General features: G+C 45.3%; 40 protein-coding genes and 6 pseudogenes. 28 read left to right on the top strand and 18 right to left on the bottom strand.

The window, feature by feature from the left end:
- Positions 1 to 631: 631 nt before the first annotated feature.
- Entirely contained in the window at positions 632 to 802 is a 171-nt protein-coding gene (locus AB4371_RS14870; RefSeq protein ID WP_019823299.1) for a hypothetical protein, read from the bottom strand.
- A gap of 278 nt (positions 803 to 1080) precedes the next feature.
- Between AB4371_RS14870 and AB4371_RS14865 the strand changes: the two genes are divergently transcribed.
- Positions 1081 to 1569 carry an Lrp/AsnC family transcriptional regulator gene (locus AB4371_RS14865; RefSeq protein ID WP_004732526.1) on the top strand — a complete coding sequence of 163 codons (489 nt, stop codon included), beginning with the start codon at positions 1081 to 1083 and terminating at the stop codon, positions 1567 to 1569.
- A 110-nt stretch (positions 1570 to 1679) separates the two neighbouring features.
- Here AB4371_RS14865 and AB4371_RS14860 read toward each other — a convergent pair whose 3' ends face one another.
- Both AB4371_RS14860 and AB4371_RS14855 read right to left on the bottom strand, forming a co-directional pair.
- Positions 1680 to 2384 (bottom strand): DUF445 domain-containing protein, encoded by a 705-nt coding sequence (locus AB4371_RS14860; protein ID WP_372150242.1) that lies wholly within the window; start codon positions 2382 to 2384, stop codon positions 1680 to 1682.
- A 286-nt stretch (positions 2385 to 2670) separates the two neighbouring features.
- Positions 2671 to 4521, bottom strand: coding sequence for an ABC transporter ATP-binding protein (locus tag AB4371_RS14855; protein ID WP_372150240.1), 1851 nt, complete (start codon positions 4519 to 4521; stop codon positions 2671 to 2673).
- 586 nt (positions 4522 to 5107) lie between these two features.
- On the opposite strand from AB4371_RS14855, the gene AB4371_RS14850 reads away from it, so the two are divergent.
- A complete protein-coding gene (locus AB4371_RS14850; RefSeq protein ID WP_017061193.1) occupies positions 5108 to 6082 on the top strand; it encodes an arginine deiminase-related protein in 975 nt (324 codons plus the stop codon).
- A gap of 133 nt (positions 6083 to 6215) precedes the next feature.
- Here AB4371_RS14850 and AB4371_RS14845 read toward each other — a convergent pair whose 3' ends face one another.
- From AB4371_RS14845 to AB4371_RS14820, 6 genes and pseudogenes are all read right to left on the bottom strand, one after another.
- Positions 6216 to 6848 (bottom strand): triacylglycerol lipase, encoded by a 633-nt coding sequence (locus AB4371_RS14845; RefSeq protein WP_017061192.1) that lies wholly within the window; start codon positions 6846 to 6848, stop codon positions 6216 to 6218.
- Between the two features lie 134 nt (positions 6849 to 6982).
- Positions 6983 to 7182 (bottom strand): annotated as a pseudogene (locus AB4371_RS14840) (AraC family transcriptional regulator); the annotation flags it as partial.
- 18 nt (positions 7183 to 7200) lie between these two features.
- Positions 7201 to 7777, bottom strand: a pseudogene (locus tag AB4371_RS14835) (mechanosensitive ion channel family protein).
- Positions 7777 to 8712: a CorA family divalent cation transporter gene (locus tag AB4371_RS14830; RefSeq protein ID WP_017062015.1), complete on the bottom strand. Its 936-nt coding sequence runs from the start codon at positions 8710 to 8712 to the stop codon at positions 7777 to 7779. The pseudogene AB4371_RS14835 and the gene AB4371_RS14830 overlap by 1 nt, the downstream one beginning before the upstream one ends.
- 326 nt (positions 8713 to 9038) lie before the next feature.
- On the bottom strand, positions 9039 to 10661 hold the full coding sequence (locus tag AB4371_RS14825; protein WP_372150238.1) for a phosphoethanolamine transferase: 1623 nt from the start codon (positions 10659 to 10661) through the stop codon (positions 9039 to 9041).
- 233 nt (positions 10662 to 10894) lie between these two features.
- Positions 10895 to 11479 carry a porin family protein gene (locus AB4371_RS14820; protein WP_017062017.1) on the bottom strand — a complete coding sequence of 195 codons (585 nt, stop codon included), beginning with the start codon at positions 11477 to 11479 and terminating at the stop codon, positions 10895 to 10897.
- Positions 11480 to 11671: 192 nt separating this feature from the next.
- Here AB4371_RS14820 and AB4371_RS14815 point away from each other — a divergent pair.
- Positions 11672 to 12209, top strand: a pseudogene (locus tag AB4371_RS14815) (hydrolase).
- On the opposite strand, the gene AB4371_RS14810 reads toward AB4371_RS14815, so the two are convergent.
- Together AB4371_RS14810 and AB4371_RS14805 are read right to left on the bottom strand one after the other, a co-directional pair.
- Entirely contained in the window at positions 12206 to 13069 is an 864-nt protein-coding gene (locus AB4371_RS14810) for a MurR/RpiR family transcriptional regulator (RefSeq protein ID WP_017070153.1), read from the bottom strand. The pseudogene AB4371_RS14815 and the gene AB4371_RS14810 overlap by 4 nt on opposite strands.
- Positions 13070 to 13242: 173 nt before the next feature.
- Positions 13243 to 14517, bottom strand: a complete 1275-nt coding sequence (locus AB4371_RS14805; protein ID WP_372150236.1) for an amino acid deaminase — start codon at positions 14515 to 14517, stop codon at positions 13243 to 13245.
- A 176-nt stretch (positions 14518 to 14693) separates the two neighbouring features.
- Here AB4371_RS14805 and AB4371_RS14800 point away from each other — a divergent pair, with 176 nt between their 5' ends.
- The 6 genes and pseudogenes from AB4371_RS14800 (at position 14694) to AB4371_RS14775 (ending at position 22380) form a co-directional block, all read left to right on the top strand.
- Complete coding sequence (locus tag AB4371_RS14800; protein WP_102398392.1) at positions 14694 to 16127, top strand: amidohydrolase family protein; 1434 nt, start codon at positions 14694 to 14696, stop codon at positions 16125 to 16127.
- A 103-nt stretch (positions 16128 to 16230) separates the two neighbouring features.
- A complete protein-coding gene (locus tag AB4371_RS14795; protein WP_102431864.1) occupies positions 16231 to 16623 on the top strand; it encodes a RidA family protein in 393 nt (130 codons plus the stop codon).
- Between the two features lie 38 nt (positions 16624 to 16661).
- Positions 16662 to 18056 (top strand): annotated as a pseudogene (locus AB4371_RS14790) (sodium:solute symporter family protein); the annotation flags it as partial.
- Positions 18057 to 18146: 90 nt separating this feature from the next.
- A complete protein-coding gene (locus AB4371_RS14785) occupies positions 18147 to 19094 on the top strand; it encodes a sugar kinase (protein ID WP_017070149.1) in 948 nt (315 codons plus the stop codon).
- Positions 19095 to 19114: 20 nt separating this feature from the next.
- Positions 19115 to 19750, top strand: a pseudogene (locus AB4371_RS14780) (bifunctional 4-hydroxy-2-oxoglutarate aldolase/2-dehydro-3-deoxy-phosphogluconate aldolase).
- A 179-nt stretch (positions 19751 to 19929) separates the two neighbouring features.
- Positions 19930 to 22380, top strand: coding sequence for a family 20 glycosylhydrolase (locus AB4371_RS14775; RefSeq protein ID WP_372150235.1), 2451 nt, complete (start codon positions 19930 to 19932; stop codon positions 22378 to 22380).
- A 119-nt stretch (positions 22381 to 22499) separates the two neighbouring features.
- On the opposite strand, the gene AB4371_RS14770 is transcribed toward AB4371_RS14775, so the two are convergent.
- Entirely contained in the window at positions 22500 to 24563 is a 2064-nt protein-coding gene (locus AB4371_RS14770; protein WP_372148551.1) for an ATP-binding protein, read from the bottom strand.
- Positions 24564 to 24793: 230 nt separating this feature from the next.
- Between AB4371_RS14770 and AB4371_RS14765 the strand changes: the two genes are divergently transcribed.
- The 4 genes from AB4371_RS14765 to lhgO all read left to right on the top strand — a co-directional run bounded on the left by AB4371_RS14765 (position 24794) and on the right by lhgO (position 31071).
- Complete coding sequence (locus AB4371_RS14765; RefSeq protein ID WP_372150233.1) at positions 24794 to 26134, top strand: sigma-54-dependent transcriptional regulator; 1341 nt, start codon at positions 24794 to 24796, stop codon at positions 26132 to 26134.
- Between the two features lie 320 nt (positions 26135 to 26454).
- Positions 26455 to 27468 carry a TAXI family TRAP transporter solute-binding subunit gene (locus AB4371_RS14760; RefSeq protein ID WP_372150232.1) on the top strand — a complete coding sequence of 338 codons (1014 nt, stop codon included), beginning with the start codon at positions 26455 to 26457 and terminating at the stop codon, positions 27466 to 27468.
- 184 nt (positions 27469 to 27652) lie between these two features.
- Positions 27653 to 29830: a TRAP transporter permease gene (locus AB4371_RS14755; protein ID WP_372150231.1), complete on the top strand. Its 2178-nt coding sequence runs from the start codon at positions 27653 to 27655 to the stop codon at positions 29828 to 29830.
- A gap of 26 nt (positions 29831 to 29856) precedes the next feature.
- A complete protein-coding gene (lhgO, locus tag AB4371_RS14750) occupies positions 29857 to 31071 on the top strand; it encodes an L-2-hydroxyglutarate oxidase (RefSeq protein ID WP_372150230.1) in 1215 nt (404 codons plus the stop codon).
- A gap of 143 nt (positions 31072 to 31214) precedes the next feature.
- Here the strand turns inward: lhgO and AB4371_RS14745 are convergent.
- From AB4371_RS14745 to AB4371_RS14725, 5 genes and pseudogenes are all read right to left on the bottom strand, one after another.
- Positions 31215 to 32776, bottom strand: a pseudogene (locus AB4371_RS14745) (M28 family metallopeptidase).
- A gap of 150 nt (positions 32777 to 32926) precedes the next feature.
- A complete protein-coding gene (locus AB4371_RS14740) occupies positions 32927 to 35296 on the bottom strand; it encodes a M4 family metallopeptidase (protein WP_372150228.1) in 2370 nt (789 codons plus the stop codon).
- A gap of 572 nt (positions 35297 to 35868) precedes the next feature.
- Positions 35869 to 36144 carry a hypothetical protein gene (locus AB4371_RS14735; protein ID WP_017065177.1) on the bottom strand — a complete coding sequence of 92 codons (276 nt, stop codon included), beginning with the start codon at positions 36142 to 36144 and terminating at the stop codon, positions 35869 to 35871.
- Positions 36145 to 36279: 135 nt separating this feature from the next.
- Positions 36280 to 37599: a sensor histidine kinase gene (locus AB4371_RS14730; protein WP_372150227.1), complete on the bottom strand. Its 1320-nt coding sequence runs from the start codon at positions 37597 to 37599 to the stop codon at positions 36280 to 36282.
- Between the two features lie 36 nt (positions 37600 to 37635).
- Positions 37636 to 38340: a response regulator gene (locus AB4371_RS14725; RefSeq protein WP_029235682.1), complete on the bottom strand. Its 705-nt coding sequence runs from the start codon at positions 38338 to 38340 to the stop codon at positions 37636 to 37638.
- A 288-nt stretch (positions 38341 to 38628) separates the two neighbouring features.
- On the opposite strand from AB4371_RS14725, the gene AB4371_RS14720 reads away from it, so the two are divergent.
- The 14 genes from AB4371_RS14720 (at position 38629) to AB4371_RS14655 (ending at position 55721) form a co-directional block, all read left to right on the top strand.
- Positions 38629 to 39726, top strand: a complete 1098-nt coding sequence (locus AB4371_RS14720; protein ID WP_372150225.1) for an alpha/beta hydrolase — start codon at positions 38629 to 38631, stop codon at positions 39724 to 39726.
- Positions 39727 to 40156: 430 nt separating this feature from the next.
- A complete protein-coding gene (gene betI, locus AB4371_RS14715; protein ID WP_004732441.1) occupies positions 40157 to 40759 on the top strand; it encodes a transcriptional regulator BetI in 603 nt (200 codons plus the stop codon).
- A gap of 125 nt (positions 40760 to 40884) precedes the next feature.
- The gene (gene betB, locus AB4371_RS14710; protein ID WP_372150223.1) at positions 40885 to 42345 is read left to right on the top strand and encodes a betaine-aldehyde dehydrogenase; all 1461 of its coding nucleotides are present in this window, start codon (positions 40885 to 40887) and stop codon (positions 42343 to 42345) included.
- 72 nt (positions 42346 to 42417) lie between these two features.
- On the top strand, positions 42418 to 44130 hold the full coding sequence (gene betA / locus AB4371_RS14705) for a choline dehydrogenase (protein ID WP_102398298.1): 1713 nt from the start codon (positions 42418 to 42420) through the stop codon (positions 44128 to 44130).
- A 119-nt stretch (positions 44131 to 44249) separates the two neighbouring features.
- A complete protein-coding gene (locus tag AB4371_RS14700; protein ID WP_372150222.1) occupies positions 44250 to 45221 on the top strand; it encodes a choline ABC transporter substrate-binding protein in 972 nt (323 codons plus the stop codon).
- Between the two features lie 95 nt (positions 45222 to 45316).
- Complete coding sequence (gene choW / locus AB4371_RS14695; RefSeq protein ID WP_048610272.1) at positions 45317 to 46159, top strand: choline ABC transporter permease subunit; 843 nt, start codon at positions 45317 to 45319, stop codon at positions 46157 to 46159.
- A 2-nt stretch (positions 46160 to 46161) separates the two neighbouring features.
- On the top strand, positions 46162 to 47373 hold the full coding sequence (gene choV, locus AB4371_RS14690; RefSeq protein ID WP_372106649.1) for a choline ABC transporter ATP-binding protein: 1212 nt from the start codon (positions 46162 to 46164) through the stop codon (positions 47371 to 47373).
- Between the two features lie 362 nt (positions 47374 to 47735).
- Positions 47736 to 48218, top strand: a complete 483-nt coding sequence (locus AB4371_RS14685; protein WP_017061075.1) for a MarR family winged helix-turn-helix transcriptional regulator — start codon at positions 47736 to 47738, stop codon at positions 48216 to 48218.
- Positions 48219 to 48492: 274 nt separating this feature from the next.
- On the top strand, positions 48493 to 49908 hold the full coding sequence (locus AB4371_RS14680; protein ID WP_102393802.1) for a coniferyl aldehyde dehydrogenase: 1416 nt from the start codon (positions 48493 to 48495) through the stop codon (positions 49906 to 49908).
- An 85-nt stretch (positions 49909 to 49993) separates the two neighbouring features.
- Positions 49994 to 50437, top strand: coding sequence for a hypothetical protein (locus tag AB4371_RS14675; RefSeq protein WP_102393803.1), 444 nt, complete (start codon positions 49994 to 49996; stop codon positions 50435 to 50437).
- Between the two features lie 217 nt (positions 50438 to 50654).
- Positions 50655 to 51860 carry an iron-containing alcohol dehydrogenase gene (locus AB4371_RS14670; RefSeq protein WP_102393804.1) on the top strand — a complete coding sequence of 402 codons (1206 nt, stop codon included), beginning with the start codon at positions 50655 to 50657 and terminating at the stop codon, positions 51858 to 51860.
- Positions 51861 to 52055: 195 nt separating this feature from the next.
- Entirely contained in the window at positions 52056 to 52487 is a 432-nt protein-coding gene (locus AB4371_RS14665) for a tetratricopeptide repeat protein (protein WP_102393805.1), read from the top strand.
- Between the two features lie 122 nt (positions 52488 to 52609).
- On the top strand, positions 52610 to 54355 hold the full coding sequence (locus AB4371_RS14660; protein WP_102393806.1) for an arylsulfatase: 1746 nt from the start codon (positions 52610 to 52612) through the stop codon (positions 54353 to 54355).
- 118 nt (positions 54356 to 54473) lie between these two features.
- Positions 54474 to 55721, top strand: a complete 1248-nt coding sequence (locus AB4371_RS14655) for an anaerobic sulfatase maturase (protein ID WP_102393807.1) — start codon at positions 54474 to 54476, stop codon at positions 55719 to 55721.
- Positions 55722 to 55842: 121 nt separating this feature from the next.
- On the opposite strand, the gene AB4371_RS14650 is transcribed toward AB4371_RS14655, so the two are convergent.
- Entirely contained in the window at positions 55843 to 56433 is a 591-nt protein-coding gene (locus tag AB4371_RS14650; RefSeq protein WP_102393808.1) for a TetR/AcrR family transcriptional regulator, read from the bottom strand.
- Positions 56434 to 56753: 320 nt separating this feature from the next.
- Between AB4371_RS14650 and AB4371_RS14645 the strand changes: the two genes are divergently transcribed.
- Positions 56754 to 57410, top strand: coding sequence for a QnrS family quinolone resistance pentapeptide repeat protein (locus AB4371_RS14645; protein ID WP_102393809.1), 657 nt, complete (start codon positions 56754 to 56756; stop codon positions 57408 to 57410).
- The last annotated feature ends 110 nt before the right edge of the window (positions 57411 to 57520 follow it).

Raw genomic sequence — 57520 nt, 5'->3', positions numbered from 1 at the left:
CTACCTTGAAAAACACCGGTTATATTGAACCTAAAATGATTTTATAAATCGGCACTTTCATAATGGGAGTGCCGTTTTTTTGTTGGTGTATTTGATGGAAGATCGCGTTGAGGAGTCGGTTTTAAGGGGGTTTACAATGTAAATTGAAAGCGTAGGATCTGGATCGGTAAATGAAAGATCAATCATATTAATGGCGTTTGACGTCAAAAAATAAAACAGAAAAATGGCTGTTTTTTGAACTTAGCGCTCACTTTTGTGATTAGCTCGGTGAATTGTTGAACTGAATTGGACATGATGTGTCAATTGTCAGTAACCACTAAAGACCTATAGGACAAAGGTATGCCAGATCTCTATTGCAAAGGATGTAAAAAAACAACACTACATAAGTCTATAATGAAACGTTGTGAATCAGAGCCCGAGACAACCCCTGGCCGTATGATGCAATGGACGTCAAAGCTATTTAGTGGAAACTTGTACTACGATATGGAAACTCAGCACTTCTGCCGCACGTGTAACTGCCGTTGCGAAACAGGAAGTACTGTTCCCCAAGTTGGTTTAGCTTAATTTACAGTAAGCGCTCACTAACTTAGATCAAAAAACCTCCGTTTTAGGAGGTTTTTGCGTTTCTATGCTATGCGGCTTTGAGTGCTAGCTCGGCATCAATGGCGTCGCCATCAATCTTCACATCCCAACCATAGTTTGAGTACTCATTTGCTAGTGCCTGAGCAACATCTTTTGATACCGTTACGTGTGTCCATGAACCAATACCGTAAGGTTTATATGCGAGTTCTTGCGTTTTCATAATAGAGTCATCCTTTCTCTTTGATAATTATATTATTCACTTTGGCCTATATCCTTTCTTTCGTTTCCGGCTCAACTTATTTGTTAATCGGGTCATTTCTATAATAATTTGTTAATAACTAGAGTTTGATTTATAAGGGTTCTTATCTATTTGTATGTATTTATATTTGGTGTGAATGTCATCCGTGCATTTAGTTTTTAAATGTGTGAGCGAGGTTTTCTTCGATTGCACTTGGTATGGAATATACTGAGCGGAATTTAGAATGTTTAAGGAATGTTATGTCTCAGCATCAGCTCGATCGTATCGATAAAGAGATACTAAGAATTCTGCATATGAAAGGGCGTTTACCTGTTGTTGAACTGGCAAAACAGGTCAACCTTACTACGTCACCTTGCTCTGATAGACTCAAGCGATTGGAGAAAGAGGGCTACATCACGGGCTATCATGCTGAGCTTTGTTCAGAAAAGCTGGGACTCGATGTTCAAGTCTTTATCCATATCCGTCTCGACCAGACTAGCTTTTCGATCTTCGACAAATTTGCCCAAGCGGTAGAGATGATGCCTGAGGTGGAAGAGTGCTACTCACTGTCGGGTGACTTTGACACCATGATCAAGGTTCGAGTGAAAGACATGAAGGCGTATCAAGCGTTTATGGCAACTAAGTTGGGCACCCTACCTGGTGTGATTCAGACACGCAGTGAAGTGGTGATTGAAGAGCACAAAAAGGGTTTTGGCGTGAACCCTGAGTTGTTGGCAACTCTAAAATAGTGGCCTGCTTTCGCCTTACCAAGGTGATTTAGATATAAAAAATGGAAGCTAATAAGCTTCCATTTTTTGTTGAGCGTCATATAAAGAGCAATCCGATAAACTTGTTCGGCTTACAGCGTAATGGCCGCAGAGATTAAGCCAATCACACCACCGAATACACCGCCCCAAACCACAAGCCAGCCAAGGTGTTTCTTGATCATGGTCTGAACCATCTCTTTAACCAGTTTAGGTGTTAGTTCATTCAAGCGCTGATCGATGATCGCCTCAATGTTCTCTTTAATTTCATCCATCATCGCAGGCGATTCTAGCTCGTTTTTGATGGCATTTTTTACAGAATCACTCTTGCTGATTTCAATCACAGATTCTTGCATCTTCTCAACAAACGGTGCTTTCATAGGCTCTAGTGCTTCTGTGCCACCAAACATTGCCAACATACCGCCAAACTGTGAGTTCTCGATAACATGCACCAGTGAGTCGAATGCAGGGTTAAAGTCGATCTTCTGAATCACAGGCTCTAGATTGAGCGACTTTCCTGTCATCTCGCTGCTTAGGAAGCGGTCGATGTTACTTTCTGTAAAGAATTGCTCCATCATCAGTTGCTTGATGGCTGCCTTGAACTCTTCAAAGCGCGCTGGAATAACGCCAGAACCGTATAGGCCGGGTACTTTCTCGAACAACATGTGAATCGCAAGCCAGTTGGTGATGGCACCAGAAAAGGCGAATAGGCCTGCGTAAAGCAAGTATTGGTTTGCTGTCGCATAGCCGCCAGCAAGCAGTGCTAACGCAATAACGTTAGTTAAGACACTTTTGTTCATGGTTGATCTCTAGAAAGAATATTGCGCGCATTTTAAGAAAAAAACGCCAAGAAAAAAACAAAAGGATCGATGAAGTTTATTTGGCAGGTAGCAAAGAGCACCAAATAGCAGGCATAAAAAAGGCTAGCCTCCCCCCGAAGTCTAGCCTTATTCCAGAACGCGCAAGCGAGGCGTCTTTGGTGTTAATGTCATTATATAATTACAACATAACATTCTGCTATATGTAATTTACCGTTAATTAACAAATTGGTGTGAATCACATCGCACTTTTAAAATAGCACAAAATTTAAGCGTTCGTAGCTTGCTCAAGATCATCGGCAATGAAGCCACCAGTCTGGTGATTCCATAGCTGCGCATAAATACCATTCTGGTTAATCAGCTCTTGGTGCGTGCCTTCTTCTACGATATTGCCGGCATCAAGCACGATCAGGCGATCCATCGCAGCAATGGTCGACAGGCGGTGTGCAATCGCAATAACCGTTTTGCCTTCCATTAGCTCAATCAAGCTCTCTTGAATCGCGGCTTCTACCTCAGAATCGAGTGCAGAAGTGGCTTCATCGAGAACAAGTAAGGGAGCATTTTTCAAAAGAACACGTGAGATAGCGACACGTTGGCGCTGACCACCAGAAAGCTTAACACCACGCTCACCTACTTGAGCATCGTAGCCAACGTTGCCAAATGGGTCGGTTAGGGTTTCGATAAACTCATGTGCGTGCGCCTGTTTGGTGGCTGCGTAAACTTCTTCATCGGATGCTTCAGGTCGACCGTAAAGAATGTTGTCTTTGATCGAGCGGTGTAACAATGAAGTATCTTGGGTCACCATACCGATGTTGCTACGCAGCGAGTCTTGCGTCACTGTTGAGATCTCTTGATCGTCAATCAAGATGCGACCGCTTTCTACATCATGGAAACGCAGCAGCAGGTTAACCAAGGTTGATTTTCCCGCACCTGAGCGGCCTACTAAGCCCACTTTTTCGCCCGGCTTAATGTTGAGATTAAGGTTGTTGATCACGCCCTTGTTCTCGCCGTAGTTAAAGCTAACGTTGTCGAAGTTGATGCCGCCTTGTGGAACGTCCAGAGGCTTCGCGCCTTTCTTGTCTTGGATAGCGATAGGCTTAGACAGAGTTTTAATGCCATCAATCACGGTACCTAGGTTTTCAAACAGACCACCGATTTCCCACATGATCCATTTCGACATGCCGTTAATACGCAGAGCCAAGCTGACCGCAATCGCGATCGCACCCACGGTGATCGCGTTGTCTAACCATAGGTAGATAGAGATACCCGCAATGCTGAACACCAATAGATAGTTAGCGAACTCAACGCAGATGTTGAAGCCAGTAACCAAGCGCATTTGGCGATGAACCGTATCTAAAAAGCCTTCCATGCCTTCTTCTGCGTATTCGGTTTCTCTTTTACTGTGTGAGAACAATTTCACGGTGGCGATGTTGGTGTAGCTATCAACAATACGACCCGTCATCAATGAACGAGCATCCGCTTGCTCTGAAGAAACGTCTTTTAGCTTTGGCACGAAGTGCAGTTGAATACCGATGTAAACGAAGAGCCAAATCAGCATCGGGGCCATCAAGCGCCAATCTGATTCAGCAAGCATGAACAGCATCGCCGTGAAGTAAACCGTTACGTAGACAAACACATCGACCATTTTGGTCACGGTCTCACGCACCGCGAGCGAGGTTTGCATCACTTTAGTCGCGACACGTCCGGCGAAGTCATCTTGATAGAAGGACAGGCTTTGCTTCAAAAGGTAGCGGTGTGCTAACCAACGAATCGACATTGGGTAGTTGCCCAGCAAAGTTTGGTGAAGCAATAGCGAGTAAACACTGATCAAGATTGGCATCACAACCAACAGCAGAATACCGAGCCCCATCAATGTCGATTCGTTGTCTGCTAAGAAAGTGTCTGGGTTGCTTGTTGATAGCCAGTCGACCAATTGCCCCATGTAACCGAACAGCGCGACTTCGATGATCGCGATGGTCATGCTCATCAACCCGAGCAAAATCAATGGTTTTTCGAAACCTCGAGTGTAATGGCGGCAGAATGCCAGTATGCCAGTAGGAGGCTGTATCGGCTCTCCCTTTGGAAAGGCTTCAGTAAAGCCTTCAAATTTCTTGTACATAGATTTCCCTTTATAAACTAGTGCATCTATAAGCGACTGCATCGTTGGTGCAGCTTTGTTTTTATGGTCTTGATTCGAAATTTAACTGCCTTAGTTTGAAATTATATAAGCGCCCATGGGTTCTTATCAGCATTAAGTCATTCGATGGATTTTGTTCTAGCGCCTATTTAGGCACTTGGCTTTAAAACACTAAAACTTTGTCTAAGCGATACAGGAAAGGTCCAAAGAGTGTCTTTCATGACGCGTATTTTAGATTGAATTAGACAGGAAAAGTTAAGCTTATTTCAAACGTAATTGATTGTTATGCAACGGTGATAATCCTAACGTTAAATGGATTGAATTGTAATCAAAACTCGTGATGGGCGAGAAAATGGAATCAGAATATTTATCCATAAAGTGACTTAACGAATATGCATACAGTTGGTTCTTTCTGATGTGCTGTTATCTTGCAGTAAAAATTACCGATTAATCTAAGATCTGCAGTAATTGTTTGGGATAAATATTCAAATCAATATTCTTTTCAGTGAATCTTGTCGTAACAAGTTGTTTACAATTCTGAAGTAAATAAAAGATAGGGACGGTTGAAATGTTAAACCTACACAAAAAATCACTTCATATCACTAATGTTCAAAACGCCAATTGCGTTGTTATGGTGCCACCAAAAGAGTTTAAATTTAACGAAGAAACAGCACGTGATAACGAATTTCAGCACAGAGTTAATCTGACCGAAGCTGAGGTGAAAGTAGAAACGATGGCCGAATTTAAAGCTATGGTCGCTTCGTTGCGTAAAGAAGGTGTGCAAGTTGTAGAGTTTGATTACCCAGAATTGGGCGTTGAAACTCCGGATGCTGTTTTCCCAAACAACTGGTTCAGTACCTGTAGTGATGGAAGCTTATTCACGTTCCCTATGGCGTGTGAAAACCGTCAGAATGAAGTTAAGCCAAATGCTCTTATTGAAGCGTTAGAAGCGTCGGGTCGCATTGTTAACCATAGCGAGTCTCTAGAGTCTTACATCGCGCAAGGTTCTTATCTAGAGAGCACGGGCGTGATGGTGATCGACCATATCAACAAGACCATCTACGCTGCGCTTTCTCAGCGTTGTGACCGCGAAGTGTTAGAAGATTATGCGAAGCGCATTGGTTATTCTCGCGTGGTGTCATTCCAAACAGCACTGCCGTCTGGTCAGCCGATCTACCACACCAATGTGATGATGGCGATTGGTGATAATTTCTGCGTGATCTGTGATGAAGTGATCCCAGAGTTTGAGCGCCGCTTTGTGGTGAAGTCGCTTGCTAAAGATAAGCAGGTTATCTCTATCTCAATTGATCAGATGAACCGTTTCTGTGGCAACATCCTGCAGCTTGAAACCGTGAATGGCGACAAGGTGATCGCGATGTCTCAATCGGCTTACGATGCGTTTTCTCCAGCCCAGTTAGCTCAGCTTTCGACGCATGGAAAACTGCTGCCATTTAACGTGAAAACGATTGAAGACATTGGCGGTGGTTCGGTGCGATGCATGTTGGGTGAGGTGTTTTTACCAACGCGAGTAAATCGTCTGTAACAAGCACTCACTTTCAGTAATGAATCTTTGAATACCACTCTTATCGCAGAGTGGTATTTTTGTTTTTGTCTTTCACATATAAGAGAACAGAGCTCGATACAGGAGTCAACGCGCAAAAGCTAATGGAAATAAGCTATGAAGCGTCCTTAAAAGCTCTGTGTTCGATGAACTGAGCCGACAGTGTTACGACTTCTTTGGAGTAGACAAGCGCCGTGTGGTTGAGTTTGAGGGCGTAAGTATCCGTTGCTCCTCTCAGGTTGGCGTCTTCGAGTGTGACTGTGCCATCGCCCGGGTTTTTCCCCAGTACAATACGTCCAACTCCGGCGTCGTAGGTGCCTGTAATCACGCCAATCGGCACATCAATATCGTAGTCACCCAAGCCATCACTTAAGATCATTTTGCTCGAACCAAATATAAATCCAAGACCATGATTCGAAAGCGTTTTGGCTATGGTTGCCCCATTGTGCGGCGTACCTGCGGTAATAATGCAGGTGTCTGCAAAGTCGGGTTGGTAGAACTTAAAGTAGTGGCGAATCAGCAAGCCACCGAGTGAGTGACCAAAGAAATAGACCTCATCGTACTCATTAAAGCGAGCATTTACGAAGCGATTGAGGCGTTTGGCTGCAGAAGGGAAACGCAGCGAGTTGTAGGCAAACTTGTGCGTTGTAAAGCCGCGTTTTTTGAAGTTTCTATCCAGATATAGCATGATCAACGCAGGCATATATAGACCATGAATTAAAACTATATGTTTGTTTTTATTATTCATTTTTGTCCTCCGTCTGATGATGTCCCCAGTATATTTAGTCGCAAATCTAAACTCAATAAAACTTGCTACGAATGGGGCACAAAAGACAGAGGTGTACGTTATAAACAGTGCGTTCGTCATAGAGAAAAGGTGGGTTAGTCAGATCTCACTCCACCATACACATCTATGGTTAATCCGCCTTGTTTGGCGTAAGTATTGGGTGTTAGACTTTTTACCTTATTGAAGCTTTTCTCTAATGTCCTTTATCGCCAAGTTTTGCAATCCATGTCGAACTAAGCTCTTTTAATATCTTACGAATCAGTTCGCTGTGTCTATCTGTTTGACTTGCCGATATCTAAGGCACCAGTAGATCTTATGATTCTGAATTTTCAGTTTTGGTTAGCTCAGTATCCACCTGCTTCACTTTTTGCTTCCGGTTCAACCAAAACTTTGATTACGCCTTTTTGTAGGATCAGGTTATTAGGGTAGGTGATAATGTTGCCCGAACTGTGTCGAAGAATAACATGGAACATGGTGATATCGATGATCACACCGCAGATGTCTTCGTCTTTCTCCGCGACTCTTACTCTGTCGCCAATGCGATAAGGGAAGACGAAAAATATTAGTACGCTGGCTGTGAGGTTACTTAGAATCGACCATTGCGCGAATAAAGCGACACCCAGCACCGCAAATATCGAAGACAAGAACAGAGAAATATCACCAAAACCCAAGTTAAGAACAATCGTAAACACAGCGATGAAGAGTAGAAACAGAACAATATTGAAACACTTAATCACGAACTGCTTTCGCTTCAATTCGACACGTTTATTTTCCGCTAATGTTTCTATCCAGTTCTTACCTAAGCGTTTGATCACCCAATACACAGTGATAAGAAGTAAACCTAAAACTACTTGTCTAAGCCACATATTGGATTGCAAAAACTCAACCATTAAATAAACCTCAATTTTTTCAAAATAACGACCTCTGCCGCTATGACCACGAGCAGCCCAACGCAAAATAGTGGAAATGCTATCGGGTTATCTGTTCCGGGTATCCCAGCGATATTGACACCCAGTAAACCGGTGAAAAACCCAGCAGGGAGGAAAATACCTGCAATGATAGAAAATAGGTACGTATTTCTATTCATTTTTTCAGCTTGTTGCTGACTTAGGCTCGCTAAAAATACATTAATTTGTTCGATGTAAAACTCAACAGACTCGTTAATTCTCAGGATGGTATCAAGGCTGTTCTTTATATGACTGTTGTGCTTACTCAATGGCGCAGGTAGGTCACTCATTAAATCTTCAAAAACGTATTTCTGTGGCTTCAAATAACGCCTTAGTCTGAGTAGCCTTGAATGTAGAGCGTTAATGGATCTTATGTCGATATTGGATGTAGATTCTAACTCGTCAATTAATAGTTCGACGGGTGCTAGGAAGGTTGAAATACTGTGGTTGATTCCACGGATCATGCCCAACAACACATCAGGTAATGATGTAGGGCCTTGGTTTTGTTTGAGATCAGATATCAGATTACTGACCGCTTTTGAAGGAACTTTACGTGTCGATATTAAAGTGCCTTTGTACCATAAGATGCGTAGGCTAAGCATGTCGTCAGGGTTAGCACCTTCGTTTAGATTAATGCCTCGCAGAATCATCAAAAAACAGTCGTGGCCAAATTGTTCGAACCGAGGGCGGGTGTCATCGGTGAGTAATGAATCGATGATGGCATTTGGAACCGTATTACTGTGGAGCCATTCTCTCAAACCGTCAGCATCTCTTTGGCAGTGATACCAAGTTGATTGCTCGAATGAGGCTGGGCTGGTGGTGTGTTCATGTGCCACCCCCTCAGAAAATTGCCAGCTTGAAATTATGAAAGCGTCCATTCATTTGTCCTTAATGATATGACGTAAACATTGATATTAGGCGCCATTCAGGCGCGGTATTGAACTGAGCTTAATCGTGGTAAGTTCAATGAGCGATGTGAGTGAGATGAAGTCTAATAAGACATGTTGGTCTTTGGAGTACGACGGACTCTTCCATTATTGTCTCTATTAAATGTAGCTCATTGTTTCGTCGTTATAAATTAGCACTCTGGCTCCATGTTAGCGACAAAAAAAAGAAAAGACCGAGGTCTTTTCTTTTTAGGGGAGGTTGCGGAGAGCTTGCTCAGGCAACTCGAGTTTTCCGATGGTTTACATAAGCAAAAGCACTAGCGACAAGAAGCAAAAATGTCTTGGTTCTCTCGGTATTCTTTGGTTTGCACGTCCATTAGGCCAAGCAAGGAGTCGAACAGGTTATCGTGAGAAAAGCTCTGCTCTTTCCCCGCCTTTCTTAAGCAGGTTTGGTTTATCCCTTTCTGCTCGGCGAAGCCATCAGACATCCACATGATCATAGGCACATGGGTTTGCTCTTTCGGTGCCAATGAATAAGGCATACCGTGCAAGTAGACGCCGTTTTCCCCTAAAGATTCACCATGATCGGAAATGTACATCAGCGCCACGTTGTACTTATCGGTGAGTTTCTCTAGTTTTTGCATAGCCTGTGAGAGAAAGAAATCCGTATACAAGATGGTGTTGTCGTAGGTGTTAACCACTTCCTCTTTGGTACAGTTTTCGATATCTGCACGAGCGCAGTCAGGCGTAAATTTCTTATGTTCTTCTGGATAACGCTCAAAGTACGTTGGGCCGTGAGATCCGGCAATGTGATAGAAAATGATGCTATCTTGCTTGAGATCTTGCGTATCTTGTTCGAAGTTCTCTAGCATCGCTGTGTCGTAGCATACGTCGTTATTACACAATGGGTCGCTGTCTTTGGCGACGAGAGTCATCTCTTTGATTCGATGTGCGACCGCCTTGTCTCCACCATCGTGCTCTCGCCAGATAGAGTGAATGCCCGCGCGGTTCATAATGTCGACTACGTTATCTTGGTTGTAGGCTTTGTCGCGATCGTAGTTGCTTCGGTTCATGTTAGAAAACATACACGGCACAGAAACCGCAGTGGCTGTTCCGCATGACTGAACATCAGAGAAAAAGATCGGATTATAGGGTTTGGTATGAGCATTGGTTTCTTTCTCATAGCCATAATATTGGTAGTTATATACACGTGCTGTTTCACCAAGAACAAACACCAATAAGGTCGGTTTGGTTGCCGCTTTTGCTTGTGGCTTGAGTTGAGCATCTAATCCCAATTCTTGATAGGGGATGGGCTGTTTGATGTAGGTGTTATTGATGTATTTGACTGTTGATGCTACGTATTCGGTCGGAATGATCATCTTTTTAAGATGAGAGTTATTACGACCAATCGACACATAATCTTTGTAAAACAACCCGGTAATGATGGCAATGACGATCAACGAAGAGAGCAATCCAATCGCCTTCCCAATAGCAAAATCTTTCCAAGATTCTCTTTCAAGATCCGTAAATAAAAGCAGCAGTGACGGGACTCCTCCCATCAGAACAAACCATAAAATAGAATAGCTGCTTAGGTAGCTAGCAGCCTCTCCGCTGTTGGTTTCGAAGACGTTTTCTATCATTCCATAGTCTACAAAAATGCCGTAGTTGAACATGCTGTAGCTGACTAAGGTTGAGGTGATCAGCAATAAGATGAAAAACGGCTTAGAGAAAATAGGCCAGTTGAAGACTTGGAAGATTAAATTAAAGGCAGCAAGGAAGAAGATAGGAATGGAGATAAGAAACGCAACGCTTTCAGACTTCGATGCCTGAACAATACTAAACAGTTCTTGGGAGAGAGGTAGATTGACGACAAGCAGATAATACACGGCCAACACAAAAGGCAGCTTGTTTATCGACATGTTAAAGCTTGGTAGATTCATAGGTCTTGTTTTCCTGCGTCTCTTATCCCTTTATTTTAGTCTCGCTACCAAGAAAGCTCTAATATCAACGCATAAAGCTCAGTAAGTAATGGTGAGCGATAAACCGGCTAAAGTGAAATGACGCGATAGTGCGTGTAGAAACAAAAAATTCACTTTACTGAGTGACCTTCATGACAAGGTGGAACAGCAAAGTGAATTAGTATGTTCAGCTTATTCTATGTGGTTCAATCACATTAGAAGTTGTAAGAACCACCGAAGCTAATGCTGTTGAAGGCAAGCGTGTGGTCACCAGCTGATATCTGAGAGTTCTTAAATTGGACCGTGTCGTCTACGCTTACTGCATCCGCTTGCGAGATTAAGCGTAGCGTTAGGTGTTCGATTGGCGTGTATTCAACACCTACACCAAAGTGGAAACCCGTACCGCTGTCATCAGCGTAACCAGCACTCTTATTTGCGTTTAGGTCAACAGAGCTTAAACCAGCCAATACGAATGGGCGGATTGTGTTGTCGAATGTGTAACCAAGATTTGCTGACAAAGAAACAGACGTCGGAGACAGCTTTTCAGCGCTATTTTTGTAGTTTGCGTAATCTGTGTAGCCAAGTTCAACACCTACGATACGGTTGAATTGGTAGCCGCCGTATAGGTTGTAGCCCATGCCATCTGAATCTAAGCTACCGTGACCGTCTGTGTCAGAATCTTGGTAGACACTAAGTCCGCCACCAATGTACGCACCGCCGTCAGTACCTGCTGCTAAAGCTGGAAGAGAAACTGCGCTGATTAAACCCAGTGCTAATGCTGATTTCGTTATCTTGTTCATCTTTGTTACTCACTCTTAAATGTCATGCCAGTATCAATAATTTTTATTTTGCGACCTTTCGACCGTTGGTGAGTATTATTCCGTAGTCTTGTATGTATTACTGTATGGCTTTGTAAGCTGAATCGTTACATAGTAGAAAAAATACACATCAGGTTGCTTAGTGAGTCAGGCTGTTTAAAACAAGGAATAAACATGCTAACGAAACAAAACACAGGTTTGGTGGTTGTGGACGTACAAGGCAAGCTCGCACGCCTTGTTGATGAGAGCGATACGCTGATTGCTAATTGCGGGAAGTTAGCTCAAGGAGCGCAGGTTTTGGGGCTGTCAATTATTCGTTTGGAGCAGAACCCAGAGAAGCTAGGTGCTACAGTCGACGAACTTAATGACTTGCTGAATGATGCAAAGCCGATACCTAAATTCACTTTCAACGCGTGTGATGAGCCCAAGTTTGTTGAGGCGGTTCAAACCAAGGATGTAGAGACTTGGTTGGTGTGGGATTGAGGCTCATATTTGTGTTTATCAAACCGCATTGGGTTTGTTGGAGCTTGGGTACAGGGTTCAGGTAGTTGGCGACTGTATTGGTTCACGGACAGCATTGAATAAGAAGTTGGCTATCAGCCGATTACAGGACGCTGGTGTCCAAATTACGGGATTAGAAATGAGCTTATACGAGCTAGTGAAAGATTGCCGCGCACCAGAATTTAAGCTCATTCTATCCTTGATTCGTTAATCACCGAGAGGCTGTCTGTCGCCCCCACCTCGGTAGGAATCTAACGCAACCTTCAAGCGACGCAGCTTGTCGCGCGAGCGATTCTTATGATTGACCGCGATTCCCATAGAAAGCACATCCACTAACGCCAACATGGCGTAGCGAGAAGCCGACGGTTTGTAGATGAAGTCAGTTTCCATATGTTTGATGGGCAACAAGATATCGGCAATCTTTGCCAGCGGTGTATCTTGTGGGGTAATTGCGATGATCTTAAGCCCGTACTGCTTAGCCAGCTCTGCGGTTTCAGTAATCACAGGCGTGAAACCGGTCGCGGAGATCATCACCATGACATCATTGACATCTGCTGTCGCAGCAACCATGCGTGACATTAAGCCATCATTGTACGACACCACTGGGTAGCCCAATCGGAACAGTCGGTGTTGCAGTTCTTGAGAGGCGATAGTCGAACCACCACCCATGCCGATAGCAATGATTTGTCTGGCGTTATGCAGCCAGCTGACTGCGGTTTCAACGTCTTGCTCTTTGAACAAGGTGCGGTTGATGTCTAGGCTTTGCTTGATCGATTCGTAGATACCTTGATAACCCGTTTGGTCAACCGGTTCGAGGATAAAGCGCTGGCCAACGGTTAGCGTCTGAGCCAACTTAATCTTCATATCACGTACGTTGCTGCAACCGATCGCTTTAGCAAAACGTGTAATGGTGGCTTCACTCACTTGAGCGCTTTCAGCAAGCTCTGTGATGCTGGCATTGGCAGCAAAATCAATGTCGTCCATGATCAGCTTAGCGACTTTTTTCTCTGCATCACGAAGAGCGGGAAAACGCTCCGTTATCTGTGAAATGATATCTACTTCTAAACTCAAGAATCCTGATCCTTTGTTGATGGGGCTAATCGTTATTACCTAGTTATTAAGAATCTAGCTCGTAAGAAGCAAGCTCTTTAGCTTTTTATGAGCACTAATCCATTAAAAACTAAGCCTTAGCCCCGTTAGTATATCTTATTGCTTCGCTGATTCTAGCTTATTGAAAAATCGAACTAGAAGCAGGTTTCCACCCAGTTTGTTACCTGATGGTCGTCATCGCTGATGGCAATGTAGTGCCACTTATCGAAGGTTAAACACGGGTGTGAGGTTGAGAAGGCAATCATGTCTCCCACTTCAATCTCAGAAGAGCCGTCCGTTTCAACAAAGGTATGCTGATCCATCACGGCGGTCGCAGTCAGCCCTTTCACAGAGATAGCTTTGCCATTGCGATAGCCGCGTTCGGCAATAGGTAAACCCGCATCAAAGGCCACATCACGCTTGCCTAGCCCAACCACTAGTTTAGTCGGTTCTGGGCGAGAGATTACATACGCCCATACCTCAAGTGCCGATTCCAGAGCTCCACCCAATTCACACGCGTAACCTTGGTTTACTTGGGCACGCTGCAACACTTTGCTTTGAGCGTCTAGGTAGATGCCTGTGTCGTGAATGGCATAACAACCCGGGCGGATGATCGCCAAGTAATCGGTTAGGTTCGCTAAACATTCTGCAACCACGTCATACCAAGCAGAGCCGGCACCCGTGATGATAGGTTGCCCTGCAATTAGGCCATCTGATGCGAGGCTTTCGACCGAAGTCAGCGCCTGTTTCAAGAAGGTGCGAATGTCTTGTTCTGCGTTGTCACCGTGAATCACACCCTCATACACCTCAATACCCGCGAGCGAAAGGGCAGGTGTGTCTTGGATGGTTTGAGCCAGTTCTAGAACTTCTTGTGGTGAACGACAACCACAACGACCGCCCGGCACACCAAATTCGATCAGTACTTTTAGCGTCTGCTTTGTATTAGCGAAATATTGGCTAAGTTGCTGCACGTTGACCGATGAATCCACACAACAGTAAAAGTCGACATCAAATTCACTGATCAGCTGTTCAACGATCGCCATGTTGGTTTTACCCACCAATTGGTTGGCCATGATGATTCGTTTTGCACCCGCCATAGCGGCAACTTCTGCCTGTGCAGGCGTTGCTACTGTAATACCCCAAGCGCCATTTTCTAGCTGTTGACGGAAGAAATCAGGCGTCATCGATGTTTTGCCATGTGGCGACAATTTAACCTGATGATGATCGGCGAATGATTGCATCCAATTCAGGTTATTGGTCAACGCTGATTGTTTGATAATTGCTACCGGAAGCGAAATGTCTTCATCAACCAGTCGATAAACACCGTTCTCAGATTGTGATACTGCTCTCCCTTTTTGGCCTTTTTCAGTCAAGATGAAACTATCCTTTTGATACTTTATAACATCTTTTTGTGCAGGGTTATGTTTCATTGCTGATTCCTAACATGATTTAAGTGGTTGTTATTTAATGTTTAAATATATCTACAATGTGTTTTATGATAGAAACTATCGCACAAATTAAAATATTATGTGTGTTTTGTCACTGAAAATAATCGGCTGGATTTCTAATATAGCTCCATCAACACAGTGGATTGAGAGAGTGAAAAATGTTGTTCGATACGATAATCAAAAATGTAGAGGTGTTTGATGGCACCGGCGAACAATCGTTTTGTGCCGATGTAGCAATCCGAGATGGAAAAATCGCCGAAATTGGCAAAGTCGATCATGAAGATTGTAGCCAGTTGGTTGAGGGAGCTGGCTTAGCATTGGCTCCTGGATTCATCGATGTACACACACACGACGATACCAATGTAATTCGTTACCCAGACTGCCTACCAAAGATCAGCCAAGGCGTGACAACCGTAATTGTTGGCAACTGTGGCATCAGCGCATCGCCAACGGTTTTGGCGGGCGATCCACCAGACCCAATGAACCTATTAGGCGCGCAGGCTGATTTCAAATACCCAACCTTTGCCGCGTATGCACAAGCCGTAGAGCAAGCGCAACCAGCGGTGAACGTAGCAGCGTTAGTTGGTCACACCACACTGCGTAACCAAGTGATGGACGACCTACAACGCACCGCAAGCGAAGAAGAAATCGCGGTAATGCAAACCAACCTTGATTTAGCGATGGAGCAGGGTGCACTGGGTTTGAGTTCAGGTTTGGCTTACGCCAGCGCGAAACAAGCTAATGCCAACGAAGTGATGCAGTTAGCGAAAGTGCTTTCTAGCCATGGCGGCATCTATACCACGCATATGCGTACCGAATTTGAAGAGATCTTAAGCGCGATGGAAGAAGCGTTTGAGACTGGGCAATACGCGAAAGTACCGGTTGTTATCTCTCACCTTAAATGTGCAGGTGCAGGTAACTGGGGCAGAACCGTTGAAGTACTTGATTTGATGGACAAGGTTTCTGAGCACCAAGATGTGTCTTGCGACTGCTACCCATACTCAGCGAGCTCTTCGACATTAGATTTGAAACAGGTGACGGACGATTTCGATATCTTCATTACTTGGTCTAAAGCAAAGCCAGAACATGCAGGCAAAACGCTTAAGCAGATTGCTGATGAGATGAACCTACCACTGATGGACGCAGCAAAAGCGCTTCAACCAGCCGGTGCGGTTTACCACTGCATGGATGAGAACGACGTAAAGCGCGTATTGAAATACAAGCTGACCATGGTTGGTTCTGATGGTTTACCCAATGACCCGCATCCACATCCAAGATTGTGGGGCACCTTCCCGAAAGTCTTAGGTCATTACTGCCGAGATGAAAAACTGTTTGCGCTACCAGAAGCGATTCACAAAATGACCGGAATGTCTGCGAAGCGCTATAACCTCGCGGGAAGAGGTGAGATTCGCCAAGACGCATTTGCCGATTTAGTTTTATTTGACCCAAAGAATATTAAAGACACAGCAACATTTGAAAATCCTATGTCAGTTGCTGAGGGAATCGAAAGTGTATTTGTAAATGGTGAGTTAACTTACCAAAAAGGAAAAGTGAAAAATAATCGTTCAGGCGTTTTTATTTACCGTAATTAGAATTTAATTATTTTATTAGATATACAGTAATAAGAAAACGACGAATTAATTTAAATATATTGGAACAGAACCAATATTATCTATAAAGAAGTGGAGTTAAAAAATGACTATTAAACGTTACGGTGTTGAAGGCGGTACAGGTACAGGCGGACAACATTTACCATTTGCACGCGCAACTGAAGCGGGTGGTTTCCTATACGTTTCTGGCCAGACACCGATGACAGATGGTGAAGTGGTAGAGGGTGGCATTGTTGACCAGTCTCGCCTAGCGATCCAAAACTGTGTCGATATCATGACTGAAGCGGGCTACGCCCTAGAAGACGTAATGCACGTAAAGGTTGTGCTAACGGATTCTCGTTACTTCCAATCTTTTAATAAGGTATTCAAAGAGTTCTTCGGTGCTAACCCACCGGCTCGTATCTGCATGGTTTGCGACCTAGTTGTAGACGTGAAGGTTGAAGTAGATGTGACTTGCTACCGCGCGGATCGCGTTTAGTAATAACCTAATCACAATTACCTACTTAGAGAGTATTACTGCCATTATTCTTAGTACTTGGTACAACAGTTGCGACTATGGTCGGCACGGGTTCAAGTATGGGCGCGGTTGGCTTTGGCTACGCAAATGGTTGGGCGGGTGCTCTGTACGGAATAGGCGGTGCTGTCGGCATCCTATTGCTTGCACTTTGGTTTGCTCCGGTTCGTAAACTGAACTTCATGACCATGAGTGAAGAGCTGGCTTATTACGTTGGCGCTAACCGAATCGTAAAAAACGTGGTTGGCCTACTTATCTTTATCGCGTCAATCGGTTGGTTAGGTGCGCACATTCTAGGTGGCGGCATGTACCTAGCGTGGATTGCAGACATCGACCTTAACCTTGCGAAAATTATTATTGCTGCAGCTTTCACTATCTACGTTGTTATCGGTGGTTACACAGCAGTTGTATGGACCGATACGATTCAAGCAATCATCCTTTTTGCTGGCTTCATCCTAATGGCGGTAATGTCTGTTGATCACATTGGTGGCATGGACAACCTTTACGCTGCGATGGACCCTGCTGCTACAAGCTTTTTAGCAATCGATAAACTGGGCATTCTGCCTGCTGTTTCTCTGGCTGTGGTTATCGGTGTGGGCGTACTTGCAACACCTTCATTCCGCCAGCGTATCTACTCTGGTAAAGATGTTTCAACTATCCGTCGCTCTTTCGTGGCTTCTGGTGTGTTGTACCTTTTCTTCTCTATTATTCCAGCAATCATAGGTATGGCGGCACACGCTATTGACCCAACGCTGGATAACCCGAACTTCTCGTTCCCTTACATTGCAGCGACGGTACTACCTGTTAGCGTAGGCATGATTGTTCTTATCGCAGGTCTATCAGCAACCATGTCGAGTGCAAGCTCAGATGCGATTGCCGGTGTATCTATCCTACTGCGTGACGTGTACGTGATGTTCACAGGCCGCGTACCAAACAAAGAATCAATGTTGAACTACTCTCGTCTAGCTTTGGTTGTGGTGATTGGCTTCGCACTACTGTTCGCACTGACGTCAAACGACATCATTGGCTACATCACTAAGATGATTTCAACGGTTATGTCGGGCATGTTTGTGTGCGGTATGTTGGGTAAATTCTGGAAACGCTACAACTGGCAAGGTGCGCTTGCAACACTAGCGGGTGCTTCTGTAGCTTCATTCGTAGTAATGTTAAACGCTGACTACACAGCCTTCTGGGGCAACCCAGTTATCCCATCATGTCTGTTTGCTCTAACGGCAGGTGTGGTTGTGAGCCTAGTGACTCCGGCTAACCAAGTAACACCTGAAATGGCAAAAGCGATTCTTGATGACGAGCGTGCTCTGATGGAGATGGAAATGTCTGAGACTGGCGTACTTGAAGAAGAAGCGGCACCTCAACGTCCTGCAAATCAAACAAGCTAAACCTAGTCTCCACAACTGGTTTGCTTAATTCAGGCCCTGCTTAGTGGCAGGGCCTTCTCCCACATATATCTCTCTATTTTAGGATCGGCTATGCCTGCATCTTCTCATTTCAATATTGCTTTCTTTGGCGAATGTATGGTCGAAATCAGCGGCTCTCCATTAACCAAAAAGTTTGGCGGTGACACACTTAATACCGCACTTTACCTTTCTCGCTTAACTCAACATCAAAACCTCTCTGTGCACTATGCGACAGGGCTTGGCAGTGATGAGCTGTCTCAAAATATGATTGATAGCTGGCAACTAGAAGGCATTCAAACCAATTTCGTCGAACGCATTGCGAACAAGCTTCCTGGACTCTACATGGTTGAAACCGACGAGACAGGCGAGCGACACTTTCATTACTGGCGCAACGACGCGGCAGTCAAATCTTACTTTCAAGCTAGTGATCTGAATAAGCTTGAAATCGCCCTGACCGAGAAACAAGTCGATGCGGTTTACATCAGCGGTATCAGTATCGCGATTTTAGATGACGCCTATCGTGAGCGCTTATTCAAAGCTATTAGCGTGTTCTCAAATCAAGGCGGCAAGCTGATTTTTGATAACAACTATCGCCCGCAACTTTGGACGACTGAACAAGCTCAGCATTGGTACGCCAAGTTACTACCATTGGTCGACATTGCACTGATTACCGAAGACGACGACCTGCTGGTTTGGGGCAATGGCGAGAGCGTTCAACAACGCTGCCTTCGCTTAGGCTGCCAAGAGATCGTCATCAAACGTGGCTGTGAGCCATGCAAGATTGTTCAAGTTGAACAAGGCGATGTTGTTGAGAGTTATGTATCCGCGACTCGTGTTTCTAACGTGGTCGACACCTGCGCAGCAGGTGACTCCTTCGCTGCGGGTTATCTGGCGGCGCGTCTTACAGGTGAGAGCACCAATGATGCAGCTGAACTGGGTCACCAACTGGCTTCTACCGTTATTCAATACTCAGGCGCGATCATCCCGGTAAGCGCTATGAATCACTTAATTAAAAAATAGAAAAACAAAGCGAATTTATTATGTCTCAAGAAATGATCAACACACTTAAGCAGTTCAAAGTTATCCCTGTTATTCAAATCAACAAGGTGGAACATGCGATTCCACTAGCAAAAGTGTTAGTAGAAAACGGCCTGCCAGTTGCTGAAGTAACATTTCGTACTGAAGCGGCAGCTGATGCGATTCGTGCGATGCGCGATACGTACCCAGAGATGTGTATCGGTGCCGGCACAGTATTAACGCCAGCGCAGATCGACCTTGCGAAAGAGTCGGGTAGCGAATTCATCGTAGCTCCGGGCCTGAACCCAAACACCGTAAAACGTTGCCAAGAAATCGGCATACCAATCGTTCCGGGCGTAAACAACCCAAGCTAAGTAGAGCAAGCGCTAGAGCTTGGCCTTAACTTCTTGAAGTTCTTCCCTGCAGAAGCGTCTGGCGGCATCAACATGGTGAAGTCTCTGCTAGCGCCATACGTTGATGTGTCTTTAATGCCAACGGGCGGTATCGGTAAACACAACGTGAATGACTACCTAGCAGTGGATCGAGTGGTGTGCTGTGGTGGTACTTGGATGGTGTCGCCAAAAATGATCGAAAACGAGCAATGGGACGAGATTGCGGTATTGGTTCGAGAAGCGGTCGCTCTTGTTAACGAGCAATAAGCTTGTGCGCTCATTCGTTTTTTAACAGGCGACAAGCTTTGAGCTTGCAACAATTTTTGAACTAGCGATAACAAGCTTTCGAATCAGAGATAACGAGCAACAGCAGTGGCTGATGGTTCTGTTTTGTGAATCACCTCCGATAAACAAAACAGAACCATATTTATATAGGAAAACTAATAATGAAAAAAACTATATTATCCCTATTGATTTCAGGTTCAGTAGTGTCCCCAATGGCGTTAGCAATGGCTCCAAATACCGATCTAAATTTAATGCCGTACCCACAAACGGTCGAGCTGCAAGCTGGGCAAGTTAAGGTCGACGGTAACTTCAAGGTTTACATCAAAGGCTTTAATTCTGATCGCGTTGAATACACGGCGAAACGCTTTATTGATCGCCTTGAGCGCCAGACGGGTGTGCCGATTCTAAATTGGCAGGTTGATAGCGAAGACCAAGCGAACCTGATCATAGATATCGACGCAGCACCAAAGTCTGAAATACAAAATATCGACTCTGTAGAGTCCTACAAAATTACCACTCAGGGTGAACAAATCACGCTGAGCTCTCCAAGCCCATACGGCACGATTCACGGCATCGAAACCCTTTTACAGCTCGTTGAAACCACGGCGACTGGCTACCATATTCCTGCCGTAACCATTGTCGATGAGCCTCGCTTCCGCTGGCGTGGTGTTTCTTACGATACTTCACGTCACTTCATTGAATTCGATGTGCTGATTCGTCAGTTAGATGCGATGGCGTCGGCGAAGATGAACGTATTCCATTGGCACTTCTGGGACGATCAAGGCATTCGCATTCAAACCGAATCATGGCCGCGTCTGTGGTCTGAAACCGCTGATGGTAATTACTACACCAAAGACCAAGTTCGCCACTTAGTTGAATATGCCCGTAACCTTGGTATTCGTGTGATTCCAGAGGTGTCTCTTCCGGGTCACTCTTCTGCGGTTGCTCACGCTTACCCGCGTTTGATGTCGGGCGGTGAAGGGCAAAACTACGAGCAAGAAAGAGGGTGGGGCGTGTTTGAACCTCTCATGGATCCGCTGAACCCAGAAGTCTACGAGATGCTAGGTGACGTGTTTGACGAAGTGACCGAGCTGTTCCCAGACGAGTACTTCCATATTGGCGGCGATGAGCCAAATTACGCGCAGTGGAAAAACAGCGAAAAGCACCAACAGTTTATTGAAGAGAACAATATCGATGGTGAGCGTGGTCTGCAGTCTTATCTCAATGTAAAAGTTGAGAAGATGCTCGAAGAGCGCGGCAAGAAGATGACCGGTTGGGATGAGATTTGGCATAAAGACCTGCCGACTTCGATCGTGATTCAAAGCTGGCAAGGGCACGACAGCATTGGTCGTGCGGCGAAAGAGGGCTACCCAGGTATTCTGTCTACGGGTTACTACCTAGACCAACCTCAGCCAACCAGTTACCACTATCGCAATGATCCAATGCCAAGTGGCATCACGGTTGACGATAAGCTGCACAGTGGTGAGAAGTTTGTGACTTACCAATGGCAAAAGCCTCGCTCTAAAGGCAGCCCACGTAAGGGAACACTGACCATGATTGAAGCAAAAGACGGCACGTTCCGCGCATTCAGTGATTACAACGGCAAGTCTCGTGAAGAGATCTACATCCTTGATTACGTGCCGGGCAAAACCTTTGTCGGCCACTTCGATAACTTCATGTCGTACACCGAGTTCAACCTGAACCTAAATCCAAATGGGTTTGCGGAAGGCAGCTATCAGTTAATTGGTAACGTGCGCTGGCCAACCACAGGTGAAGTGATTGCGAGCAGTGATGTTGAAGGCAGCGTGATCCCTGAGCCAAATGGTGGCTACCCTGCAGAGTTAACCGACAAAGAAAAAGAGCTGATTTTAGGCGGCGAGATCACCATGTGGCTAGAAAACAAAGACAGCCTCACGGTTGAAAACTACCTATGGCCACGTAGCTATGCAATTGCAGAGCGTTTCTGGTCGGATGCAGAACTGACCGACGAACGAAGCATGTATAAGCGCATGAAAGCGATGGATACATGGTCGGAAGTGTCGGTTGGGTTACGTCACCACGCCGATGCTGACATGTTGTTGAAGCGCATTGCAAAAGGCCAAGATATTCACGACCTGCGCGTGCTAGCTAAATACACCGAGCCTGCTCAATACTACGCTCGCAACTGGGAGAAGTGGAATTCTACGGAACCTAAGGGCACTTTATACAGCCAATACGAGCGCTTAAACCGCTTCGTTGATGCGCTGCCTGTGGAAAGCTACGCCGTGTATGAGATGCAAGACTTGGTCAATGACATGGCGACAGGCAATCAACAAGTGCTTGAGCAACTTGCTGAGCATTATCAGCAAGCAAAATCGGCTGCACTAGCGGCTAAAACTGTCTTCGTTGGCAACGTATCTTCGGTAGAGACTGTGGTGGTTGCAGAGAAAACCGTTGAAGTGGCAGACTTGGCGTTAACCTTGATTGCTAAAGCACAAGCAGGCGAGAAAGTAAGAGAAGCAGACGTGAATGCCTACCAAGCGATACTGTCTGATTCGGCGAAAATCTATGATGAATCAATCATCGCGATTGTTCGCCCGACTGAGTTACTGTTAAAGCAGCTAGCTGAGTAAGTCGCGAACTGATTAACTGATAAGTCATACGCTAATAAGTGAATCAAAACCGCCCTCTGTGGGCGGTTTTTTAGTTCTGTCTTCTTTATGTGGTGCGATTTAATGCTTTTTGTTAGTAACTACTCACTATCTATATTCTTCAGCGTTAATGTGAATGTCATGCCTTGGTCTGGGTTGTTCTTTGCTATCAAGGTGCCTTGCATATCCCGTACATTGTTGGCTGTAATAGCTAACCCCAGCCCCAAACCTTCGCCCATTTTTTTGTTGGTATGAAACGGTTCGAAAATGGTTTCGAGTTGATCTTCAGACACACCACAACCGTTATCTTGAACCTTGATGATCACGCGTTGTTGCTCGGTATGAGCGCTGATCACAATGGTTGCTGGTTTCTGATTCTGCGTGGCATCGACAGCGTTTCTAAGCAGGTTACCAAGCACTTGACGAAGTCGCGCCTCTTCTCCCATTACCATCGAAATATTGGAAGCGACACGCACGCGAATATCGACGTTTTCCAGTTCGGCTTGATGAATTCGCAGGGTTTCTTGCAGTGCGTCTGTCAGTGAAACTGGGTAAGGCTTTTCAAGTCTTTGGAAGGCGAATGACTTCAGCTGGCTAGTCATGTTAGCCATTCTGTCGATCAGGCTCATGACTAAGTCCATGTTCGCTTTCAACATCTTGGTCTCGCCTCTTTCCATCAATAGCTGGTTACTTGAAAGTAGCGTTTTTAGGCCAGTAAGCGGCTGATTGAGTTCATGAGTAATCGCACTCGACATCCGCCCTAGTGCAGCCAGTTTGCTAGATTCGACAAGTTCTTGCTGCGCATCTTTTAGATCTTGAGTTCGCTCTTCGACCCGCAGTTGTAGCGTTTTATTGGCGTTTTGCACCGCAATTTCGGCTTTCTTACGTTTGCTGATATCGATTACGGTACACAGGTAGTAAGTCGTCGCATGCCAAGGAAAGGCGCTAATAGAGAATAAAACAGGGAAGTAGCTGCCATCGCTGCGTCTTGCCATGGTTTCGACGCTAGTTATCTCGGCCAGCTCTTGATGCTGCTCTAAGTTTTTGAGCAGTTGCAAGGTGGTTGAATTCGGATTACCTGCCTCAAATAACTGCCACGCCTTGATGTTATTGATCATTGAATCAGATAGTGAAAAGTAGTTCTTCGCCATCAGGTTGATATCGTGAATGCGTCCGTGTTTATCGATCAGTATTAACCCAACATGGGTTTTATTGATCATCCCAGACAGTCGTTTCTCAGACTCTTCGATAAGCTTTTGGATTCTCAGATTGCTGAGCTTTTTCTGGCGTCTTTGGTAAAGAATAACCAACAGTAACAGAATGAAAAGACAGCCAACCGCCACACTCCAGCTGATCCAGTTCGTGGTCTGGTTGAGGCTGGTTAATGGCGTTAGGTAGGTTAAACGCCAATTCAGATCGTCTAACTTGATGGACTGAATTAGGTAATCTTTATCTTGCAATCGCCACACGCGAATATGGGTTTGGTCATACAGCTCACGTTTTGTCGCTGTGGGCTGAGAATTGAAGGTGTCATTGAACCAATCGGCACTCAACCTGTTGTCACTGGAGAGAAAGAACTGATCGCGAGGGTTCTGAAACAGTATCGCCTCACCATCGGCAAACCATTGATCGGTTAACAATGACAAATCGATTTGCACCGCGACAATGCCAACCACATCAGAGGCTCGATATACGGGTGCCGCTATGAAGTAATCGGGTGTCACGCCTTTGTTTTTTGTCACCACTGAAATCGCACCACCTTGTTGGTGGATCTTCGAAACAATTGTACTGGCGTTCTTATTGCTCAGTTTGCTTCTTTCAACACTCGATACCAACAAGTCCCCTTCGCCAGAAAGCAGATACCAGCCCTTGGTGTTGGCGGCTTTATCCAATTGAATCAGCTGCTTCTTAATGCGTTTTTCTAGGCGGGCTTCACCATCAATGAAGCGCACACTGGTTTCATCATTGGTTACTAGGTAGGGCAGATAATAGAAACGCTTAAGGGTTCGCCTTGCTTCGGCAATGTAGCCAAGGAAGCGCTGTTCGGCATAGCGTTGGGCTTGTTCAAGCTTCCACTGGCTGATGCCATTCTTGGTGGTGACCTGCACCAAACCAATCAATAAACAGGTACACAGGAATAACCAATATCGATTGTTATTCATCATTTCTGATCAAATCCCTTTAAAATTAGTGGCTTGCCTCTTTGAGCTAGTGGTTTGACAAGGTTTTATGTTTGCTTTTTAAGCGAATGGAGAGTGAGACAAATCGAAGCTAACAAACATTATTAAACTGTTAAAGGAGTGTTATTCAAAGTGGGAGCTAGCTCCTTTTCGTCTGAGGTTTTTTTACATACCGTGGACGATATTAATCAGATGTAGAGTGGCGGAACCAAACTATGCAGCGTATTGCTTTAATTGAAGATGACGCGATTGTGCGTCAAGCAACCAGCCAATGGTTGCAGCTGGCGGGCTTCGATGTCACCGCATTTGAAGTAGGACAAGATGCGTTAAACGCCGTAGAGCAGGGTGATTTTCAAACCATTATCACCGATGTTCGTTTACCTGATATTGATGGTGTTGATCTGCTAGGGCGTTTCAAAGGTCTTGTGCCAGATGTGCCTGTTATTTTGATTACTGGGCATGGTGATGTCGATATGGCGGTGAAAGCCTTACAGCAAGGTGCCTATGACTTCATTGAGAAGCCATTCGACCCAGAGCGTCTGTCTCAAACGGTATCGGAAGCGGTAGATAAACATCAAAGTGCCCAAGACAGAAACAGTCGTCAGAACTATCTGGATAACCTTAAGGGCATTGAACAGGTGCTGATCGGTCGCAGTAAAGTGATGTGTGAACTGCGCGAGCAAATCCAGAAAGTCGCTTCCATAGACACCAACGTGATCATCTATGGTGAAACGGGTTGTGGTAAAGAGCTGGTCGCCTCTTGCTTACATGAATTCAGCCAACGTAAAACCCATCCGTTTGTTCCGCTCAACTGTGGCGCAATCCCAGAAAATCTCTTTGAAAGCGAGCTGTTTGGACACGAAGCCGGAGCGTTTACTGGTGCGGCCAAACGACGCATTGGTAAGCTGGAATTTGCCGACAAAGGCACAGTGTTCCTTGATGAAATAGAGAGTATGCCGCTGTCGATGCAGGTAAAAGTGCTGCGTACCTTGCAAGATAATGTCGTCGAACGCGTAGGGGGTAATCAGCAACAACATGTTGATCTACGAGTGGTCTCTGCCTCGAAAAGCGATCTACTGAATCACCCCGATTTTCGCCAAGACCTTTTCTATCGCTTGAACGTTGCCCAACTGCATTTACCTCCCCTTAATGAACGAGAAGACGATGCTTTGATCCTTTTTGAACACTTCACTCAAGAAGCGAACAATGAAACCCGAGTTGCCAGTGAGGCCGATCGTTATGCGTTGTTGTCGTATGCATGGCCGGGCAATGTGCGTGAACTGCGCAATGTCGCGATTCGTTTTGCACTGGATGAAAGCCTGACAGTTGGCGATATCTTGGCGTGTCGCCCCAATTCTGTCACAGAGTCTACAACGGCAGGCATCCCGTTGGCGGTTCAAGTGCAGAGCTTTGAACGGAAAGTGATTCATGATGCGCTAGTGCGTTATCAAGGGCGCATCAATGATGTGATGCAAGATTTGGATTTACCCCGTCGAACATTGAACCAAAAGATGGTGCGTTATGCGTTGAACCGAAGCGATTATGTCGATTCGTAATTGATGATGAGATTAGAAGTGTTGTCTGAATCAATGAGCAAAAAATTGCTCATCAGATATTTATCATTTTATAAACATTGATCACGTAAATGTAACACGGTGTGACTTGGCTACCTTTATAGGGATGTTAATTGCGGCTTCGGATAAGCAAAAAATAGCTCATTCATTCGTAGGTAAATAAGCAAGAAATGGCTTGTTTTAGGTGGTGTTTCAAATGAATTTCAATAAAAACAGAAACTTAAAAGTTGGCATTGTGTTTGCTATCTAGCCATTGTTATTAACAAAAATATAACGTGAATAATCCTACATGGAGAGTAACAATGAAATATAACAAGCTAGTTAAAACTTTAGCAATCGCAATGGCCTCTATGGGCCTTATCAGCAACGCCTCAGCTCAAGAAGACCGCAGCTACATTTTAGCGACGGCCTCAACGGGTGGGACTTACTATCCGGTAGGTGTTGCTCTAGCGACATTGAGTAAAGTTAAGCTTGCGCCTAAGCAGCACTTTTCTTTGGCGGCTATTAGTTCTGCGGGCTCGGGTGAGAACGTAAAGTTGTTGAACGAGAACGAAGCACAGTTCGCAATTCTACAAGGTTTGTATGGTGCGTGGGCGTGGCAAGGGCTTGGTCCATATGAGAAATCAGGTCAACAAACACAGCTTCGCTCTGTGTCTATGTTATGGCAAAACGTAGAACACTTCATTGTGCGCTCTGATTTAGCAAAAACAGGCACCGTGAGCGATTTGGAAAATCTAAACGGTAAGAAATTCTCTATCGGTAAGAAGAACTCAGGCACTGAGAATTCAGGACGCCAGATCATGCAGGGCCTATCGGTTAACCCAGAACAATTTAAACTCGCCTTTATGGGTTACGGTGGCAGTGCTAGTGCACTACAAAACGGCACGATTGATGGCATGAATACGCCTGCTGGTGTGCCTGTTGGTGCGGTAACACAAGCCTTTGCTGCCTTGGGTGAAGATATTCAAATCCTGTCGTTTACCGATGCGCAGATCAAACAAGCGAATGGCGATTACAATATCTGGACCAAGTACGAGATCCCAGCAAACACTTATCCAGGTGTCGACAAACCAATTACTACGATTGCCCAACCTAACTTCCTAGCAGTTCGCGAAGACATTTCTGAAGACGATGTGTATCAACTGACCAAAGCTATCTATGAAAACCTACCTTTCCTACAAGGTATCCATAAAGCAACCAAAGCAATGGCACTTGAGAAAGGGATCGCAGGTCTGCCTGTTCCTCTTCACCCAGGCGCTGCACGTTATTATCGAGAGATGGGCATCGAGATCCCTTCTGAGTTGATCGTTAACTAGCTTATCTTTTGTCAGGTAACTATTGGTTCGTGAGCTAATGATTTGTCGCGAACTAGCTGTTTGTCATCAACTAACCCCTTCGTGACTTAATTGCTTGGTGCACGTTCGCTCAAAAATGTGTTCGTGCACCTCCTCACTTTATGGATTTTCTCTGCGCGTTTGCTGTGGAGAGCAGGAGTTTTCTATGAGCGATTCGCTGCAGCAGGAACTGAAAAAATTTGAATTACCGACCCGGACGGATTTCCCGTGGGTGGGTAAAGTTATAACAACAATGGGCGTGATTCTCTCTTTATTACACATTTGGTTTAACACCTTATCTACCTTGCCTGAGCTTTGGGTTTCGGCGACCCATTTTGCTGGCTTCGCGATTATATGCGCGCTTTGGTATCCCGCTCACATTTCACTTAAAAATAGCAAAATCGCCTTAGCCGTTGATATCGGTATTGCCCTCGCTGCTCTGGCTTGTCTTATCTATATTCCGTTTGCGGAAGACGCTCTTTATGAGCGAGGCGTGAAGTTCATCGCCAGTGATTGGTTCTTTTCTATCTTGGCGATTGCCATCGTTATTGAGTTGATTCGCCGCACCATGGGTTGGTTCATTCCGGTACTTATCTTGGTGTGTTTGAGCTATGTGGTACTTTGGGGACAATGGACCAGCGGTATCTTTCACTTTCCAGGCCTGAGCCTTGAAACATTGCTTTATCGAAGCTTTTATTCATCAGAAGGGATGTTTGGTTCGATCTCAAGAATCAGTTGGACCTTCGTGTTCATGTTCATCTTATTTGGCGCATTTTTAGTTCGATCTGGTGTCGGCGACTACATTATTGATGTATCCCGTGCCGCGGCGGGCAAAGTGATTGGTGGCCCTGGTTTCATTGCCGTTATTGGCTCCGGCTTGATGGGCTCAGTCTCCGGGTCGAGCGTAGCAAACACAGTATCGACGGGCGTGATCAGTATTCCCTTGATGCAAAAGGCAGGTTTCCCTTCGCGCTTCGCGGCAGGTGTTGAAGCGGCTGCATCTACTGGCGGGCAGCTGATGCCACCTGTGATGGGTGCGGGCGCGTTCATCATGGCCTCTTACACGCAAATTCCTTATGTCGATATTATTGCGGTTTCCTTCGTTCCTGCGCTTATCTACTTTTTGTCTGTGGCATTCTTCGTGCGCATCGAAGCAAAACGCAGTGGTGTGCAAAAGGTGACTTCTGGCTGTGAGCCTCTATTGAAAGTATTGCTGTCGGGTTGGCACAACCTGATCCCATTAGCGGTGTTAGTGACTCTGTTGGTGAAGGGCTTTACGCCGACTTACGCTGCGGGCATCTCGATTCTGTCTGTCGTGGTGGCTTCATGGTTCTCTAAAAATCACAAAATGGGTCCAAAGGCGATCATCGAAGCGCTTTCTCAAGGCGCAAAAAACATGGCGACCACGGCTGTGTTGCTAGTGGGCATTGGTCTGGTGATCAACGTGATCAGCACGACTGGTATTGGTAACACCTTCTCGTTGATGATCAACAGCTGGGCGAACGGCGATTTGTTGGTGATGATCGCCTTAATTGCACTGGCGTCTTTGATTCTGGGCATGGGGTTACCAGTAACCGCGGCTTATATCGTGTTGGGTACTCTGTCTGCACCAGCTTTGTATAAACTGATTGCTGAAAGTCAGTTGCTCGACCTGTTGGTTTCGGGACAGTTACCGGAACAGGCGAAAGCTATCTTCATGTTGGCTGCGCCAGATAAGCTTGATTTGCTGAACGCGCCAATGGCACTTGAAACAGCCAAAGAGATGATTGCGTTAGTCCCTGCTGATTTTGTGGAAACTCTGCTTGAACAGAGCCTTGGCTTAGAAGCGATCAGCCTTGCACTGCTTTCTGCCCACTTGATCATTTTCTGGCTATCGCAAGACAGCAACGTGACTCCGCCTGTTTGTTTAACTGCATTTGCGGCTGCAACCATTGCTAAAACACCCCCGATGAGAACGGGATTAATGGCATGGAAGATAGCCAAAGGCTTGTATTTAGTACCATTGTTGATTGCCTACACTAACTTGGTAAGTTGGGATGTGATCTCCGTGTTAGTCACGGGTGGCTTTGCTGTTATTGGTACTTACGCGTTTATCGCGGCGATTGAAGGTTATCTAGAGAGCGAAGTTAATATTATTACTCGAGTAGCGTTGGTTGCGGTAGGTATAGCTCTAGTATGGCCTGATGTTTCAGTCGTGATCCGTTTGGTATGTGTTGCCATTTTTGTTGGCATCTTTATCTACAGCGGTCGTAAATACGATGCTAATCAAGTGAAAATGGAATCAGAAAGTGAGGAAAAAAAGTTACCTCAAACCGGGTCTAACACTGTCGCGTCTTCCCTATAATTAAAAGGATTGAATGTAGGAATATTATGAACTCAATATACGACTATATTATCGTTGGTGGCGGCATTGTTGGCGTGTCGACGGCTTGGCAATTACAGCAAGCTCACCCTGATAAAAGTATCCTTTTAGTCGAGAAGGAACGTGGTTTCGCGCAGCACCAAACTGGCCATAATAGCGGGGTGATTCATGCTGGTGTTTACTACGCTCCGGGCAGTTTAAAGGCGGATTTTTGTAAACGCGGCGTAGAGCGCACCATCGCCTTTTGTAGCCAACACGATATCCCCGTCGAAAACTGCGGTAAGTTGTTGGTCGCGACCAATGAGCAAGAAGTGGAGCGAATGAATGCGCTCTATAAGCGTTGCCACGATAACGATATTGATGTTGATTTGTTGGATCAAGCTCAGCTCAAACTTGCCGAGCCAAATATCACGGGTTTGGGTGCGATTTATGTCAAAACCACCAGTATTGTCGACTACAAAAAAGTCACCGAAGTGATGGCTCAAGAGTTTGTTGAAGCAGGTGGCAAACTTAGCCTTGGTACTGAAGTGATCTTGGCCGATGAGCAAGAAGATGAGGTGCAGTTAACGTGCAAAGTAGATGGTCAGACTCTTCAACTCAATAGCCGATTCTTGATCACTTGTTCTGGTTTGATGGCCGACAGAATGACCAGCATGCTTGGCATTGAAACCGACTTCCAAATCGTGCCTTATCGCGGTGAGTATTATCAGTTAGACGCTAAGCACAACCAAGTGGTGAATCATCTTATCTATCCGATCCCTGACCCAGAACTGCCTTTCTTGGGCGTGCATTTAACACGCATGATTGATGGCTCCGTAACAGTAGGGCCAAATGCAGTTCAAGGCTGGAAGCGAGAAGGTTATGGCAAGCTTAACTTTAGCTTCAAGGACACTTGGCAGATGCTGAGCTTTGCGGGTTTTTGGAAAGTGACTGCGAATCACTTGAAAACGGGTTTGGTCGAGTTTAAGAACTCGTGGTGGAAACCGGGATATCTAAAGCTAGTGAACAAATACTGCCCGAGTATTACGGTTGATGATTTTAAGCCTTATCCTGCTGGGATTCGTGCTCAAGCGGTACTGAAGGATGGCACCTTGGTCCATGATTTCCTGTTTGCCGAAAGCCCAAGAAGCTTACATGTATGTAACGCGCCATCACCGGCTGCGACCTCTGCAATGCCGATTGGTGAGTACATCTGTGGCAAGGTAATGAAAAAGACGGCTTGATGATAACTAAAGGTTATTAAGTTGAGATGCTCTCCGAAGACAATAAAAAATCCGCAAGCTCCAATCTATTTATGATCGTGGGCTTGCGGATTTTTAGTTTTAGCCGTGTTTGCTAGGTTTAATTGTTAGTCAATTAACCAACCTTAAAGCCAATCAGGAACGAAGTTAGCGACGATGGTGACATCACTAAAGTTACGGTAACCGCGCACCATGATGCTGAATTCACCCGCTGGCTTGTTCAATACACACTGTTCGTTGCTGCTGTTCTGGTATGGGCGGCAGTCGTAGTTCGCTTTCGATACGGTGCCGTTGTGTTTCACATATAAGTCGGCATCGCCACTTCGAGGGCCGGTTAATATTACCGTTAACTGACCTGCACTTTGAGTCGTAAATGTGAAGAACTGCTCTTCACCATATCCTGCAGTAAGTCCTTTAACAGGCACGCCATTTTGCAGCTCTTTAGGGCCTGCAACGGGTGAATCAAGGCTGGTTTCGACAAGGTAAGCAATGGCTAGTTTGGCGAACTTGGTCGCGTGTGTCGCCGTAGGATCGGAGTTCTCAAGCGTGTCGTGCTCAGTGTGAATACTTGGGTTGTAATCATTGAACATGCTTTCGAATGGCATGGCAGCTGGGTAGCCAACATTGTGCCAAGAGGCGTGGTCAGAACAGGCATAGCCACAATCATCGAAACCGTAACTGATGTCGCTCGCGTAAGTGTCGATCAGCTCGCTTAAATAGGCGGTGAGGTTGCTGTCGGTGTAGTCTGTGATGAAGGTGATATCGTGCGCTGAACCGTTGTAGTTGGTCATGTCTAATTGCAATACCGATACAACGTTGGCTTGCTCATCTCTTAAAGCGTTGGCGACATCTTGTGAGCCTCTCAATCCCACTTCTTCGGCTGCATAACCATAAAATTTAATGGTCTTGTCTGGCTGAATACCACTGGCGATCATCAGGCGAAGCGACTCTGTTACCGTTACAATGCCTGACGCATCATCATCGGCTCCTGGTGAGATGGTGCCTTCGCTTGTCCAAGAACCAACCGTTGAATCAAGGTGTCCGCCAACCACGACGATCTCTGCAGGATATTTCGCGCCAAGCAGTGTCACTTCAACAGATTTTTGCGGATATTCAGCATGTGTGATTTGGCGTGCAGACGCATACGGCACATCTTTAATTTCTGTTTCCCAACGCTCTAAAAGCCAATCCGAAGCAGCAACACCAGTAGAAGTAGTATAAAAACGGTTGGTGAAGTTGGTTAGATTTTCTATGGTCGTGACCATGTTGTTCGGCTCGACCTGAGCGAGTAGGTCGTTCACTGTGTCTTGATGGCTGATCACCGGCTTTTCGAAGGTGCTCATTGTCAATGGCATCGCTGCGGCTTTGAGTGCGCTTGCTTTGTCTTCGTGCACCATGTAGCCACCACAACGGTGAGTTTCTTCGTGCATGTGGCTGGAGAGCTTCGCGAGCTCTTTCTGGTTGATTTTCGCGACGATGGAATGCTTGTTTCCTGTCACGCCTGGGTAAACCGTTGCGCCATGTTGAGTCATAATATGTTGTGCGTCCGCATCGGTGGTGATCCAAACCTCTTCGTTCGCTGGTGGTGTGATACCTAGGGATGCGTAAGCCGCAGTACTGTTGATTAGGGTTAACGAAACGATCCCCCGAGCACAGCTAAAGCTAGCATGCTTTTTTGAATAGCCATTTGTCGTCCTTTTTATGGTGAGTATTGTTATGTTGATGGGTTCGATTTTTGTGTAATGCGTAGGTTTTTCATGTAGACGTTTCATTCGCTAAATAGCTCATTGCCAAATAGCGAAAAGGGCTCCTTTCGGAGCCCTGAATTTACTATCGATTATTGTATTTTAATGAAACGGTAGTGCTTGGTTTCTGAACAGATATCGCTTGAGGTACATACTTGGTACTCAACATCTACTGTGCCGTTGTGACGGAACTTGTCGACGTATGAGTTGAAGTCTGTAGCGCCAACATTTTTGCCATTACGCTTGATCACAAAGTAGTCATTGGTGTCGTAATCCCATGCCAGCTTAACGCGAGCTTTGCCGTTCGGGTTTTTGTTACCAAACTTCAGTTTTAGTGGGAAGCCTTCCGCAGAGTCACCTTCAATCGTGATCGACTTGCTTGTTGATGTTGCAACGCCTGCATCGTCAGTCACGGTTAGCGTTACCACGTAGTCACCAGCTTCAGCGTAGGTATAACGAGTCACTTCACCTGTTTGCGTGTTGCCATCGCCTAGGTTCCATTGGTAAGAGACGATCTGGCCATCGCTGTCCGAACTTGTGCTACGCAGCTCTACTTCTTTGCCTACGACCGTGTGTTCGAAAGAAGAGACGGGCGGCACGTTAGCGCTGCCTGATTCGTACGACGCTTTCAGATTTGCACCTGCGTAATCTGAGTAACCTAGAACGTTAACCGTGTAACGACCTGCGGTTGGGTTTTCAATCACACACACTTCATCGGTCACGGTTTCGCTCTTACAGATATTCTCTTGAGAGCTTGGCGCATAATCTAGGCCGACATAAATATCTGGGTCACCCGTAGACACAGCAAGATCAATCGTCAGTTTCTCTTGGCCTGATGGTACTTCGATATCAAAGTAAGTTTTTGAGCCTGTTTCACCAGCAACTGCGGCTTCAACACCGTTTTCAAGGCGTTGATATTCCGGTTCTGGTGGAAGTGGTGGTTCGCCACACGGTGATACACCCACTAAGTTAAACGCAGAAACAACATCATCGGCACTGTAGCCAAGGTCGGTTGCTGAGTTTTTCACGCCACAGGCGCCCTGCCAAAAGTCACTGTTTTTAGACCAGTAGATCTGGTTGGCTAACACGAACAGTTCGAACGCTTTCTTGGTATCCCAACCTTGTGTGGTTGCAAGATGGTAGAACGCCTTGTTGAACACGCCAGAGCTGTAGTGCACGTTTAAGCCATCGTAGTACTCGGATGCATTGTTGATTGAAGAGCCATCGCGTGATGGATCGTCCATGTAACGCAGTGCACCTTCGCCTTTAAAGATATTGCGTCCGACCATCCAGTCGTTGGTGCCTTTCATGTAGTATTCAGCCGCTTCACCCGCCATGTCCGAGAATGCTTCGTTCATACCGCCCGATTGGTTTGCGTATATCAAACCTGAGTTTTGCTCAGTGAAACCGTGGCTCACTTCATGGGCTGATACATCTAGGCTAACAAGCGGGTAAAAGAAGCTTTCACCATCACCAAACGTCATGGCTCTGCCGTCCCAAAATGCATTCTCGTAGTTTTCACCGTAGTGAACACGCATCATGAGCTTGAAGGAGAGTGGCGCTGTGTCGAACCAGTTTTTATACATATCGAACACGATGTTGCCAAAGTAATGGGCATCGTTGAGTGGTGAGAATGCGCCGTTCACTGCTTTATATTCGTTACGAGGACATTCATAGCTGTAAGTGGTGTCGCCGTCGGTCGCGCCATTAAGGTCAACGGTAACGACATTTTCAGACTCCATTACACACTCTGTGCCCACTTCTTGAACATCAAGGTAGTGGTAGTCGGTGCCGTATTCGTACATGCCGGTTTTTTCGTTGCCGCCAGGGCCAGTACCGATCTGAGCATGGGCAATACCTTCCCAGCGGTCGATGACTTCGCCTGTGTGCGCGTCTAGCATGGTGAACGGTCGAGTCGGCTGTTCACTGCCTTCTACTAGGTAAGAGACAACGTACACTAGTCGTGTTTTATCTACGCTTTGCTGTCCGATGCCTTGCTTCACAGAGCCTTGATAGATAAATAGCTGATGTTGAACGTTGTCTAGAGATTTGCTGGTTAAGCCTTGAGTCTTTAGATCTTTACTTGCGAGTTCAACCGCTTGAGCGCTGTTGATTGATGGCTTAACAAAAGATCGCTCTAAGGTCGTTGTTTTAAGGTAGCGACCTTGAACGGACTTAAGTGCGCCACCTTGGACACTTTGGGTGGCATTTAGGTAATGTCCCCATACCGGTGTTCCCCAGATGTTCTGCTGGATCTTAACTTTATAGATACCACGCTTTTTCAGGTTTACTTCTTTCACCATCTTGAAGCTAGAGGCGTTACTGACTCCTAACTGAGCGTTTAACCCAGAGAAGCTAGTAAAGTTGATCGGTTGATCGATTTGAACGGATTCACTTGCATGCACTGACAAAGACATAGCACTGGCTATAGCAACGGCAACTAAACGTTTTCTTATTTTCATTGTTGTTTTCTCTTTCCATGTAAAATCCAAGAAAACGTAACAAATTAATCACAGCGAATTTACATCATTCGATCTGATTAATTAGTAGCATGGCAATGATCTCTTTTATTCATGCAACTTATATTTCTCGTATTTACAGATAGTTATCATTTCTGTTTATTTTTGAACGCACCTATATGTTTATTTATAAAATCGTGACACTTTTATTAAGTGTTTATTTCTCTTGGAAATTAAGATTTTCGAGTAAATTGATCTGTGCCTCAATTAACGGATTCTGGGTTGATAGAAGGATCAACGATTTGAAAGTGTCACTTTAAACAGAAGGCCATTTAGCGAATTTAGGGGCAATTTTGATAAGAAATCGAAGACTTTTCGGCTTATTTTTCGAATTGTTAGTTAAAAGAGGGAAGGGGAATCGGGCACTTGTTTGGCACAGAGCACAAAATCTGCTGGATGAAAAAAGCCAGCGACGGGTCACTGGCTTAGATTAACTTAGTTTGTGCAGGCTACTGAATATAGGTAGGCAACTGCGACACTTAATTATGGTACGTGGCTAACGTCACTATAGCGAATTACTGCTTTTTACCGCCAACTTGTACGTAGTCGATACCGATAATACGGTTGATGATACCCAGAACAGAGCTCGTATCAGAGTTTGTTGAGCGAATCGTATCAACCGTTGCACCTTCAGGTACTAATTCCATTGCACGATCTTGTGTGTTACCAGGAACTTGGAAACCGACAATGTTGAAGCTTTCAGCGTGCGCTGTGTAAACTTCTTCGTTGTGGCTGATACCTGAACAACCTGCCAAAGAAACAATACCTAAAACAACTAATAACTTTTTCATAAAAATACCCTAAGAATGATTGGAATCGAGATGGCAAGCCACAAAGGCAGTGTCGTGATTATCTAGATTCAATAAGTTCATGGGAGACAGCATCTCCCGACCGATGTTGAACATTATTCCAGAGGTGTTTTGTCGTTACTGTATGGGTTTGTCAGCTGAATCATTACATAGCTGAATGGTTATGGTGAATACCGCACCCTTTAAGGCTTGGCTCTGACCCACTTCCACGGTTGCGTTGTGTTGAGCACAGATCTTCTCGACGATAGACAGCCCTAAACCATGGCCGCTCTTGGCCTTGTTACGCGCTTTGTCGCCAACGTAAAAGGGTTCGAACAGGCGAGCTTGATGTTCTTGTGCCACGCCATCACCATCATCATGTACCGCGATCTGTAGCTTATCTTGATGCACGCTTGCTTCAATCGACACTTGCGAACGTGCGAATTTCATTGCGTTACGCACTAGGTTATCTAGTGCTCGGTTAAATAGCGTTTCATCCGCCATTATTGAGCTAGGTTGCTCTGGTAGCGATAGGTCGATGTTGAGCTGAGTGTCTTTGTTCCAACGCGCCATTGCGTGGTCGAGAAAGTCTCGAATCTCTAATGGCTTTTTTAAGTTTTCTAGGTCAGTGCTATCGAGTTTGGCGTAATACAATAGTTCATCGACCATCTTTTCCATCTCTTCCGTGTCTTCGACAATACTCTCAATCGTGCTTTCTTGCTCTGCGTTTAGCTGGGTGTCTTTCAACATTTCAGCTTGCCACTGAATACGGAATATTGGCGTGCGCAGTTCATGAGCGACAGCATTAGTGAGTGAGCGATTACTTTCTACCAAGCGATGAATTCGGTCGGCCATTAGGTTGAAGGATTTGTTCAGTGAACCAATCGCAATACCACTTGAAGTCTCGGCTCGTGTCGAGAGATCGCCCTCCGCAAAACGCAGAGTGGCAGCCTCAAGCTTTTTAACTCGGCGGAAGATAATAAATAGATGACATAACCCATATAAGATAAAGCTCGCTAAAAAGAACAACCAAATGAGGTCATCCTCCAACTCTATTTTTTGCCTAACGAACGCTTCACTGTTGGGGAGGTAGTGATAGGTATTGTCACTGCTTGCTAAGCGAAACCATAGGTCCCGTTCATCATCGTGAAAAACAAAGGTATTCGGATTCGTGCTGAAGAACTCTGAAACGGGGCTGGGTATTTGATCGTCTGGGCTGAATGTAACCAATTTATTTCGTGTGGTTTCTACAAACTGGTTTATCGCTTGATGAGCCGCTTCAAGGCCTTGATTTTTAGCGATGTTCTCGATCAATTGCTGGTGGGCAGCCGCTTCGTAATCTTCCAGTACGTATTCGTAGTCGGTATTGAGCTGATAGACGCTAATCTCGTAGGCGACAAGGCCGACCATAAAGCAAACTAACAGCCCTATTAAGGACTCCAAAAAGATACGTCGCATAATCGCTCTCTTTTATTACGCTCGTATTGAGCGAGGTTAACGCCAGGCGGTCGAAACAAATAAGTAACCCTTCCCGCGAATGGTCTGAATTTTCTCTGCTGGTGTGTGGTCGTCGCCCAAAATCTTTCTTAGACGTACAACCTTGTTGTCAATCGTCCGGTCTATTCCGTCGTACTCAATCCCGCGCAATGTTTGCGTCAAGTAGTCACGAGATAACGGCGTGTCTGGGTTGCTTGCCAATAACCAAAGTAGGTCAAACTCGCTGTCAGTGAGTGATAAAACCGCACCTGAAAGTTCACACTTCTTATAAGTGTTTTTCAGAACGAGTTGATCGAACTGAAGGGTGTCTGAGTCATCGACTGAAGCGGTATTGGTGTCTTGGCGGCGTAATAGCGAACGAACTCTGGCCAGCAGAACTCTTGGTTTGATTGGCTTGGTGACATAGTCATCAGCCCCTGTCTCTAAACCAGCGACGTGGTCAAAGTCGTCATCGCTAGCAGTGAGCATCAAGATTTTACCTTTATAGTGCGTACGCGTCTGTCGGCAGATTGTAAGTCCATCAGTTACAGGAAGCATCAAATCCAGCAGTACGATGTCAGGTTGCTCCGTGAGGATGGTGTGTGCGGCATCACTGCCATCGTCCAACACCGTGACATCAAAATCTTGCGCGACGAAGTAGTCCTGCAACATTTTCTGAAGTTTCAAATCGTCTTCCACGATGATCATTTTAGGTTTTGTCATTCCATTATCAGCCTTGTCGTGCGTTTCACTTATTGAGATTAGGTGAGCGAGTCTTCGTCGTGATGAACCATTACGATTATACGCTATTGCATATAAGTTCAGATGCTTCGCCAAATACCTAAAGCGAATGATTAAACACTTTATAAGTTAGTTCAATGATGAATTGGCATTTATAGGAAAATAAAAAACATCGTTCAAATAGGCTCGACATTCTCATACATTTCCACGACAGATAAATTCAGCGCTAAACAATAGAATTTTCTCATCAAACATTTTGGGAATAACGGTATGAACGACTATAGAAATGCATTACTGGCGTTACCTTTGATTCTGTTAGCGGGCTGTAATTCAAGCTCTAACTCAGGTAAAGCTGCCACCAAAGTGCAAGCAAAACCTCAAGCAGATTACGTATTTTCATCAGCGAAACTGGGTGAGTTGTATAAAGAGCGACAAGAGGTCCAAGAATCCATAAAACTTGATTACAACGGTGTGCAGTATGAAATCGTTCTGTTTGCGGAAGATATTAGTGATAAGCAAAAAGTGGTTAGGCTTGCGGATAGTTTAGGTCAGAGTGTGGATCTGTACCTCCCTGATGCAGGGGCTGACGATTGTGCGATTTACAGTGAGGGTAAGTTTTTTGATTCATTTGATTGTGGTGTTGCTCAACGCTCAATCGGCAATGACACCACGTTAATTAACACGACGACGAATACTCATAAGCCCGTCGAGCTTGAGTATCACAATGAACTGGTTCAATACGTGACTAGCCTTGGGTCTACCATTCTGAGTAACACTAAAAGTGGGAACAAGGTAACGATAACCACCTCGTTTGCTTTCAACGCTTTTTACCGTGATGTGCTCAACGAGACTGGCGCTGTTGATCGCATTACTTCCACTCTAGGCGCATCAACCTATTCTCAGCTTTTTGATGTCGTGAAATTGTATCAAGGCAGTGAGATGACGTTGAAGTTTACCAACCATATTGGTGGCAGCGCTGACGATGATATCAATATGTACACCGGGCGCATGATCCACAGTAACAACATGACGACGATCGTAACGCCTACGGGCTCGGTGTTCTCTGGCGGCACGGATCTTTTCGCTGCGGGTAACCCACGAGTTTTGCAACGAGCAGATACCACTAAAGCCATTGAGCTCAATAAGCAGGTTGGTGTGCACAGTTGGGCTGAGGATGATAAAACAGCCAAAGACTTCCCATACACGAACGAAAGCCATCGCAAGCAAGCGACCTACTGTAAAAAGGTAATGGGAGACAAAGGAATCGACTTCTATATCTTTACGTTAGATTCTGCTCCGGCTTCTGGTGAACACTGGGTGACTAAGGCTGAGTCAGATAAATACGACTTCATCACTCGCATTGAGTAGCTTAGGCTTGCAATAACATTAGAAACGACTGAGAAGGTTGGTGATGACGCTGTTGTCGCCAACCTTTTTTGTTCATTTTTTGATTCGTTACCTGTGTTGATTGTGGATTTCCTTGTCTTAAATTTCAGTATGAAAATTCCTTGATACTTCCTTTCCACTCCCTCCCCAAAAAGTTTCTACAAGGACTCTCACTGATTGATTCTTGAACTTTCTAAGCAAAAACATTTGACCAATAACTATCATACCTCAAATCTTTAATTGTTTTCGTTAGTGCTCTAAATGATATTTAATTTATTGTTTTATAATGATTTTTGTTGTTTTGAATGCTGTATTGTTACGAGTTTGTTTTAAATAATCATTTGAACCCTAACTAAATTTCTGTCATTTTATATTTAACTGAACGTTCAATATAAAATAAAAGGACTAAGAAATGCCGAAGGTTGGGATGCCTGATATACGTAAACCACAGCTTGTTCAAGCCACCATGACGGTGATTGATCGAGTGGGTTTGCATGCCGCGAGTATTGCGTTGATCAGCAAAGAAGCGGGAGTCTCCACTGGCATTATTAATCACTATTTTGGTGGAAAGCATGGGCTGCTCGAAGAGACCATGCGTGAAATCCTTCGCCAACTTTCCAATACCATCACCACGTCACTAAAAGCACTTCCTGTTGATGCTCACCAACAGAGAATTAACGCGATCATCGATGGTAACTTCGAAGGTTACCAAGCAGAAAATAAGGTCGCGAAGGCGTGGTTGGCATTTTGGTCATATTCAATGCATGACGAGCAGCTTAAAAGACTGCAACGTGTGAATGAAAAACGTTTGATTTCACACTTACGTCTTGAGTTGAAAGGTATTTTGAATCACGAACAAGCGGATCTCGTTGCTCACGGGATTGCGTCTCTGATTGATGGTTTGTGGCTGAGAGGCACACTAAACCCAGATGGTATCGATGCTCAAAAGGCGCGTGCCATCATCAATGACTATCTAGATAAGCAACTTACGTTCTACTCGTGTCATAGCAAATAGATCGCAGTGGTAGCGTTAGACCTTGAGCTAGACCTAGAGCAAGAGCTAGAACGACCACTATTCGCACCCAATACTCACATATAGACCAGTAGAGTCTAATAACAATAATTAAGTCAGAATCTCAAATGGAAATGAACTCGTTATACATCGATGGCGCAGCGGTTAAAGCAACCTCTGGTGAAACCTTTGATAGCATTAATCCTGCGAACGGTGAACCTATCGCGACGTTAGGCCAAGCATCTTCAGCGGATGTCGACAGTGCTATTGAATCTGCTAAACGCGGATTTGCGGTATGGTCTGCAATGACCGCTGTGGAACGCAGCCGCATTCTGTTGAAGGCAGTGGAAATATTTAGAGCTCGAAATAATGACCTTGCAAACCTTGAGGTTGTTGATACGGGCAAGCCGCTGCAAGAAGCAATTGAAGTGGATGTGGCGTCTGGCGCTGATGTTATTGAATACTTTGCTGGCTTGGCTCCAACGCTGCAAGGCGACCAACAGCCGCTGAGTGAATCTCAATTTTTCTACACTCGCCGCGAGCCGCTAGGCATTTGTGCGGGCATTGGCGCGTGGAACTACCCAATTCAAATTGCGATGTGGAAATCGGCTCCGGCATTGGCTGCGGGTAACGCGATGATTTTCAAACCTTCAGAAGAGACTCCGCTCACAGTTCTAAAGCTTGCAGAGATCTTTACTGAAGCTGGTCTTCCTGATGGCGTGTTTAACGTGGTTCAGGGCGATTACCGTGTTGGTCAGATGCTAACGGCGCACCCAGACATCGCGAAAGTGTCGTTCACGGGCGAAACCGGTACCGGTAAAGCGGTAATGGCAGACAGCGCTAAGACGCTGAAATCAGTCACCATGGAACTTGGCGGCAAGTCACCGATGATCGTGTTTGATGATGCGAAATTGGATGATGCAGTTTCCGCTTCGATGGTTGCTAACTTCTACACCCAAGGCGAAGTGTGTACCAACGGTACTCGTGTCTATGTACATGAAAACATCTACAACGCATTCATCGACCAACTTAAAACACGCACTGAGAAGCTGATCATTGGTGATCCAATGGACATGGATACTCAGATCGGTGCGTTGATTTCTAAAGAACACCTTTCAAAAGTCCTTGAAGCCATTGAGCTAGCTAAGCAGTCGGGTGCAACCTTGCTGACGGGCGGCTATCAAGTGACAGATAACGGCCTCGAAAACGGCAACTTTGTTATCCCAACCGTGTTTGTGGATTGCGAAGACAACATGCCTCACGTTCAGCAAGAGATCTTCGGCCCTGTGATGTCAGTGTTGAAGTTTACGGACGAAGACGATGTGATTCGCCGCGCTAACGACACCAAATATGGCCTAGCGGCTGGCGTGTTCACGCAAAACCTTTCTCGTGCTCACCGCGTGATCCATCAAATGCAGGCTGGTATTTGTTGGGTTAATACGTGGGGTGACTCACCTGCAGAAATGCCGGTTGGTGGTTACAAGCTTTCGGGTATTGGCCGTGAAAATGGACCAGAAACCCTACTTCACTATACGCAGACTAAGAGCATTCTTATTGAACTTGGCGACTACGCCAGCCCTTATGCCTAACGCGTAACACTCAATTTTATGGGTTAGCTTAACAGAGCTAGCCCTACTGACTCATCTCAGGGAAATCAAAACATGGAACAACGCTACGATTATATTATCGTCGGCGCGGGTTCGGCCGGCTGTGTGTTAGCGGATAGGCTAACGGAAAGCGGTGAACATAGCGTTTTATTACTGGAAGCTGGTGGTACGGACAAGAGTATTTTTATCCAAATGCCAACCGCGCTTTCTTACCCAATGAATACTGAAAAGTACGCTTGGCAATTTGAAACAGAGAAAGAGCCGGGCCTTGATGGACGTGAACTGCACTGCCCACGTGGCAAAGTGTTAGGCGGCAGCTCATCGATCAACGGTATGGTTTATGTTCGTGGCCACGCGTGTGATTTTGACCAATGGGAAGAAGAGGGCGCTGCGGGTTGGAACTACCAAGCATGTCTGCCTTATTTCCGCCGTGCTGAATCATGGAACAAAGGTGGTGATGAATACCGTGGAGACAATGGCCCTGTCGGCACTTGTAATGGTAACGATATGGAGCTCAACCCGCTTTACCAAGCGTTCATCGATGCAGGTAAAGACGCCGGTTACCCAGAAACACAAGACTACAACGGCTACCAGCAAGAAGGCTTCGGCACTATGCATATGACGGTAGACAAGGGTGTTAGAGCCTCAACCTCTAACGCTTATCTACGTCGAGCATTGAAGCGTTCAAACCTGACCTTGAAGAAAGGTATCGTGGCGCGTCGTTTCCTACTTGAAGGACAAGACTCAAATGGTCAATCGGGCTTGAAAGCCGTCGGTGTCGAGTTTGAAAAGTCAGGAAATACCCAGGTGGCTGTGGCGAACAAAGAAGTGATCTCTTCTGCGGGTTCTATCGGTTCTGTTCAACTGCTGCAGCTTTCTGGTATCGGCCCGAAAGCGGTGCTTGAAAAGGCTGGCGTTGAAGTTAAACACGAACTAAGCGGTGTCGGTGAAAACCTTCAAGATCACCTAGAAGTGTACTTCCAATATCACTGCAACGAACCGATCACACTCAACAGCAAGCTTGGCTTGGTGAGCAAAGGCATGATTGGCGCGGAATGGATTCTGACTCGCAAAGGTCTGGGTGCTACTAACCACTTTGAATCGTGTGCGTTCATTCGCTCTCGTAAAGGATTGAAGTGGCCAAACATTCAATATCACTTCCTGCCAGCAGCGATGCGTTACGACGGACAAGCGGCCTTTGATGGTCACGGTTTCCAAGTACACGTTGGGCCTAATAAGCCAGAGAGTCGCGGTACGGTTGCGATCACTTCTGCTGATCCGCATGCCAAGCCAGAGATCATTTTCAACTACATCTCGACTGAGCAAGACCGCCAAGATTGGCGCGATTGTATTCGTCTAACGCGTGAGATCTTGTCTCAACCAGCAATGGATGCTTACCGAGGTGAAGAGATTCAGCCGGGTCTAAGTGTGACTTCCGATGAAGCAATCGACGAATGGGTTAAGCAGAACGTGGAAAGTGCGTATCACCCTTCATGTGGCTGCAAAATGGGCGCTGATGATGATCCAATGGCAGTGCTTGATGAAGAGTGTCGTGTTCGCGGTATTGATAATCTGCGCGTTGTCGACTCATCTGTTTTCCCTGTTATTCCAAACGGAAACTTGAACGCCCCGACCATTATGGTGGCTGAGCGTGCTTCCGATTTGATTTTGGGCAATCCAATGCTCAAAAAGCAGGACGTTCCAGTGTGGATTGCACCTGAATGGCAAGAGAAGCAAAGAATCAATAAACCAGTAAGAGAAGCGTAAGCCTCTGTTATTGAGATAAAAATAATAAAAAGTAACAACCAAAATTAGTCAAAAGTCAGCAAAACTGCCCTGATTAGTATGAGTTAGGGCAGAAAAAGGAAAGATAAAAAGGAATCATTATGACGACTCAACATAAACAAACCGCTACAAAAAAGGTATTAGCAACATTAGCCATTAGTTCATTTGCATTTGGCGCTAACGCTTCTATTGAACCGCAGCAATGTGAAAACGTTCGATTCGCTGATGTAGGCTGGACTGACATTACCGCTACAACCGCCGTTACTTCCGAACTATTAAAAGGCCTTGGTTACAAAACCAAAACCGACCTACTTTCAGTACCGGTGACATACTCTTCAATGGCGAACGGCGATATTGACGTATTCCTAGGTAACTGGATGCCAACCATGGAAGGCGATATTGCTAAGTACCGTGAAGAGGGCACGGTTGAAACCGTTCGTGCCAACCTTGAAGGCGCAAAATACATACTAGCTGTACCAAAATACGTGTACGACTCTGGTGTGAAAAGCTTCGCAGACCTAGCAAAACATGCCGACAAATTTAAAGACCGCATCTACGGCATCGAACCGGGTAACGACGGTAACCGCCTAATCCAATCAATGATTGATTCTGACGCGTTTGGCTTGAAAGATTTCAGCTTAGTGGAATCAAGCGAAGCGGGCATGGTGTCTCAAGTGTCACGCGCAGCACGTCGTAGCCAATGGATTGTTTACCTTGGTTGGGCTCCACACCCGATGAACAGCAATGTTGAGATGGAATACCTTTCAGGCGGTGACGACTTCTTCGGCCCTAACTACGGTGGCGCGAATGTTTACACCAACGTTCGTTCAAACTACCTGTCTGAGTGTGCAAACGTCGGTCAACTTCTACAAAACCTAGAATTCACTCTTGAGATGGAAAACCAGTTGATGGAAGAGATTCTTAACCAAAAAGTGAAGCCAGAAAAAGCGGCTCAACAGTGGTTGAACAACAACCCTCAACAAGTTGAAGCTTGGTTAGACAACGTAAAAACGCATAAAGGTGAATCAGCGACTCAAGCCGTTACTGAATACCTAAAGCAAGTTAAAGCTTAGTTCTACCCATCTCAACAGCTACATAAATAATAAAGGTGGGCTTACCAATTTATCGATTGGTTTGAAGTAGTCCACCCATAATAAAAGGCAATATTGTGAATTTTATTACGGAAAACAAAATCCCTGTCGGACAATGGATGGAAGCGGGTGTTGATTGGCTAACAATCAACGCAGCAGGATTCTTTGACGCTATTTCGATTTTTCTAGAAACCGTCATTATGTTTTTAGTCGATGTATTTAAGTGGATGCCGCCTGCTCTGCCAATCGTGATGACCGCTGCGATTGCGTGGTACTTACACCGTAAACCTTCGCTAGTGATCTTTGTGGTCGCGGCACTGCTGACTATTCTTAACCTCGGCTACTGGCAAGAAATGCTGGAAACCTTTGTTCTCGTCTTTGCGGCGACAACGATTTCCGTATTAATTGGCGTACCGGTTGGCATCATGGCTGCGCATCGCCCTTGGTTATATACGGTGCTTAGACCCATTCTTGATTTAATGCAGACGGTTCCAACGTTTGTGTATCTGATTCCGACTTTGGTTTTATTCGGTTTGGGCATCGTTCCTGGCTTAATCTCGACCATTATTTTCGCGATAGCTGCACCGATTCGTTTGACCTACTTAGGGGTAACGAAAGTCCCTGAAGAGCTGATTGAAGCGGGTAAAGCCTTTGGTGCAAGTCGCATGAAGTTACTGCTCAAAGTTGAATTACCTGCCGCTCTGCCAAGCATCATGGCGGGTGTCACCCAATGTATTATGTTGTCGCTTTCGATGGTGGTTATCGCCGCTCTTGTTGGTGCTGACGGGCTTGGTAAACCGGTTGTTCGTGCATTGAACACAGTGAACATCTCACAAGGTTTTGAAGCCGGATTAGCGATTGTTTTAGTCGCAATCATCCTTGACCGCTTGTGCAAAACACCAAACCAGAAGGAAGCTTAATCATGTCTATCTCTCAGGAACAAAAGGCAATGGACGCGATTACCATTAAAAACCTTGATGTTGTGTTTGGTAACAAAGCCAATCAAGCGCTGGAACTACTCGATCAAGGTAAAACTCGCCAAGAGATCATCGATGAAACAGGTCAAGTTGTCGGCGTAGACAATGTGTCGCTGACCGTTGAAGAAGGCGAGATCTGTGTATTGATGGGTTTGTCTGGTTCTGGTAAATCATCTTTGCTTCGCGCAGTTAACGGTTTGAATGAGATCAGCCGTGGTTCACTAACAATCAAAGACGGTGATCAACAAGTCGATTTAGCGCAATGTGATGAAGCGACTCTGCGTCATCTTCGTACTCACCGTGTATCCATGGTTTTCCAAAAGTTTGCTTTGATGCCATGGCTTAACGTATTAGACAACGTGGCGTTTGGTCTTGAGATGCAGGGCGTAGCGAAAGATGTTCGTCGTGCAAAAGCGCGTGAACAACTAGAAATGGTCGGCCTAGCCGAATGGGAAACCAAATTCCCGCATGAGCTTTCTGGCGGCATGCAGCAGCGTGTTGGTTTGGCGCGTGCTTTTGCAATGGATACCGACATTCTATTGATGGATGAACCGTTTTCGGCGCTTGATCCACTGATTCGTGCTCAACTGCAAGATGAACTGATCACACTGCAAAACAAACTCAACAAAACGATTCTGTTCGTGAGTCACGACCTAGATGAAGCACTGAAGATTGGTAACAACATCGCGATCATGGAGTCAGGAAAGCTGATTCAACACGGTAAGCCTGAAGAGATCGTATTGACGCCAAAAACAGAATACGTAAAAGACTTCGTTGCTCACACCAACCCACTGAATGTACTTAAAGGTCGCTCTTTGATGCAGCCTCTTGATTCACTGACGCAAGAGAATGAAAGCTGGAAGATTTGCGATTCTAAAGATCTCTGGATTGAACAGAGCGAAGGTGCTTTATCTGTGAAAGGTGAATCTGCTTTGGCGCTTGTTGAGTGGAGTGAGTCTGACGACTTAACTGCGATCAACGAGTCGAGTGTAGTTGTGGCAAGCCCGGAAATTGGCATGCGTGATGCGATTAAACTGAAACAGCTAAGTAATCACCCGATTTTGCTGGTGGAAGACAATCAACTGGTCGGTATTCTGGATAACAGCGAGTTTTACAACGCACTAACGGGTAATTTTCAGATGAATACAGCCGCGTAAAATTTCGTTTTCCAGCTTGGCGATTAGGGCTGGTTTTTTATTAGATGGAGAGGGTTAAGTCTCTCTATCTCTATGATTATTAAGATATATTATTCTTTGAGTTTGTATTCTCTGGTTCATTATTTTTGTCTTCATTGAAGCTTTCATTTCCCCTTCATTAAGCAAAAGTGCCGTACCACGCAAGTTTAGTGGTATAGAAAAGATTGAGAATAGTATGAACATCAGTACAATGCGGAAAAATCAATGAAGTAATTTATCAATTTACAGTGTAATTCGAGCTCACCTGACGTAAATAATCAGGACATATCATCGCTTCGACGCTGTAAAACCATTCACAGTATATTAGTACAAAGGTCTGCATCTTGGACAAACATGACGAAATCCTGGTCGCTATTCGCCAAATTATTCGCGCTATCGATTTACATTCGAAAAAGCTGAGTAAAGAGTATGGTTTGACTGGCCCTCAATTAATCTTAATGAGAGCAATCCAAGAAATGGGTAATGTGACGATCAAAGAATTGTCTAATCACACCAATGTAAGCCAAGCCACCACAACCACGATCATCGATCGCTTGGAACTGAATGGCTATGTACAACGTGTTCGCAGCTCGTCAGACCGACGCAAAGTACACGCAAACCTGACTGAAAAAGGTCAAGAGTTGCTAAACAATGCGCCGCCACCGCTGCAAGATAACTTCGTTAAAAAATTCCAAAACCTAGAGCCGTGGGAGCAAAGCTTACTGCTTTCTTCAATGCAGCGAGTATCATCAATGATGAACGCAGAAGACATCGACGCCGCTCCAGTACTTCAGCTTGAAGGCATTGCAAACGTAGCCAAGAGTTAACGTTAATTTTAAATTGTTTTTTAGAACAATAACTTAAGTAATTATTAAATGGTCGTATTAAGCGGCCATTTTTGATCTTGCCATTTAAAATCTCTATTTACCCTGTGTGTTAGTTACGCTTTCTTATTTTAAATTCCCCTGACTTTTTGCCCCGTTTGTAGCCGCCTCATTGGATTGTCATCAAAACTCCATTGACTATTCTCTGACAATAAAACGCTAGACCGACCGGTCTGTTGTGTATTATTGTGTGCTCATCTTAACCACTAGGTGATGTATGAAACACGAATTGACGCCAACACAAATGACCATGACGTTGAACAACATGCAGGGAGCTTTTGCACAGAACCCGATGCCAGCGGTATCGGTGAGAATTGAGCAGTTGCTTGCACTTAAATCTGCGCTTATCGATTACACAGATCGTTTGTGTTCAGCCGTGAGTGAGGACTATGGTCACCGCAGTCGACAAGACACTTTAATGGCCGACATATTGCCTTGCATCGGAAATATTGATCACAGCATTGAGTGTTTACCTCATTGGTCGACATCTTCGATTCGTCATTCCGGCCCTTTGCTTTCAACCTCTCGTGTTGAAGTGGTTTATCAACCCAAAGGCGTTGTCGGGATCATTGCTCCGTGGAACTTCCCGATCATGTTATCCGTCGGCCCGCTTATTTCGGCGTTGGCAGCGGGCAATCGCGCCATGATCAAGATGAGTGAATTTACCCCAGCTACGAACCAAGTATTAAGAGCGCTATTGGCGGAAGTCTTCCAATCCGATGAGGTGTGCTTGGTTGAAGGTGAGGTAGAAATCGCAGCCGCATTTTCGGCGTTGCCGTTTGATCATCTTCTGTTTACGGGGTCAACCCAAGTGGGTCGCCAAGTGATGAGGTCAGCGGCTGACACGCTAACTCCAGTCACGCTAGAGCTAGGTGGTAAGTCACCGGTTATCGTTGCAGAAGACATGCCAATTGATATCGCGGTTGAGCGAATCATTTATGGTAAGAGCCTCAATAACGGGCAGGTGTGTGTGGCTCCTGACTATGTATTGCTACCCGAAGGGAAAGTTGAATCTTTCATTCAAGAGTATAAAAAACAGTACCAATTGCTGTTCGATGAAGGGGTCTATTCCGAGAGTTTGACGTCCCTAATCAATCCTCGTCAATGCGATCGTATTGTCGGCTTGTTGAATGAAGAGCAACAAGCAGGAACGCGAACCGTCGCTTGCCATGACGAAGCGATGGACTTAGATAACCATCGTTTGGTGACGCACCTAATTGTTGAACCAAGCCTGTCATCCAAGATGATGAACGAAGAGATTTTCGGCCCACTATTACCCTTGATTACGTATCGCAATATCGAAGAGGCGTTCCAAGTCATCAATAGCAAACCAAGGCCGTTAGCGCTCTATCTAATGAGCTTTGATTTGAGCTTACAAGCTCAGGTTAAACACCAAGTTCATTCCGGCGGAATGTGTATCAATGATTGTGTTTTCCATTTAGCGGTTGATGACGCACCGTTTGGTGGCATTGGTGAATCAGGGCAGGGCAATTATCACGGTAAAGAAGGTTTCCTTACTTTCTCCCATGCCAAAACCGTCTTGGAAACGGGCTTAGATCATCGAGTTAAGCATCTGTTTTCAAAAGAAGACAACGAATTAAAGACCGCAGTGATGAACATGCTTGGCAAGTAAATCATTTCTGTCATTACCCAATTTATCTACAAGAAGTTATTTATAAAAAATTATTTTTACGACGTTATTTTAAGAGGTTATTTTTATGTTAGAACGTTTTTTTGAACGAACGATGAAAGCGTATTTGATGGTTACAGGATTCTTAACCGCAACCGCTTTTTCTACTTTTCTTGCGCCTGATTGGAGCATGCAAACGCTGTTCTCGTACAACGAAACCATGATGGTGAACAAAGAGTACCTTATGGGAACTTACCAGCACTGGGGCGTTATGGTTGGCTGTATTGGCATCCTACTCATGTTCTCGACCAAATATAAGTCGCTGCGTACATCGACCATGATTTACAGTGCATTTGAGAAGTCGATGTTTGTTGGCATCTTCTTATACAACGTGTGTATCAACGATTATGAGTGGTTCTATGGTTGGAGCGGTGTGTTTGCGCTCGATGGATTTGTGACTGTCTACTCTTTAGTTTACCTGTATTACTACCTCACTAGAGACAAAAGCAAGGTGCCAGCTCATCTTCGTTAATAGTTAATGAGTTGCTCATGGTGAATCAATGACACTTATTCAATGATCACTCACTCACTAGCTTACTTATCACTACAGCCCGCATTTGCGGGCTTTTTTCGTTTTGGGGCAATGATCCATAAAGATCTTAATTGACATATCTTTGACATTAACACTCTAGACCGACCGGTTTGTATTGGTTATTGTTTAGTCATCAACTAGAAATGAGGTAAATACCATGACAACCAATAATTTTAACTTTCAACTTAAAACCATTGTTCATGCTCAAGAGAATGGCATTGAAAATATCCCTTCTCTTTTTGGTCGCTTAGGTGCGCAAAGAGTCGTGCTCTTTTCTGATAAAGGCTTGGAGTCTCTTGGCTTTGTTGAGCAGTTCTCGGCGTTGTTTGTAAACGAAAAGGTGAACCAGCCAGGCAATGAACAAGCGGTTCAGCTTGTTGGTGTGTACACCGATATCGCGCCAGACGCGACTTGCGACAACATCAATGCTGCCATTGAGTTTGCAAACAGCGTCAATGCTGATGCGATTTTGTCTGTTGGCGGCGGCAGCGTGATTGATGCTTCTAAAGGTGTGAAATACGCATTTCATAAGAAGATAGATGACATTCGCACCGTGATTGCGGGTGGTGGTCATATGGATGTGTGGCCAAACAATGAAGATATTCGAGTGCCCCACATTGCGGTTCCGACAACGGCTGGCACAGGCGCAGAAGCTTCTCCTATTGCTGTTTTTTACAACGAACATGAAAACATTAAGGCAAGCCTAGTCACATCGGGATTGGAAGCCGATATCGCAATCCTTGATCCAACGGTGACCACTAAGCTGCCAGCTCACCTTACTCGTTCTACAGCCATGGATGCGCTAACACACGCTGTTGAAGCGATTGTCTCGCCAATGAGTAATGCATTCACCGACGCTTACGGCATTCAGGCTGCAAAACTGATTGTTGAAAACTTACCCTTGGCACTTAAAGAGCCAGGAAACCTAACAGCACGCGGCAATCTTCTTCAAGCTAGCACCATGGCGATCTCTGCTTTCTATTCGTCTTTGGGCGGCATTCCAATTCATAACTGTGCTCACGCCTTTGGTGCGATTAGCCACGTTCCACATGGCGATGCCAACACGGTGCTGATGCCGGTTGTGATTGAAGCACTGCCAGAGTTCTACATGCCGAATGCGGCGAAGTTAGCTCAAGCTTTCTCTGTCGACACTACGGGAACCGATGAGATGGTTTACCAGAGAGTGTTGGATTTCTTAAACAACTTCCAAACTAGTGTGGGTGCGATGAAGCGTTTCAGCAGCTGGGACTTTGATGCGCAAGAGAAGAGCAACATTGCAGAAGCGATTGAAAAAGACATCTGTTTTCAGTTCTACCCAATCTCGAAACAGACGATTGAAACCATCATAGAGAAAGCGATTTAAGTCTCTGTCTTAATCGACTGAATGTTATGACCATTTAATTCAGTCCCTGATTCACTCAACAATCATTACTCGAGAGACAATTATGAAAATCGAAAACGTATTGCTATCAAGCTTGTGCATCATCGCGCCATTCCTACTTTTCACCTAACTCATTCAACAGGGACGTTGTGACCTTTATTCCCGAGGAGGAAATAAATGATCAATAAACGTTTAACTACCGTGATTCTGACTGGTGTTTTGGCTGCTCTGTTTTTTGCTAAAGCAAGCGTTGGAAGCGAAAGCTCTAAGAACGCAGCCACCATGGATCAATCGCAGCAGCATCAAGACGTCGTGCAACTGTTGGATGAGGCTTATCAAGGGCAATTGGAAGCCCAGCTCTCTGTCGCTTACTTATATCTGAGTGGAGAGGGCGTAGAACAGGATGACGAAAAAGCCGCGGAGTGGTTTGTCACCGCAGCCAATAACGGTAGCCCTGAAGCTCAAACACAGCTTGGGTTGATGTATATCTCTGGAAGTGGCGTTCAAGCCAGCCAAGCGGAAGCTGTCACCTGGATTGGCATGGCAGCAGCTCAAGAGTATGACCCTGCGCTCGACTTATTACATTGGATGTCGCAAGCCGCGCATTAATTCAAATCCTAACTCAGGTTAATCACAGAAAGGTTAACCTCAGAAAAAGTTAATCACAGAAAAAGTTACTCGCAGAAAAGTTAATTACTGAAAAGTTAATCACAGAAATTGGAGAACGTCTTATGCAGACATTCAAGAAATCTTTAGTCTTCACTGCAATGACCGCGGCAAGCAGTGCTGCTCTTGCGGCTGAATCAGAAAAACCGAATATTGTTGTTATTGTTGGCGATGATGTGGGCTTTGCCGATACACAGCCTTATGGATCAGAAGCGGATACCCCAAACCTGATGGCGCTGGCTGAAGAGGGGGTTAAGTTTACTAATTTTCACGCGTCACCAACTTCATCGGTAACGCGCTCTATGATGTTAACCGGAGCAAATAGCCACGAGGTTGGGCTAGGCACCTTCGACTATGCTGTCTATCCGGGTGCGATTGGCAAGCCGGGTTATGAAGGTTACCTCACCAAGAAAGGGGTTACGGTCGCAACGCTGCTTAAAGAGAGTGGCTATAACACTTATCTCTCTGGTAAATGGCACTTGGGGCACGAGGATGGCTTCTTACCTGACGATCGAGGTTTTGAAGAGAGTTACGGTATATTAGCGGGCGGCTCTAATCACTTTAATCGAGATATGATGTTCCCGGCCAAAAATGCCGCGACAGCGGATGCGCTGCAAAAAGGGGATATTCCCGGCGTCGAAGTTGAGCCAACTTACCGTAACGGTGAAGTGGTTGAGGACAAGTACAAAGGCGAGTATTCAGACCAAGTTTACACCAACGAGATCATCAAGATGATCGACAGCAAAAAAGACGACGGTAAGCCTTTCTTCGCTTACGTCCCATTCACCGGTATTCACCTGCCACTGCAAGCGCCTGAGTCTGCCTATCAAGATAAAGTCGATTACTACGTTGAACATGGTTGGGACTCGGTTCGAGAAGATCGTTTCCAACGCATGAAAGAGATGGGTGTGATTCCAAAAGACGCCGATATTTCAGATCGTAACGCATTAAGCCGACCTTGGGACTCGCTCTCTGAGAAAGAACAAAAGTGGTACGGAAAGAAAATGGCTGTCGCGATGGGCATGATGGAAATGCAGGACCAACAAGTCGGTCAGATAGTCGATCACCTGAAAGAAATCGGGGAATACGATAATACTTACATCATGTACCTAGCGGATAACGGCCCAGAAGCGGCGGATATTACCGGTGAAAATATCAGTGATTTGATCCGAACGTGGACTGCTCATCATTTTGATAATTCGACTGAAAACTTGGGCAAGGCGAACTCCAGTGTGTCACTTGGCCCTGAGTGGGCAAGCGCTTCAACCGGTGGCCTATCTTGGTACAAAGCTTACACAGCAGAGGGCGGTATCCGTGTGCCGTTTATCGTTAAGCCAGCCAAAGCGCTTCTAGAAGGTGAAGATGCGTTACAGCCGGGAACTCAAACAGATGACTTATCACAAGTGAAAGACATTGCAGCCACGATTCTTGAGATTGCAGAGGTAGAGCATCCAGGAATGGAATATCAAGGTCGAGAAGTAGCGCCGATGAGTGGTGTGAGCTTGTTGCCTTACTTCAAAGGGGAAACGGCAGACGTGCACAGTGCCAACAATGCGATTCCATTTGAATTGTTTGGTAGCGGAATTCTGCTTAAAGGTGATCATAAGATCATCCGAATTTCTACGGGAATGGGCGGTGACAGTGAGTGGCACTTATACAACACCAAGAAAGATCCAGCTGAGCAACATGACTTGAGAAATGAAATGCCAGATCTGTTCCTTGAAATGGTCGCTGAATATCAAGAATACGAAAAAGCGCAAAATATCGTCCCGGTTGACGAAGCGTGGAACCCGTTTGAAAACGTGAAATAGAGGAAAAAACCACTCGGCCAACCTAATGCCATCAAGCTTGGTTGGCCGATGAACACCGTGTAAAGGAATTACGAATTGTTTTAGCTAATACAATAACTTTTACATCGAGGCACTCTTCATGACGACATTATCGCTATCAAATTTGAGTTCAGTTCCGCAGTTCAATGGCAAAGCACACAGCAAACTTCAGGCGTTAGCAAAACCGATTGGGGCGGTGTGTAATATCAGTTGCACCTACTGTTATTATTTAGAAAAACAACAGCTGCTTGAATACCCAAAAGGCTCTCAATATACGATGGATGAAGTTCTGTTAGAGCGTTATATCAAGCAATATATAGAAGGGCAGAATACGCCTGAAATCATCTTTTCTTGGCATGGTGGAGAGCCTACCTTGTTGGGGATTGAGTACTTTCAAAAGGTCGTCGAGCTGCAGAAAAAATATTGTCCTAGCTACAGTAAGATCAGCAATGACCTTCAAACCAACGGCACGTTACTGAATGATGCGTGGTGTGATTTCTTCAAAAAGAATGACTTTATCATTGGTGTGAGCATTGATGGCCCAGAGCACTTACATAATCACTACCGAACTAACCGTGCAGGCAAAGGCACTTTTTCTCAAACAATGCGTGGCATTCGCTACTTGAAGCAACATAACGTCGAGTTCGCGACCCTAAGCTGCGTGAATGATGTGACAGGAAAATATCCATTAGAGGTCTATCGCTTTCTGCGTGATGAAGTGGGTTCGAAGCAATTGCAGTTTATTCCTGTGGTCGATAAGCGTGCTGCTCATACTAACAACAAATGGCTCACCAACCAGAAGGCGATCATTCCTGTTTCAGGCGATCTAGAGCCGTGGAGTGTTGAATCAGCACAATGGGGAGAGTTTCTCTCTACGATTTTTGATGAATGGTACCAACATGATTTTGGTCAGGTGCTCGTGCCTTATTTTGAAAACTTCTTTGGTGTGTGGATGGGGAAAGAAAGCACTATGTGTACATTGAGTGAGATTTGCGGAAAAGGGTTAGCGGTTGAGCCCAATGGCGATGTGTATTCATGTGACCATTATGTCTTTCCTGAATTTCAGCTGGGTAATATTCAGGAACAAGCACTTTCAACTTTAGCCTTCTCGCTAAAGCAGCAGCGTTTTGGGTTCGCCAAACAGAAGTCTCTGCCGAAACAATGCCAAGCCTGTGAGTTTAAATTTGCATGCCATGGCGAGTGCCCTAAAAACCGCATCATCAAAAGTCGAGATGGTGAGGCTGGGTTAAATTATCTCTGTGAAGGATGGCTGAGCTTCTTCAAGCATATCGACCCTGTTATTAAGGGCTTATTCAAAGCTAATAATATTCCGTCTCGTCTGGGGTGAGGGAGTAAGCGTGAATCGATTTAATCAATGTTTACAGTAAGGTAGAAGGCTCGCATAAATTATGCGAGCCTTTTGGTATTTGGTATTTGGTATTTGGTATTTGGTATTTGGTAACGGGTATCTAGTCAGCCGATTCTTGGGCTGGGTTCATGGCGAGAAGAGTCTCTTCCATGGCATTGTTTAGAATCGAACGGTTACGCTGCATGGCGGCCATGAGCGTTGAGCCTAGCCATAGACCATAAAGCATTCGAGACAGCGATTCTGGCTCTGCGATCGTGAAATCACCGGCCTCATTGCCTTCTTCAAACAGCTTCGCCATACGCAGGATGATCTTTTCTGCGCCTATTGCCATTGTGGACTGTAACGGGTTAGCCGACCCAGATACTTCTCCCGCCAGTTTTACGACAAGACATTGGATATTGAAGTCTTCAGTCAGTTTCGATGCACACCAAAACTCAAAATAGGCTTTTACGCGGTCACGACGAGAAAGCGACTCATCACTTAAAAAGTCGTCCAGCTTAGCGAGGTGATCATCAAAGTAGTTGGTAAGAAGGATCTCACCAAAGTGTTCTTTGGATTTGAAGTAATGGTAAAAAGAACCCTTCGTGCCTTCCGCTTGGTTGATGATTTTCATCAGGCCAACACCAGCAAACCCGTGTTCATTAATAAGGCTAAACCCTGCATCGAGCATAGCTTGTCGCATGTCTTTCATTGTTCTTACTCTTTATGCTGAGAATGAGGAATAGTGTAACGAGCAACATACCAACCGTCCAGTCTAGCGCGTTAGGACGCGGTCAATAATTGATTCGTTCCGTCAAAGTAACATTTTCTCTTATTGGCACTTCTAAGCGACAAAACTTTTTTCAAGATAAGCACATCCTATAAATCGAAAATAACAACCTTAAAGGGCTTGTTTGGTGCCTTAAAATGGCTAAATCAGGGGGTTTTAAGTTACTGTTTTTGTTGGTTTTTAATTTGGTGTTTTCTTGAGATCGCAATGGTAGTCTTAGCTTAATTTCTTTAGGGGGCTAAATGGACACCAATAACAGCACTTATCATCACCACAATTTTGCTCAGCAAGACTTATCAGAGCTTACATTTACAGCCTGTACGTTTATCCGTTGTGATTTCAGACGTTCGAACTTACGTGATGCAACGTTTATTAACTGTAAGTTTATCGAACAAGGCGATATTGAGGGATGTCACTTCGATGTTGCAGATTTGCGTGATGCAAGTTTTCAGAACTGTCAGTTGGCGATGGCGAATTTTAGTAATACGAATTGCTATGGTATTGAGTTACGTGATTGTGACCTGAAAGGGGCGAACTTTACTCGTGCGAATTTTGCCAATCAGGTAAGCAATAGAATGTATTTTTGCTCTGCATATATTACGGGCTGTAATCTGTCATACGCCAATTTTGAACAAGCTTGTTTAGAGAAGTGTGAGCTGTTTGAGAACCGTTGGATAGGCACTTACCTTGGCGGTGCGTCACTGAAAGAGTCTGATCTCAGCCGAGGTGTGTTCTCGGAAGATGTATGGGGGCAATTCAGTATGCAAGGTGCTAATTTATGCCATGCTGAATTAGAAGGGTTAGATCCTCGCAAGGTAGACACATCGGGAATTAAAATCGTTGCTTGGCAGCAAGAGCAACTGCTTGAAACCATGGGTATTGTGGTCATGCCCGATTGATAGCTGTAATTTCCAACGGCAGGCTATTTGGAATATGTAAGATTTCGCTATAGAAGAAAAGCCCAAAGCTAATAACTTTGGGCTTTTCCGTATTGTGCGCCGAGCATGGC

Origin of the sequence: Vibrio sp. 10N.261.51.A3, assembly GCF_041471965.1 — a bacterium.
Taxonomy (GTDB): domain Bacteria; phylum Pseudomonadota; class Gammaproteobacteria; order Enterobacterales; family Vibrionaceae; genus Vibrio; species Vibrio crassostreae_C.
This window is presented reverse-complemented; position numbering and strand designations above follow the sequence as displayed.

Coding starts and splice junctions, on each gene's coding strand:
- AB4371_RS14870 (WP_019823299.1), bottom strand. CDS start 802: ATGAAAACGCAAGAACTCGCATATAAACCTTACGGTATTGGTTCATGG.
- AB4371_RS14865 (WP_004732526.1), top strand. CDS start 1,081: ATGTCTCAGCATCAGCTCGATCGTATCGATAAAGAGATACTAAGAATT.
- AB4371_RS14860 (WP_372150242.1), bottom strand. CDS start 2,384: ATGAACAAAAGTGTCTTAACTAACGTTATTGCGTTAGCACTGCTTGCT.
- AB4371_RS14855 (WP_372150240.1), bottom strand. CDS start 4,521: ATGTACAAGAAATTTGAAGGCTTTACTGAAGCCTTTCCAAAGGGAGAG.
- AB4371_RS14850 (WP_017061193.1), top strand. CDS start 5,108: ATGTTAAACCTACACAAAAAATCACTTCATATCACTAATGTTCAAAAC.
- AB4371_RS14845 (WP_017061192.1), bottom strand. CDS start 6,848: ATGAATAATAAAAACAAACATATAGTTTTAATTCATGGTCTATATATG.
- AB4371_RS14830 (WP_017062015.1), bottom strand. CDS start 8,712: ATGGACGCTTTCATAATTTCAAGCTGGCAATTTTCTGAGGGGGTGGCA.
- AB4371_RS14825 (WP_372150238.1), bottom strand. CDS start 10,661: ATGAATCTACCAAGCTTTAACATGTCGATAAACAAGCTGCCTTTTGTG.
- AB4371_RS14820 (WP_017062017.1), bottom strand. CDS start 11,479: ATGAACAAGATAACGAAATCAGCATTAGCACTGGGTTTAATCAGCGCA.
- AB4371_RS14805 (WP_372150236.1), bottom strand. CDS start 14,517: ATGAAACATAACCCTGCACAAAAAGATGTTATAAAGTATCAAAAGGAT.
- AB4371_RS14800 (WP_102398392.1), top strand. CDS start 14,694: ATGTTGTTCGATACGATAATCAAAAATGTAGAGGTGTTTGATGGCACC.
- AB4371_RS14795 (WP_102431864.1), top strand. CDS start 16,231: ATGACTATTAAACGTTACGGTGTTGAAGGCGGTACAGGTACAGGCGGA.
- AB4371_RS14785 (WP_017070149.1), top strand. CDS start 18,147: ATGCCTGCATCTTCTCATTTCAATATTGCTTTCTTTGGCGAATGTATG.
- AB4371_RS14775 (WP_372150235.1), top strand. CDS start 19,930: ATGAAAAAAACTATATTATCCCTATTGATTTCAGGTTCAGTAGTGTCC.
- AB4371_RS14770 (WP_372148551.1), bottom strand. CDS start 24,563: ATGATGAATAACAATCGATATTGGTTATTCCTGTGTACCTGTTTATTG.
- AB4371_RS14765 (WP_372150233.1), top strand. CDS start 24,794: ATGCAGCGTATTGCTTTAATTGAAGATGACGCGATTGTGCGTCAAGCA.
- AB4371_RS14760 (WP_372150232.1), top strand. CDS start 26,455: ATGAAATATAACAAGCTAGTTAAAACTTTAGCAATCGCAATGGCCTCT.
- AB4371_RS14755 (WP_372150231.1), top strand. CDS start 27,653: ATGAGCGATTCGCTGCAGCAGGAACTGAAAAAATTTGAATTACCGACC.
- lhgO (WP_372150230.1), top strand. CDS start 29,857: ATGAACTCAATATACGACTATATTATCGTTGGTGGCGGCATTGTTGGC.
- AB4371_RS14740 (WP_372150228.1), bottom strand. CDS start 35,296: ATGAAAATAAGAAAACGTTTAGTTGCCGTTGCTATAGCCAGTGCTATG.
- AB4371_RS14735 (WP_017065177.1), bottom strand. CDS start 36,144: ATGAAAAAGTTATTAGTTGTTTTAGGTATTGTTTCTTTGGCAGGTTGT.
- AB4371_RS14730 (WP_372150227.1), bottom strand. CDS start 37,599: ATGCGACGTATCTTTTTGGAGTCCTTAATAGGGCTGTTAGTTTGCTTT.
- AB4371_RS14725 (WP_029235682.1), bottom strand. CDS start 38,340: ATGACAAAACCTAAAATGATCATCGTGGAAGACGATTTGAAACTTCAG.
- AB4371_RS14720 (WP_372150225.1), top strand. CDS start 38,629: ATGAACGACTATAGAAATGCATTACTGGCGTTACCTTTGATTCTGTTA.
- betI (WP_004732441.1), top strand. CDS start 40,157: ATGCCGAAGGTTGGGATGCCTGATATACGTAAACCACAGCTTGTTCAA.
- betB (WP_372150223.1), top strand. CDS start 40,885: ATGGAAATGAACTCGTTATACATCGATGGCGCAGCGGTTAAAGCAACC.
- betA (WP_102398298.1), top strand. CDS start 42,418: ATGGAACAACGCTACGATTATATTATCGTCGGCGCGGGTTCGGCCGGC.
- AB4371_RS14700 (WP_372150222.1), top strand. CDS start 44,250: ATGACGACTCAACATAAACAAACCGCTACAAAAAAGGTATTAGCAACA.
- choV (WP_372106649.1), top strand. CDS start 46,162: ATGTCTATCTCTCAGGAACAAAAGGCAATGGACGCGATTACCATTAAA.
- AB4371_RS14680 (WP_102393802.1), top strand. CDS start 48,493: ATGAAACACGAATTGACGCCAACACAAATGACCATGACGTTGAACAAC.
- AB4371_RS14675 (WP_102393803.1), top strand. CDS start 49,994: ATGTTAGAACGTTTTTTTGAACGAACGATGAAAGCGTATTTGATGGTT.
- AB4371_RS14670 (WP_102393804.1), top strand. CDS start 50,655: ATGACAACCAATAATTTTAACTTTCAACTTAAAACCATTGTTCATGCT.
- AB4371_RS14665 (WP_102393805.1), top strand. CDS start 52,056: ATGATCAATAAACGTTTAACTACCGTGATTCTGACTGGTGTTTTGGCT.
- AB4371_RS14660 (WP_102393806.1), top strand. CDS start 52,610: ATGCAGACATTCAAGAAATCTTTAGTCTTCACTGCAATGACCGCGGCA.
- AB4371_RS14655 (WP_102393807.1), top strand. CDS start 54,474: ATGACGACATTATCGCTATCAAATTTGAGTTCAGTTCCGCAGTTCAAT.
- AB4371_RS14650 (WP_102393808.1), bottom strand. CDS start 56,433: ATGAAAGACATGCGACAAGCTATGCTCGATGCAGGGTTTAGCCTTATT.
- AB4371_RS14645 (WP_102393809.1), top strand. CDS start 56,754: ATGGACACCAATAACAGCACTTATCATCACCACAATTTTGCTCAGCAA.